Genomic DNA, 57671 nt, shown 5'->3' on the forward strand with positions numbered 1-57671 from the left:
TGACTGATCTCTTTGCAAGCCGGGATGCAACCTCCCGGCAGGTATTTGATTAGTAACCATTATGGCCTCAGGCCAGAACGAGAGGGGTTGCATCTCGTTTTACAGTTGAGGATACAGAGAGAAACCACGATGCCAGGGTTCTCTTTGCAGACCCTGTGATCAGCAGGGAGCAGAACAGCCGCCGGGAAATATCCGGCGGAAGGCGTTCTCATCATCGGTTCGTTTCCCTTTCCGGAATGAGACAGTGAGAATGAAAGAGAGTGTGTTAATGATGATGAAAATGAAACCAGTTATGCAGAAGGGGAGAAAATTCCTGCCATCATCTCCGGCATACCTTTGCGACCCGGCTCTGCGAGGTGGAGAGCAATCTCAAGGTAATCCAGTCCATCATGGGGCACAAGAACATCGAGACCACGATGGACAAAAATGCGGAATCTGCAAAAATGTCACGTGAAGCGTTGACGATCAGCGTGATGCGGGCCACAATGTAAATGGACAAAAATGCGGAATCCGCATTTTTGTATCATTATTAGACGGGGATGATGAAAATGGAAATTCGTAGGGATACTTATTTGAATAAGCTGATTTCCAAGCGTCATAATGGGTTGATCAAGGTCATTACCGGCGTTCGCAGATGCGGAAAATCGTATCTGCTTTTTGAGTTGTTCAGAGAGTATCTCAGGAAGAGCCAGGTTCCGGACGATCATATTATAGAGATGGCTTTTGATGCCTATGAGAATAAAAAGTATCGGGATCCGGAAATATTCTTTCCTTATCTGGCCGAACGGATTAACGACCAGGATCAATACTATGTACTGTTGGACGAGGTGCAGCTACTCGGAGATTTTGAGTCCATTCTGAACAGTCTGGTGCGAAGGAAAAACGTTGATGTCTATGTGACAGGCAGCAACGCAAAATTTCTTTCCAAAGATATTATTACAGAGTTTCGCGGGCGTGGTGATGAAGTGCATATGTATCCGCTGACATTTGCGGAGTTCATGTCTGTGTATGAGGGTGAGAAAGCGGATGGTTGGCGCGATTATGTGCTTTATGGAGGAATCCCGCTGGTACTCACATTTACCACGCCGGATCAGAAGGGCGATTTCCTGAAATCCTTGTTCGAGGAAACGTATATCTCCGATATTATCGGAAGAAATAAGGTCAGAAACAAGGCGGAGCTGGAAGAACTTTTGAATATTCTGTCCTCTTCCATTAGCTCTCTGACGAATCCGACTAAGCTGTCTGCAACTTTTAAGAGCGTAAAACATACGACTATCAGTAAGGTGACGATCAAACGCTATATCGATTATCTTGAAGACGCTTTCCTAATTGACAGTGCAATTCGGTACGATATAAAAGGAAAGAAATATATCGATACACCATCCAAGTATTATTTCACGGATCTGGGTCTTCGAAATGCCAGATTAAATTTCCGACAGGTCGAAGAAACGCACGCGATGGAAAATATCATTTTCAATGAACTGAAAGTCAGAGGGTATAACGTCGATGTAGGCGTCGTTGTGATGAATGAAACAGATCAGACAGGTAAAAAAATAAGAAAACAACTAGAGATTGATTTTGTTTGCAATAAAGGTTCCAAACGTTACTATATCCAGTCGGCATTTGCCATGCAGGATGAAAAGAAAATGCAGCAGGAAGAAAGACCACTGATCAACACTGGCGACGGGTTCAAGAAAATCATCATCACAAAAGATGCCATAGCACCGCTTTACAATGAAGAGGGTGTGTTAGTGATGAGTGTTTTTGACTTCCTGTTAAATCCTGACAGCATGGATTTATAATCAGGCGACACCAAGCGAGAGTAATAATCCTGGATTGGTCTGTAGAAACCTTCATGTCAGGAATTCTGACACGAAAGTATTCGGCATTTCCCGCCCGGCCTCTTATAATCAGAAATGAAGGAGAGCAAATCGTCGCAAGGCACAATACGGAACAGAAATGTGTCTTTCGCAGAACGCCGCGCCTGCAGCAGAGGACAAGGCTGATAAAGTTGACAATGTTGACAATGCTTCGGAAGAGATGTCTGAAGCGGCTTCCGATACAGATGAAAAGGCTGCGTCTGCTTTATGCGGGGGAAAATAGGCAATGAGTGAAGAATATGTTTCACTGTTTCACCGTTTCAGGTAACGGAGGAGATTACCACTCTGACAATTGAAATTGGTACGTATGTGGGCTCTATTACGGCGTTTGAGCCACTGCATCCAAGCCTGGTGCTGAGACGCAGAGCGAAAGACAGCAATCCGAAAGCAATGATGTCGGAAGAAATGTCGGTACAAATGAAGATAATCTTCTACTCCTGTTGAAATAGAATGGTAGATTGACAGCTGAAACTCTTGCCGGAACGATAGGTATTACACAGCGGCAGGTAGAACTCATGATTGCGAAGCTGAAAAAGAAAGGGATCCTGATCCGCCATGGAGTTAGTAAGAATGGTTTCTGGGACGTCATATGGAAGGAGACGTGAAAGATGGATAAAGATAGTTTCTCTTACGTTGTATATATAATCCACGCCTGTGCGGATCGCTGGAACACAACGCCATCAAAGGTATATGAAGCAATGAAGAAAAGCGGATGTCTGGATGAGTACCTCGTTCCTTATTATGATTTGCTTCATACGCAGAGTACAGATTACGTTGTGCATGATATTGCCGAGTATTTGAAGGACAGAGAGGTAACCGTATGATTGTTTATCATGGTTCTAATATGATCGTTGATCATCCGGATGTCGGTCATTCATTCCGCGACCTTGATTTTGGACGAGGATTCTATGTGACGACAGTCAGGGAACAGGCAGAACGCTGGGCCATACGCAAAGCTCTTTTTGCTAAGAATTCAAAGCCGGTTTTGAATGAATATGAACTGCTGTCTGCCATGGATGGCCTGGGTGTCAGAAACTTCGGAGATGATCTCGATTCATGGATTGACTTTGTTTGTAAGTGCAGTGATGGAGATCTGGGATATCAGCAGTATGACATTATCATAGGGAATGTGGCAAACGATAAAGTGTTCCGTGTTGTGGATTTGTATCATTCAGGTGTCTGGGATAAGGACCGTGCTCTAAAGGAAATTCGTGTTTATCCAGGATATGATCAGATCGCTTTTATTACACAAAAGGCAATTGATCAGACTCTGGTGTTTACAAAAGCCTTGGAGGTTTCATTATGAATGGGGATACGCTCGAAAAAATTTATCAGGAAGGTTTAGAAGAGCGCCTGATCTCGTATCTTGCAGAAAAAAATTGCATTTCATTGGAAAAAGCTATGGATATCTATTATCACAGCAATATAGCAAAGCAAATTTATGCCGGGGCATATGGCGTGCAATATCTGGATTATAAAGTGCTGGCACAGATGCTGATGGATACGGAACCTGAGCTTTTTAAGGATGTTTGTGCTGTCACAAAATTGAGGATGCACTGACATATCAAGATCGCCGAAACTGGAGATCGATTTGTGAAGATCCGTGGCTGCTATAAAGAAATCATTCAGTGCCAGGACGAAGGGTAGAGCAACCCGTGCTGTGAAAAAGGCGCTGATCCCGGGTGTGCGCGGTAAGCTGATTTTACAGCTGCGGGGGTGCGGACGAAACATAAAAAACTGCTTACCATACCATCTAAAAAAGTGGTTGACATTCACAGACCTGGATAGCATTTACAATTTAAGTGTTGGCAATAAAATATATTATCAGTATCATCCACCATTACCAAAGGGGAATATCCTGACCGGTTTCCGGCCAAAGAGCTTAAGAACCACACACCGGCAAAAGAGATGGCGAAGCTACTGTGAAAAAAATCTGGGAGTTGAACGCACCGATCTACCAGTGTGCCAGGCAAAAGTTATTCCGAATTAAAAACTAAGATAAAATTTTTTTTAAAACTGTGAGGAGATTGAATCAATGGAAAAAGAGGCGAACTGGCCAGGACCCGAGGGACTGATCCCGGCGCTGGAAAAGAACGCGGCGAACGCGAGCCTGCATACAAGACGGTTTTTGGATGAAATCCTTATTGAAGAGCGTATCATCGGGACCCGTGTGGCGGATCTCACGATGAAGCTGTGGGGAAGCGAGTTCACCTCGCCGATCATGATGCCGGCGTTTTCGCATCTGAACAAGGCGGGACTTGATCATCGCCCGATGGAAGAATACGCGCAGGCTGCAAAAAATCTGGGAATCGTCAACTGGGTCGGCATGGAATCCGATGCGGATTACGCAAAAATTGCCGAAGTCGGCTCAAAGACGATCCGCATCATCAAGCCGTTCGCCGATCATGAAAAGATCAAAGAGCAGATGACCTTCGCTGTAAAACGCCAGGCTCTTGCGGTCGGCATCGATATCGACCACAGCATCGGGAAAGACGGGAATGTGGATGTGGTCGACGGCGAAAAACTCGGTACCCTGACTGCGCAGGAGATCAAAGAATTTGCGGATTTTGCGCACAAATCAGGCGTTCCGTTTGTGGCAAAGGGAGTCCTCAGCACAAGAGATGCTGCCCTCTGTGAGAAAGCAGGCGCTGACGCCATCGTGGTCAGCCATCATCACGGGAGAATGCCTTTTGCAGTACCGCCGGCGATGATCCTTCCGGATATCCGGAAAGTCTCAGGAAAAATGAAGGTATTTGCCGACTGTTCGGTCGATGATGGAAGAGATGCCTACAAACTCCTGGCGCTGGGAGCCGATGCGGTGTCCACCGGGCGTGCAATACTGCCGGGACTTCTGAAAGAGGGGACACCGGCTGTCGAGAGAAAAATACAGCAGATGAATGACCAGCTGAAAGAATTGATGGGATATACAGGAGTGGCGACACTGGATTTGTTTGATGCGACGGTGCTCTGGTATCATGGACGCCCATTAAAATAATATGAGAGCACGGCCGGGAGAAGACCGGCCGCATTCAGGTATTGTAAAAGCCGCTCAAAGCAGGATTCCCAGCATGATGCAGAACTGGGCGACGGAGTTGGTGATCTGTTCTTTCCAGTTTGCTTTTGCGTCGCGCCGGTCTTTCTTTTGGGCAAACCACACCATGAGACCCATGCCGGCGGCTCCGGTTAAAAATAAAAAGAGCGCCGGCATATTTGTCATGTGGCGGATTACGGCCGCAGTGGACCAGCGGCTGCGGTCAACGAACAGCGCCAGGATGATAAGCAGAAATCCGGCGGGCATCAGATAGCGCATCTGTTTGTTCAGAAAGCGTAGATCCCTGTGCTGCAGAGCGATGACGAATTTCCATCCGGCCTTGAGCGCGCCGGCGAGGATCACCAGCAGGACGCCTGCTTGAAACAGCCGGCTGTTGAATCGTGCCGCCAGGATGGCGGAGCTGACGCTGAAGAACAGGACGGGCAGGCAGTCGACAAGCGCCATGAAAAGGGTGAAACCTTCCGGTACCGGCCCGGGGACCGTTCTGCTTTGCTTTTCTTTGTCCATTATGCCACCAGCCATTTGTGATTCTTTACGGAGTAGAGAGGGATGAACGGGATCATGATCGGAGTCGTGGATTTGTATTTCTGATATTCCGGGTCGGCGCCGTAGTTCTTGTCCTGGCGGATTTCCAGCCGGCGGGCGCCGCCGAACATGACGTAGATGATGCCGGCGTAGCCGAGGAGGGCGCAGATCCATTCCGCCGCGCCGCGGCAGATGGTGATTCCGGAGACGAAGACACCGGTCCAGAAGATCATCTCACCGAAGTAGTTCGGGCAGCGCACAAGACGGAACAGTCCGGTGTCCACGAAGCGCCCCGGATTCTTCTTCTTGGCCCAGTTTTTCTGGAGATCAGCGGCTGCTTCCAGCGTCAGGCCGGCAGCGGAGATGAGAAGCCCGATGACGCAAAGCGCGTCCGTGCCGCTTCCGTTCATGAGTCGGAATGTCACAGGGGACGTCTGGAGTGCATAGAGAATAGAAGCGGAGATCCAGATCGCCAGCTTGGCGCCGAAAGAAACCCCATCGTTTTGTTTGACTTCCCCTTTCATGCGTCTGGTGTAAGCTGTCTTGCGGTCCCGGTAGACCAGATAGCCGGAAAGCCGGCAGCCGTAGAGGATGAAGAGTACGCATTGCAGGGCGGTGCCCACGGTGAGCGCGTGACGGAAAAGGGTGAGCTGCCCGGCACCGATAAGCGCCACCGCCGCACCGTATCCGATGGAAATGAACCAGACATATTTGCGGAAGCCGCAGGAACTGGCGATCAGCGCCAGCACCAGAAGAATCAGAAATGTTTTCATATGTTATCCTCGTTTCTTTTTGACAGATTCTGCCTGTTGGGAGCATAATCAATCATAGCGACATTTGTCGCTATTTTCAAGATAATTCCGGTGAAAAATTATTTTTGCAACAGTAAACAGGAGGTGCCGTTTTTTATGAGAAGAAAAGATCTGGACGAGGACCGGATCCGCGAGTGTCTGACCGGGGCTCTCCTGCAGCTCATGAAAGAGAAAGAGTTCGGAGCGGTATCTGTTGGTGAAATCGCAGAACGGGCGGGTGTGCACCGCGCTACCTTTTACAGGCACTTCCGTTCGAAGGAAGATGTCCTGCGCGCCTTCCTGTCGCAGATCTTCAAGGGGGCGGCAGGGAACAGGGAGATGCTGCAGAAGGACTTTTCATCTTTTATCATGCCGGTTTTTCAGGCGCTGTACGACAAAAGGGAACTGATTCTGCTGCTTCACCGCGCCGGCCTTTCCGGCCTGTTTATGGATGCACTGAAGGACTATTTCGATTTGAACGGGCAGCGCGAAGCGCCGGGGCGGGAGAAAACTGGCGCGGACGGCAGGGAGAAAACCTCCGGCGCCGGGCTTCTGGAAGAATACCGGACAGCTTACCGGATCGGGGGTATCTATTCCTGCCTGCTTCTCTGGTTCTCCCACGGGATGGCGGAGACGCCGGAAGAAATGACGCGCATCGCGGCTTCGATGTAAAGCGGCAAGCGTGAATAGTTAACCGATTGAAGGCAATATCTATGGATTATAAGGCAGCAACGCAAAATTTCTTTCTAAAGATATCATTACAGAGTTTCGCGGGCGTGGTGATGAAGTGCATATGTATCCGCTGACATTTGCGGAGTTCATGGCTGTGTATGAGGGTGAGAAAGGGGATCATGGTAAACGGGTGGAAAACACCCAAAGCATTCAGTGATGCCGTTACATCAGATAATATCACGCTGGATTCTCTTGCTGCTTTGCATAAGAAAAGAGACACTCTATTCTTGCGATAATAAACATTGACAGGCAGGACGGCACGTGATAATGTATCTGCAACAGATACAAATACATCAACAGAAGAGGGGAACGACATGAATACTGAGATGATTAGAAACAGAAAGAGCGTACGGACATATAAAGAACAGCCAGTTCCGGAACAGACAATGAACCAGGTGAGGGATTATCTTGAGCATGACACCGGACTGTTTGAAGTGCCGCTTACCTTTTCCATTCTGAATGCGCGGGAAGCGGGGGTCAGCAGTCCTGTGATTCTTGGCGCGGATACTTATGTTGCCGGGAAATATAAGAAACAGAAGAATGCAGAACTTTCGTTTGGATATGCTTTTGAGAAGTTTATCCTTTATGCGACTTCACTCGGACTTGGAACAGTATGGCTGGCAGGAACGATTGACCGCAAAGCATTCGAAAAGGCTGTTCATTTAAAGGAGGATGAGGTGATGCCGGCCGTCACCCCGTTAGGATATGCAGCTGAAAAACGATCCATCCGTGAGAGTATGATGCGGAAGGGAATGAAATCGGACAGCCGCGTTCCGTTTGAAGAATTATTTTTCCACGGCAATTTTCAAAATCCATTGAAGGAGAGCGATGCAGGTATATGGCAGCTGCCACTCGAAATGGTGCGCCTCGCTCCTTCTGCTACGAACAAGCAGCCCTGGAGGGCCGTTGTGGATAAGGACCGGGTTCATTTTTATGAAAAAAAGACGAAGGGATATGCCAGAGAAGCTACCGGAGATATTCAGAAGGTGGATCTGGGCATCGCACTGTGTCATTTTGAAATCGCGGCAGATGAACGTAGGATAAAGGGACAATTCATTCAGGAAGATCCGGGCATTCAGACCCCGGAAGACACGGAGTATATCGCGACATATGTACTGGAGGCATGATGATGGATACAAAATTCTCGTCTTCCATACACACGTTGATCCTGATCTCTGAGTCTGAGACGCCCATGAATTCCGATCAGATTGCGGAAAGCGTCGGTACAAATGCAAGCTACATCCGGAAACTTACTACAAGATTAAGTAAGGCCGGAATCATCGAGGGACGCCGGGGCGTCAGCGGTTTCCGGCTTGTCAGAAAGCCGGATGATATTTCGCTCCTTGATATCTACAAGGCTGTCATGGAGACAGACACCCTCCACCTGTTTGATCTCCATCAGAATCCGAATGATGCCTGCATTGTCGGAAGCAATATCCGGCCGGTTCTCGGGGGGATGTTTCGGGATATGGAAGAAAGTGTGGAAAAAAGATTACAGGGCATGACGCTCGCAGACTGTATAGACAGCATGCAGGAATATATAAGAAACAATAAAAAGGAGAACATTCAATGAAGGCAGCAGTTTTGACACATTATGACAAAAAGGGAACAGATCTGGAAATTCAGGATCTTCCTGTACCTGTTCCGGAGGATGATGAAGTTCTTGTGCGTATTATGGCAGCAGCCGTTAATCCGCTGGATAATATGATCATCCGAGGGGAAGTGAAATTGATCGTTCCCTATAAGGTGCCGTTTGTTATGGGAAATGAATTCTCCGGAGTGGTTGAAAAGGCCGGAAGGAGAGCTGCACGCTTCAAAGCCGGGGACCGGGTCTATGGCCGGATGCCGCTTCATAAAATCGGCGCATTTGCGGAATATGCTGCAGTAAAAGAATCTGCTCTGGCCCGTATTCCGGACTATCTGTCCTTTGAGGAGGCGGCGACGGTCCCGCTGACTGCCCTTACGGCAATGCAGGCTTTCGAGATCATGCAGGTAAAACAGGGAGAATCCGTATTCATTTCCGGAGGAACAGGAAGTCTGGGCGCGATGGCGATTCCGGTAGCCAAAAGTCTCGGACTGCACGTTTATACCAATGGAAGTGGGGAAAATGAAGAACGTGTAAAGAAACTCGGTGCCGAGAAATTCATCGACTACAAAAAAGAAAACTTCGCTGAGGTATTATCTGATGTTGACCATGTTCTTGATACGCTTGGCGACCGTGCGCTCCCTGACGAATTTAAAGTGCTGAAAAAAGGCGGCAGTCTGGTATCATTAAGAGGACTGCCGAATGGCAGATTTGCAATAAGAACCAGGATGCCGTTCTTTAAGAGAGTCCTTTTTCAGTTCGCCGGGAGAAAATATGACAAAATGGCGGCGGCAAAGAACCAGACCTATGATTTCATCTTTGTACATGAGGATGGACGCCAGCTGGAGAAAATAGCCAGCCTGTTTGACGAGGATCATCCGCTGGAAACTTCTATTGATGGCGTATTCAGTCTGGATCAGGTAAATGAAGCCCTTGACAAGGTAAAGCGCGGCGGATCCAAGGGGAAAACAATCTTGAAGGTTTAAGAGCGAAGGCAAAGCAGTTCTCCAGAGCAGCCGGGTTATTTCTGGAGAAGGTAAGGGTTATCTGTAAACAGGATCGGAAATGAAAAATAATTTCTTTATGATGAAATGCCATACACCGCGCATCCTGCTTGCGGCTCCTAAGAGCGGGAGCGGAAAGACGACTGTGACGGCGGCTCTTCTTTCCGCCTTGAAAAATCGGGGACTTTCCGTGCAGGCCTTCAAGGCGGGACCGGACTTCATTGATCCCATGTACCAGGAGCAGATTACAGGCAGACCATCCGTAAACCTGGATACATATCTTGCCGGAAGTGAGATGGCGGCCTCCCTCTTCGCCTGGCACTGCGGGGAGCAGCGGACAGATCTTGCCGTCGTGGAAGGCGTCATGGGACTCTTTGACGGCGCGGGAGGTGTGGAGGAAACCGGCTCCTCGTATGATCTGGCCAGAACGCTGGGCTGTCCGATTCTCCTTGTTATCGATGCAAGGGGGATGGGAAGATCCCTTCTTGCGCTTCTGTCGGGCTTCCTTGCCATGGATCATGCGCATCTCATCCGGGGAGTTCTCCTGAACCGGGTTCCCGGTTCATTCGCGAAGATCCTGGCACAGCTTGTGGAGACGAATCTCCACCTTCCGGTTGTCGGTTGCTTCCCGGAGGAGGAGAATCTGCGCCTGGAGAGCCGGCACCTTGGTCTTGTGCTTCCCGGGGAGAGCGGTTTTAAGGATTCTCTTTTCCGCGCAGCAGCCCTTTTGGAGGCAAATGCGGATCTGGGGAAGATCCTTGCGATCGCACAGCAGGCAGGTGTGATCGAAGGGACAGATTCACCGTTTCCAGAGACAGGCGGCGCCCCGTTCCGTGTGGCAGCGGCCAGGGATGAGGCGTTCTGTTTCACCTATCAGGATAACCTGAACCTTCTGCGCGCGATGGGGGCGGAGATTGTCCCGTTCTCGCCGCTGCATGACTGGATGCTCCCGGAAGATGTACAGGGCCTGTATCTGCCGGGAGGTTATCCCGAACTGCATGCCGGAGAACTCTCGGAGAACAGAAGGATGAGAGAGGATGTCCGGGAAAAGCTCGAGGGAGGACTTCCCTGTATCGCAGAGTGCGGCGGCTTTCTGTATCTTCTGGAATTCATGGAGGACATGGAGGGGAACTGCTTTCCCATGGCAGGATATCTCCCGGGTCAGGCAAAGTACATGGGACATCTCGTCAGGTTCGGATATCTGGAGCTTCGGGAGAAGACGCCGCGGTTCCTTCGAGCGGGTGAGGGCATCCGGGGACATGAATTTCATTACTATGATGCAACAGACTGCGGAAGGGACTGCACGGCAGAAAAACCAGTATCTCATCGCCGTTTTGATTGTGTCCACGAGACCGGGAATCAGTTCCTTGGTTTCCCGCATCTCTACTGGACATCCTGCCCCTCGTTTGCGGCGCACTTTTCAGATCTCTGCAGGATCTATGGGAAGAGGAAAGAGACATGAGAGAGAATTCGAGCTGTTTTTTTGCAAACCGGAGCTGTAAGTATTACCCCTGCCACGAGGGACTGGAAGAGCTCAACTGTCTGTTCTGTTACTGCCCGCTGTACTTTCTTGACTCCTGTCCCGGAACTCCATCTGAAATTATCAGGGATGGGAGAAAGATCAAAGACTGTTCCCGATGCACCTATCCCCATGAGGCAGAGCACTATGGGCAGATCTGCAGGCGCCTCAGAGACGCGATTGAGAGCACCGCTCCTTCTTTATGAGCAGCCTGAGACAGTAAGGGCGCTGTCCGCATCAAGGGACAGTCAACAGCAAGAGACGGTCCCTTGCGCCCCAGATGGCAGGGAGAGCGATACGATCACTTCCGAGGAGCCCCTGATTCAGGAAGCCCAGGCTGTGCAGGAGATAATAGATCACCAGATCGCCGATGATCAGAGCCTGCCTGTGACGGGCGGGTGCTTCTATTCAAGCGGAAGGATGCCGATTCCGAGCAGACCGCTCCCTGTGTTGACCGCAAGCGACGCGGCAATCTGGAGCTCATAAAGGACTTCACTGCCCGGGTATTCTTCTTTCAGCGTTCTGACAGCCTCCATGGCAGCCTCATGTCCGTCCCCTTCCGCGACGATGAACCAGCACTTCTTTCCGGATGCATACTTCCGCACTTCTTCCATCAGGCGGTTTTTTGCCTGGCGTCCGCCCCTGAGCTTGGCGACGGTGATGTACGTGCCTTCCTCATTGCAGGCAATGATCGGACGGATGCGAAGAAGCTGAGCGGCCATGTACTCGACTCTGCCGATCCGGCCACCATGCTTGAGATATTCAAGCGAATCCATGTAGAACATGACGGTGGAGCGTCGGATGATTTCGTCAAGCCGGCTGTCTACTTCCTCAAAGCTGCTGCCCTGCGAAAGCTGGTCCGCAGCCCAAATGGCGACCAGCGCACATGCGACAGAGATGTTGAGCGTATCCACAGGCCGGACATTCAGACCGAGCTGGTAGGATTCGGCCACCATACGAACCGTATTGTAGGTGCCGGACAGCTTATCGGATATACAGAAGACGAAGACATTCTCGAAGCCTTCTTCTTTCAGCTCTCTCATCAGCTCCACGACATCTCCGGGGGACGGCGTGGAGGTTGTCGGAATCTCTCCAGGGAATCTTCTGTAAACCATCATCGGGTCGATATCGACAGCATCCAGGTATTCCTTTTCAGGATAGCGAACCTTGAAGGGAAGAAGCCGGATGTCATATTTTTTGCGGAATTCCGGGGACACGTCGCAGCCGGAATCTACAACCACAGCGGTTTTCTGTTTATTCATCTCTCAGTATCCTTTGTCCATGCATCCGATGGACAACTGCTTTCTGCGGTTTGCCAGCGGATCATCTTTTTTGCTTCATTATACACAAAACGGGGGGATAGGAACAGCACAACATTGATCAGGTGTAAAGGACGGAGAGCCAGGGAGGGACAGAGAGACAGGGAGGCAGGGAGCCAGGGACTGTGATCATATCCTTGAGTATCCGGCTCCGCCTGTGGTATTCTTCGATATATAGAAGTGCCGTAAACTGGCTGCCGCAGGAGGATCAGATCAAGAGGCAGAAGAAAGGAGTTGTCTATGAAACAGGTCAAAGCGTTTATTTTATCCGGGTGTCCGTACTGCAAAAAGGCACGCCTCGCCTACAATGAGCTGTGCGAAAACAATACCGCATACCGCGAGGTCCCGGTTGACTGGATCTTGGAGGATCAGCAGCCTGATATTGCCGATCAGTATGATTACTACTACACGCCGACGATGTATGTGGATGAACAGAAAGTTTACGAGTCACACCCGGGACAGACCTACGAGGAAATCCGGGATGAGGTGGAGAAGGTGCTGAAGGCCGCCCAGGCGTGATCCCAGATGCGGAGCGGTCGGTCCGGTTCCGCGAAAGAGTGGCCGGCCCATCCTAGATCCAGATCCGTGAAAAGAGCGGCCGGTCCGGTTCCGCTAAAACTTTGGGCGCGGGTGTTATTTACGTGTGTCCGGCTGCTTCCGCGAGAGCGGAGAAGAGCAGCCGGGCATTTTTATCTTCACGGTACATGAACTCAGGGTGCCACTGTACAGCCCAGAGGAAATGTCTGACCGGGGCATAGAGTGCTTCCACAAGGCCGTCATCTGACCAGGCCATCGGAACAAGACCGCTGCCGATCTGCCTGACTGCCTGATGATGATAGCTGTTGACGGAGATCTCATCGAGCCTCAGCAGATGGTGCAGAGGGGAGTCGGATGCAATCCGGACAAGATGTTCGACGTGATTTTCATCATACGGCGGGGCCATGGTGTGGCGGATGAGAGGGACAGAGCTGCCGCAGGCCTGCTTCTGAAACTGGGAGGGTATATCCTGCCAGAGCGTCCCGCCCCGGGCAACATTGAAAAGCTGGATCCCCCGGCAGATGCCAAGCACAGGGATATCCTGCTGGTCGCACCATTTGAAAATCATCATCTCCAGGCGGTCCCGTCTGTCACAGAACGCTTCGTCTTCCGGTACCGGTTTTTCTCCATAAAGAGCCGGATTGACATCATGGCCGCCGGTAAAGAGATAGCCATCGATCATCCCGCGGATATGGGAAAAGCCTTCTTCGTCCAAATTGGGCGAGAGCATGAGCGGGATGGCCCCCGCTTCCTCAAGGCCCTCAAAATAGCCAGGAACCATCCAGAAGCTGTCTTTTTCATCATCATAAAGCGGCATCACGCCGATCACAGGTCTCTTCATCAGACGCTCCTCCCTTTCCATCGCCGGGAATACCCGGTAATTCAGGTTAAAATCATTTGATTGAACGTACACTTTGGACGGGGCAGTGTCTGATATATAAATAAGGGAGCAGACACATGCCCTGTCTGCGCCCTTGCAATAATTTGATTATAGCCGTTTTTGAAGGAAAGAGGAAGGAAAACATGGAGGCTTCCGGTTCACAAGCATCCCTCCATGTATTTTTTCAATTCACCTTGTACACGTTCATCTGGGCAATCTGGAAGCGATGCGGCTACTGAGACGGGGGCTGCGATTCCATCTTTCGAGAAGAGCGTCGGATCGTATTTCCATAATTCGACATGTAGAAGATCTTCTTCGGGTTCCCATTTTTCATCCACTTCATTCAGTATCAGGAGTTTGTATTGCCTTTTATCGATCGCAATTTCGGGAATAACAGGGCTGTTCAGCATTGTCCGCATAGAAAGTGCAGTTTCCCCTGCATAGATTTTGGAAGTGAGGGTTGGAGCCTTCACAGTGACTGTTCTGGCAACAGGACTGATCAGATACGGCCTTGCCATTTCGTAATATTCATGTCCGCTGGAGACAGGCTGCATTCGCAGCTCCGTACCCTTTGCTTCTTCCGTGATCAGATGGAGCGATTTTATTTAACAGCTCCGAGGCTCGTGTGATAGACGTCCTGGTCAATTTCAATGCGGCGGCGGCATCTTTTTTCAATAATGGTTTCTGACATGTGCTGTAAAGCAGGAACAGAAACACGCATTGGGCGGAAGGCGTAAGGCGATTTGTACAGATTTTTACCTGCTGCCGAAATTGATTGTTCATCGCGACAGCGAGAAAAGGAAGAAAGATCTGATCTGGCAAGCAGAGAAATGGAATTCCGTTCGATACAAGTGCATTGCGCTGAATCTTTGTCAGTGATGGAAAGACATAAGCGGCATTTAAATTTGTGGCATCCATGTATTTGGCAAGCTGCTTTTTTAAAGCAACGACACCAAAACGATCCATTTCGGATATAGAAATGAGCAAAAAATGATTTCCCAGGAGGGATGCCTTGGAGAAAAGGCGACCGCTTACCATGTATACGGGTAAAACTGTTGGAACAGGATAAGGTTCAACGTGAAGAGTTATGCCGAAGACTTCCCGTATTTGTGTTTCCATGGCAGGCTCCTTAATAATGTTATCAATGAATGCCTGGTTTTATATACTCCTTCCTAGTAACGATGAAGTACATCGCAATAATCGCACTCCCGGTCACGATCCATGTGACCGGATAGATGAGCACCACCTGATAGAAGGATGTAAAGTGCTTCAGCATGACTGCAATAAAAGCGACCCGCAGGCCGCAGCATCCGAATAGGGTGATCAGGGCGGGGGCCATGGAGTGTCCGATTCCACGCAGGCTGGCGCCGGTGATTTCGTAGGAAGCGGTCATTGGTTCCAGGAGCGTGATGAAGGTCATCCGAACGTAGGCATAGCGGAGCACGTCCGGCTGCTGTGAGAAGAGATGAAGAAGCGGGGCCTTCAGCAGGAAAAAGGAAACGGAGACCATGGCGCAGAAACCGACGGAGCAGATCATGGCGGTGCGCGTTGTTTTTCGGCAGCGCACATAATTCCCGGCGGCATAATTCTGGCTGATAAAGGTCATGACGGCCTGTGCGAAGCCGTTGACAACAAAATAGCTGATATATTCAAAATTCAGAGCTGCAGAGTTCCCGGCGATGCAGGCGGAGCCAAAATGGTTGATGGCGGACTGTATCACCACGTTGGAGACGGAGAAGATCATTCCCTGAAGTCCCGCCGGGCCGCCAATCCATAGGATTTTCTTCAGATAGGGCGTTTTAAGCTGAAGATGCCTCAGTTCGAGATGCAGCATCCCCTTTTCACGGATGAGTGCACGCAGGATAAGGAAAGCGCTCACCGCATTGCTGATGGTTGTGGCGATGGCAACTCCATCTGCATTTCTGTGCAGTACAATCACGAAGAAGAGATTCAGAAAAACGTTCAGGATGCCAGAACAGGTCAGATACAACAGTGGTCTCCGGGTGTCCCCGATCGCGCGCAGGATGGAGCTTCCGAAGTCATAGATCATCAGAAAGGGCATCCCGAGAAAATAGATCCGCAGGTACGTGACAGCCATGCCCATGACATCCTCAGGCGTGCCGAGGAGCGTCAGAACAGGCTGTGCAATCACCTGACCGAGCATAAGCATGAGAAGTCCGCTGATCAGGGCGACCATGAAGCTGGTGTGAAGGGCTTCGTTGACTTTGTCACGGTTGCCGGAGCCGATGAAGCTGGACAGCATGACATTGGAACCGATGGACAGACCGCTGAAAAAGGTTACAACCACGTTGATCACCGGCGCGTTGGTACCGACGGCTGCCATTGCCTGGCTGGATGAAAAATTTCCGACAACTGCTGTGTCCGAGGCATTAAACAGCTGCTGCAGGATGCTGGACAGGCAGATCGGGATTGCGATCGCGCAGAGCTTGCGGAAGATACTGCCGCTCAGCATATCCATTTCCCTGTTGTTTTTCATCTCTGACCCGGAAGCCTTCAAGGTCCATTCCTCCTGCTGTTTTGCTGTAAATTGCCTGGCCACGGCTTGGATCATACCATCTAAGAGGCGCTGATTCAATCATACCCCGGGAGCTTTCATCAGATTGACAAGCCGAAAAGCGGGAGATTACAATCAAATCAGGACATGGCTTAATCATGATGATCTTAGATTGAAAGGACGGGGACAGCAGTGGAAATGGGGACCGGTTATGAAGAGCGGATGGGAACGGAGCCGGTGACGAAGCTGATCTTTCAGATGGCACTTCCGGCTGTTGTGGCCCAGTTCGTGAACCTTCTATATAATATTGTTGACCGAATCTATATCGGTCATATTGCCGGGCATGGTGCAGACGCGCTGGCCGGCGTGGGAATCTGCAGCACTCTGATCATTCTGATCTCCGCATTTGCTTCATTTGCAGGAGGCGGCGGAGCTCCGCTCGCATCGATGGCGCTGGGACGCGGGGACAGACGGCTGGCTGAGAGAATTCTGGGCAACGGTTTTACGCTGGATTTATTTTTCACGGTGGTGCTGGCGATTGTCATGGCGGTCTTCATGAAGCCGCTGCTGATCCTGACGGGAGCGTCTGACAGGACCCTGGGATATGCGGTCAGTTATTTTGCGGTCTATCTGACCGGTACATTCTTCGTGATGGTGACGGCCGGGCTGACGATGTTCATCAATGCGCAGGGACGGCCGGGCTTTGCGATGGTGTCGACGCTGATTGGCGCGGCGCTGAACATCGGACTGGATCCCCTGTTCATCTTTACCTTCCGGATGGGGGTGGCCGGCGCGGCGCTGGCATCGGTGATATCCCAGGTGGTGAGTGGTTTCATGGTGCTTGGCTTTCTCTTTTCAGGGAAAGCTTCGCTGAGGCTGAAGAGAGAAGCGATGAAGCCGGACGGGACGGTGATGAGGCAGATGCTGGCGCTGGGTGTTTCACCGTTTGTCATGGGGAGTACGGAAAGCATCATCGGGTTTGTCCTGAACGGAACGCTCTCGGAATTCGGCGATATCTATGTGAGCGCGCTTTCTGTCATGCAGAGCTGCATGCAGATTGTCAGTGTTCCGCTGAGCGGGTTCTCCCAGGGCTGTACGCCGGTGATCAGCTACAATTTCGGCAGACGAAACAATGACAGAGTCCGGAAGGCCTTCCGCGTGTCGTGGAGCGTGAATCTTTTCTACGGGCTTATTCTGGTGCTGACCATGATGGTTTTTCCTGCATTTTATGCAAGAATCTTCACAGCGGACGTGAAGCTGATTGAGACGGTCAGACGGACAATGCCGGTCTTTGTAGCCGGGATGAGCATATTCGGCATGCAGAGAGCCTGTCAGAATACATTTGTGGCGCTGAATGAGGCGAAGATCTCGCTGTTCATCGCATTTCTGCGGAAGATTTTTCTGCTGGTTCCGCTGGCGCTGATCCTGCCTCACTTCATGGGGGTTATGGGTGTCTTCACGGCGGAGGCGGTGGCAGACGCGACGGCGGCTGTGATCTGCATGCTGATCTTTCTTGTCCGTTTTCCGAAGATTCTGAAAGACAATGCCGCAGAGGACTGACAGATAAGACACTTGAGGTGGGAGAGCAATCCGCGTCTGAAAGGCAGATGCAGAGAGGAGGCCCTGATGATCGGGGAGCTTGAGCGGATGTCAGATTTCATTGCGTCCTGGTCTGCCTGGGGGCTGCGATGGCGATGATTCTGAGTGAGTATATGATGCATAAGTTCTCACCTTCTCCGGGAGATCTTTATAGAAATGGGGCTGCTGTGATCAGTGGCATTGGCTTCATCGGTGCGGGGACCATCATCACCACCCGGAGCAATCAGGTCAGGAGCATGATCAAGGGTGACGGGCCGGTCGCAACCGTGACGGTGAAGCTGTCGTCTTACAGAGACAGAGAGAAAATCATGACCATTCTGCAGACCTGCAGTGGAATCAGCTTCTATAAGATCCTGTAAGGCCTGGATAGAAGGGAGCCGATTGACTCTTCTGTACACGTCGTCTACAATCAGTGAGGCATCAGGGGGGACAGAGCAATGGGCAGGGAGTCAGTGGAATGAAGATATACATACTGAGACATGGCGAGACGGAATGGAACAAGCTCAGGCGTCTTCAGGGGCGTTCGGATATTCAGCTTGATGAGAAGGGGGAAACCCTTGCACGTATGACAGGAGAGGGGATGCGGAGAGCCGGTCTCTTTTTTGACGCCTGTGTATCAAGCCCGCTTGGCCGGGCAAGGCGGACCGCAGAGCTGGTGCTGGGCGGAGAGTCTGCCGAAGCTGCCTCTGGCCACGCACAGGTGATTCCGATCGCACTGGACGGACGGATTGCGGAGGTGAACCTCGGGCCATGGGAGGGGGATTGTATGATCGATGATCCCAGGTTCCCGAAGGCGGATCCGGAGGCGTTTGTGTTTTTCCAGTCGCCCGAGCTGGCCAGAGTACCGGAGGGCGCGGAGACGTACGCTCAGGTGATTGAGCGGACAGGCGCTTTTCTGAGGGACATTGCAGGGCAGTATAAAAAATACGAGGGAAAGCCATTCAATCTGCTGGTATCGACACACGGCTGTGCCAGCAGGGGCCTGCTGATGAATATCGAGCCGGTTCCGCTGAAGGACTTCTGGAGAGGGCAGATTCCGCAGAATTGTTCCGTGAGCATCGCGGAGCTTCAGGACGGGGCATGGAGATTGCTGGACATGGATCTGACATATGCGGCGCTGTGAAACAGGAGCGCGCGGGATGTCTGACAATTGAAGGAGCGGCACAAAGGGGTGCCGGTTGAGTATGAGGGGACAAGTGCGCAGACAGGATGAGACGCAACAATACAATGGCATCACGCAGGGCGTGATCTGGCAGCAGCTTCTGATCTTTTTCTTCCCGCTGCTGTTCGGCACATTCTTTCAGATGCTGTATAATACGACCGACGCGGTGATTGTCGGACGGTTTGTCGGGACGGTCGCCCTGTCAGCGATCGGAGGCGCGGCATCGCAGATCGTCAATGTGATTGTCGGCGCTTTTCTGGGGCTGGCTTCAGGTGCGTCCGTCGTCATTGCTCAGTACTTCGGGGCTAGGGATGATGAGAAGGTATCAGCGTCGGTTCATACCTCGATTGCGATGTCTGTGTTATTCGGCGCAGTATTTATGGTGGCAGGGATCCTGCTGGCGGACCCCATGCTGAAGGGCATGAATACGCCGGAAGATTCATTTGCAGACTCCAGAATCTACCTGCAGATCTATTTTGCCGGGATGGTGCCGAACCTGATCTACAACATGGGCGCCGGGATTCTCCGGGCGATCGGCGATTCGAAGCGGCCGCTGTACTACCTGATTGTGTCCTGCCTTGCAAACATCGGACTCGATCTTCTGTTTGTAGCGGGTTTGAAAATGGGCGTGTTCGGGGCTGCTCTGGCGACGGTTCTCTGCCAGCTGCTCTCGGCGGTCCTGGTGATGCAGTGCCTGATGAAGAGCCGGGAGAGCTATGGCGTCCGGCTTCGGGAGATCCGGATCAACAGACGCCAGATGTCCCGGATTCTGCAGATCGGGATTCCTGCGATGGTACAGTCACTGTCATACTCGATCACGAATGTCATTCTGCAGGCGGCTGTCAACGGGTTCGGAACGAATTATGTGGCAGCCTGGGCGGCCTGCGGCAAGGCGGACCAGGTTTTCTGGATGACCAGCAATTCGTTCGGTGTGGCTGTGACGACCTTCATCGGGCAGAATTATGGAGCCGGAAAGATGAAACGCGTCCGCAGGTGCATTCGTGAATCGCTGATCATCGATACGATCATTACGATCTCGCTCTCTCTGATACTCTGGTTCATGGCAGATATCCTGATCGGGCTGTTCACGACGGACCGGACCGTCATCGGGCTTGGAAGGATGATGATGCACTTCTTCGTCCCATGCTACGTGACCTTTATTGCGATTGAAATCTTTTCGGATGTGCTGAGAGGTCTGGGGGATTCATTTGCACCGATGGTCATCTGTGTGTCGGGGATCTGCGTGCTGCGGGTTCTGTGGGTTCTGATCGCGACGCGGGTCTGGCCGCAGTTCTCCACCCTGATGTGGAGCTATCCGGTGAGCTGGGTGCCGACCGGCATCCTGCTGGTGCTGTATTTCTGCCTGACGTGGGGGAGAAATGGAAAGCTGGCGGGCGCCGGAGACTCGCTCTGAACGACGGTCGAAGCGCCCGATGGACAGATCTCATATGTGTGATAGCTCATGAGAAGAAGGAGATGGCTTTATGTGGAAATTTCTTGCCTGGATGATCATACTGGACATCGCTGCCTGGGCGGTGGAGGCGCTGATCTTCTATACGCCGCGGCACGGACATCATTCCTGAGCGGACGGATATGAAGATATCGGTACTGACAATTTTCCCGGAGATGTTTGACGGGTTCCTGAGGGAGCCGGTGATCGCGAGGGCGGTCAGCCGCGGGACTGCTTCGATTGAGATTGTCGACATCCGGAGGTTTGCGGGCGGAAGCTTCAGACATATCGATGATGATACATATGGAGGCGGCGCCGGCATGGTTATGCGGGCACAGCCCATTTTGGATGCGCTGAAGGACGTACAGAAAAACACCGGCCGGGCGGAAGATATGACACAGGCCGCGCAGGGGTATGTCTGCGTCATGACACCGGCAGGCCGGCTGTACAGCCAGCAGACTGCCAGAAGGCTGTCGGAGAAGGAACACCTGATTCTGGTCTGCGGGCATTATGAGGGCATGGACGAGCGCGTCATGCGCCATGCCGACGAGGAGATTTCTATCGGGGACTATATCCTGACCGGGGGCGAACTCCCGGCGAAGGTTGTGATGGATTCCGTCATCCGTCTGCTGGACGGGGTCCTGAGGAAAGAGAGCACGCAGAGAGAGTCATTTGAGGAAGGACTGCTGGAGTATCCGCAGTATACAAAGCCTCTGATTGTGGAAGGGGAGCCGGTTCCGGAAGCGCTGCTGACAGGGGATCATCAGAAGACGGAAGAATGGCGTTTGAGACAGTCACTGATCAGAACTCTGAGGCGGAGACCGGACCTGCTCAGAAGGAGAGGACTGTCAGACGAGGAGCGGCACCTGCTTGAGACGGAAAAGCTGACAGATGATGAGAGACAGCTGCTTCAGACGATCCGGGAAGCCGGCAGAGGGTAAGAGGGAATTATCGATGAAACATATTCTTCTGATTGCGACCGGAGGCACCATTGCTTCCAAATACACGAAGGACGGGCTCAGCCCGGCGATCACGGCGCAGGAGCTTCTGACCTATATTCCGGCAGCCGGTGCGTTCTGCCAGATCGACACGGTTCAGCCGTTTTTTCTGGACTCGACCAATGTCGGGCCGGATCAGTGGCTGATCCTGGCGGATCTGATTGAGAAGAAGTACGATCATTACGATGGGTTTGTGATCTGCCATGGGACAGACACGATGGCGTACACGGCTGCCGCGCTGTCCTATCTGGTTCAGAACAGCCGGAAGCCGATTGTGATTACCGGTGCGCAGAAGCCGATTGACCTGGCAGTCACGGATGCCAGGACGAATCTTCTGGACAGTCTCCGGTTTGTCTGCGATGAGCGTGCCTGCGGGGTCAACATTGTGTTTGGCGGTCAGGTGATCGCCGGAACAAGGGCAAAGAAGGAGCGTTCGAAGAGCTATAATGCATTCTCCAGCATCAATTATCCGACCATAGCGGTGATTCAGGATGACCGGATTGCATTCTACATTGACGACAAGTTTATGATTACAAGGCCGCTGAAGGTGTATCATAATCTTGACAGGCGCGTCATGCTGCATAAACTGATCCCTGGAGAGAACGGCAGCCTGATCGACCTGATGCGAAGCCGTACGGACGCTGTGATCATTGAGTCGTTCGGCGTCGGCGGACTGCCGAACTGTACACCGGCGCAGGGTGGCACTTTGCCGGATGGGCAGGCAGAAGCCGGGGCGGCGAGTGTTCCCGAAGAGGATGTACCGGTCAGCTACGCGGATGCCATTTCCCGATACATCGCGGATGGAAAGCAGGTCATCATGGCAACCCAGGTTGTCCACGAGGGCAGTGACATGTCGGTGTATGAGGTTGGAAAGACGATGAAGAACCGGTTCGATCTTCCGGAATCCTACGATATGACGCTGGAGGCCTGCGTGACGAAGACGATGTGGGCACTTGGACAGACGAAGGATGCGGACAAGTTCCGGGAACTGTTCTATACGCCGATTGGCAGGGATCTGCTTTTTTCGCCGCTGAGACCGTGAGAGACAGGCAGGAGAGGAGGATTTATTATGTCAGTATCATTGAAGGAATCCAGGCTCGCGGTAGAGTCTGATGAGGAGAAGAATGAAAGTGAGAAAAGAGGGCGGACGATTGTCAGGACCAGTCTGATCGGGATTTTTGCCAATGTCCTGCTGGCAGGTTTCAAGGCAGTTGTGGGAGCGGCGTCCGGATCGGTTGCCATCGTGATGGACGCTGTCAATAACCTGAGCGATGCGGCTTCATCGATCATTACGATTGTCGGAACAAAGCTGGCGGGGCGTCCGGCGGACAAGAAGCATCCGTTCGGCTATGGCCGGATGGAGTACCTGAGCGCGATGGTGATTTCGCTGATCGTACTGTATGCCGGCATTACGTCGCTGCAGGAGTCCGTTAAAAAGATCATCCATCCGCAGACACCGGAGTATACAGTCGTGACGCTGGTGATCGTTGCGGTAGCAGTGCTTGTGAAGATTGTGCTCGGACGGTTTGTGAAGGCAACCGGCAAGAAGGTCAACTCCGATTCCCTGGTCAACTCCGGACAGGATGCCATCATGGATTCCGTGATCTCTGCCTCGACACTGGCGGCGGCTGCCATCTACCTGACAGCGCACGTCTCGCTGGAGGCCTGGCTCGGCGCGGTGATTTCCGCTGTGATCATCAAGTCCGGAATTGACATGCTGCGGGAAACGCTCTCGGAAATTCTGGGTGAGGAAGCGAGCGCGGATCTTGCAAGAAAGATCAAGGCAGATGTCTGTTCATTTCCGGAAGTACGCGGAGCGTACGATCTGGTCCTCAACAACTATGGACCGGATGTCTATAATGGATCGATTCATGTCGAGGTGTGCGATACACTGAATGCGGACGAAATAGACAGTCTGACAAGGGCAATCAGCGCAAAGGTCTATCAGGAAGAGGGTGTGTTGCTGACTGCGATCAGCGTGTACTCTTACAACACGAAGGATCCGGAGGTCACGCAGATGCGCGACAAGCTTGTCAGCATTCTCAAGGAGAATCCCAATGTGCTTCAGGTGCATGGCTTCTATGTCGAGAAAGAGAAGAAGGCGATGCGCTTTGATATGGTTGTCAGCTTCAATGAGAAGGACCGCGGGAAGCTCTATCAGGCCATGCTGAACAAGGTCAGAGAAGCCTTCCCGGACTATCAGGTGACAGCTGCGATGGATACAGACTTCTCGGAAGAATAACAGATCTGCCTTCAGGCCGAAGCTCTCTGGAGCTCGGCCTGTTTTTTATGGATGTCTTTCATGACATACAGGTATGCAAGACCTGTGAAGATGCCGGCGGCAACCCATGCACTGGGATCGCTGACAGCAGCGAACAGGTAGACACCCGTGTGGATGGCCAGCAGGGAGGCAGTCAGACGTGCAGCCAGCTCCATCACGCCGCCCAGCATCGGGAGCAGTCCGTAGCCGCAGCCCTGCATCGTATTCCGGTAGATGAACAGCAGGGAGAGCGGAATATAGCAGAGCACACAGGAGCCGATGTACGGTGTCGCCCAGGGAAGGAGCTTCTGCACATTGGTCTGACTGCTGAAGAACAGCCCGAGTGTGTACGGGGTGAGGAACCAGACGATGAGGCCTTCGACAACGGAGAGCGCAGCGGAGAAGGCAGCGGCAGTCCGGACACCCAGGTGGATGCGGTCAATCCGGCCGGCTCCATAGTTCTGCCCGCTGTAGGTGGCCATGGTCTGTCCCATCGAGACCATGCTCTGGGTCATGATGTTCTGGAACTTCGATGCCGATGTAAATGAAGCCACGGCGGTCGATCCGAAGGTGTTGATCGCGGTCTGCTGAATCATGGTTCCGGAGGCTGTGATGGCGAACTGTAGGGCCATCGGCAGACCGACGTGGAGCTGGAAGACTGTATCAGCCCTGCCGATGTACCATTCGTCTCTGTGCGGGATCAGGAGCTTCTCCTTCCTGCTGATGTAGAGGAAGCAGAGAACTGCAGAGATGGCCTGGGAGATATTGGTCGCGACAGCGGCGCCCCGGGTTCCCATGTGGAAGGCAAGGATCAGCAAAAGGTCCAGGAACACGTTCAGGACAGCAGAGAACAGCAGAGTGAAAAGCGGAACCTTGCTGTTCCCGACCGCGCGCAAAAGCGAGCTTCCGAGGTTGTAGAAGACACAGCAGACAAGCCCCCACGCGATTGTGTAGATGTAGCTGTAGGCATCCTCAAAGATGTCGGACGGCGTATTCATCAGATGCAGGATCTGCTTCATGAAGACAACAAAAACAGCGGTGACAGCGGCAGTTGTGATCAGGGCAAGCAGAACCGCATTCGCCACCGAGCGGCGGGTACGCCGTTTATCCCCGGCACCGAAGGCCTGGCTGGTCAGGACGGTGAAGCCGGTCGTCAGGCCGATCGCGAATCCCTGCATCAGGAACATGACGGTGCCGGTGGAGCCGACAGCTGCCAGAGCGGTCTGCCCGACAGTCCGCCCGACAATGATGGTGTCTGCCATGTTGTAGAGCTGCTGGAATATATTCCCGAGCATGAGCGGAAGCATGAACCGGATGATGATGGAAAATGGATTCCCCTTTGTCATGTCTGTCTGCATAAACCTGATCCCCCTTGCATGCTGCAGAATGTTCCCCGCAGGGAGCGTTTCTGAATGTGGCCTTTGGTCTTCTTTCTTTGGTAAAACAGTGGTATCTTATGGGACAGTGTATAGGTTGTCAATGCAGAACTTTGACCTTTTTCAAATACGAAATTCCATGAATTTGACATGGCGCGCGAGGCAAAATCATACCGATGACCCGGGCGGATACATCAGAACGCCTTCTGAATGGAGAGATTGGAGAGAACGATGAGAGAGACGTCCCTTGTATATATTGTGAAGGATGAGAAGGTGCTGATGCTGCACAGGATCCGCAAGGAGAACGACGAGAATCACGGGAAATGGATTGGCGTCGGAGGCAAGTTTGAGCAGGGGGAGTGTCCCGAGGACTGCATGCGGAGAGAGGTGCTGGAGGAAACCGGTCTTCATATCGACCGGTATCGTTATTGTGGGATTGTGACATTTCAGAACGATGATGCGGAGACAGAGTTCATGCACCTGTTTCTGGTGACGGCATTTCATAAGGCAGGAGAAAATCAGACCCGCGATGATCAGACCCGCGATGACGGGCAGAGCGCAGATGACGAAGTTGTCTCTTTTGAGGAGGGCGACCTGGCCTGGCTGCCGAAGAGCCGCCTGACCCGGATCCCGCACTGGGCAGGCGACCGGATCTTCCTGTCGCTGATTTTTGCGGAGCCTGAGGTGCCGTTTTTCTCCCTGAAGCTGGTTTACCGGAAAGGGGATCTGATCCGCGCTTCCCTGAATGAGCACAACTGTCTGGTCACGGACAGGCTGATCCTGAGACCATTTCTGGAGCGGGATGCTCGTTCACTCTATGAGCAGGCAAGCAATCCGGCGATCGGTCTTCCGGCCGGCTGGCCGCCGCACAAAAGCCCGCAGGAGAGTCTGGGGGTCATCCGTGACGTCCTGAGCAGGCCGGAGGTTTATGCGATTGTCCTGCGCGATACCGCTGATCCGGTCGGCGCGGTCGCGCTTCAGAACTTCCGCCTTGCTGATGAAAACGGGAGCCTGCTGACCTTCTACGACGAGCGCAGGACAAAAAGTCCGCTGATCTGTACCATGCCGGAGAGCGGCGAGGTGCAGCCTGGCGTTCAGTTCGAGGCGGAAATTGGCTACTGGCTTGGCGAGAAATACTGGGGAGCCGGTCTGATGACCGAAGCGGCTAAGGCGGTGATCGCCCATGGATTCCGGGATCTGAACCTTTCCAGAATCTGGTGCGGCTTCTACCGCGGAAATGAACGTTCAGCCGCGACGCAGAAACGGCTGGGATTTCATTATCATCATGTGGATGAGAAGGCAGAGGTGAAGCTTCTGGGGGAGGTCCGTGAGGAGATTGTAAATGTGATGACGAGGGAGGAGTGGCTGATGCAGGACGATGAAGCCGCGGAAAGCCTGACAGTGTGACGACACCTCGGAGAATGCATCGGGCAGGGAAGAGTAGCTTGACGATCTTCCGCTTCCTGTATAAAATAGGAGGAGATATGTTTAAACAATCCTTTCCGCGAGGGGGAGCGTGCCGATGCCAAAATCCAAGTTTGAAGCCATATACCGGGAACTGAAGTCTGACATAGAGAGCGAGAAACTGCCGTATCAATCCCTGATGCCGTCCGAAAATCAGCTGATCATCCGGTTCAGCTGCAGCAGAAATACCGTCCGCAGGGCGATTGCCATGCTGGCGGAGGAGGGATACGTCCAGCCGATGCATGGGAGAGGGGTCCGCATCATTTACACCAGATCGGAAAAACCTTCCTCTTTCCTGATCGGGGGGATTGAGACATTCCGGGAGTCTGCGCAGCGGAACAACCTGAAGACGACAACGAAACTGGTGCTGTTCACGGAAATTACAGCGGATGAACATGTCGCGAAGCGGACAGGATTCCCGGTCGGGAAGGAGCTCTATTTTGTGCAGCGCGTGCGGCTGCTGGATGGGGAGCCGTGCATCTTTGATGTCAGCGTCCTTGACAAGAGTCTTGTCCCGGGGCTGACGAAGGAGATCTGTGTCCATTCCATCTACCAGTATATTGAGAAGCAGCTGGGTATGCAGATTGTGATGAGCAAGCGTCAGATCACCGTCGAGCGGGTTACGCAGGTTGATGAGGAAAACCTGGTGCTGAACGGATATGACTGCCTCGGGGTGGTGACCGGACAGACATTTAACTCAGAGGGCGTGATGTTCGAGTATACGGAATCACGGCACCGTCCGGATTACTTCTGTTTCCAGACAACGGCTATCCGTCACAAGGAGAAGATGGAGGATACAAGCTTCATGGAGGGACACTGAGAAGGGGCAGTGAAGCCACCACTCTATCACTCGGTACGGAGCATGAAAGTGTAATGAAAAAGATGGCGGGGAGGCCGGATCAGTCCGAATCCCCGCCATCTTTTTATTTTCTCCGGTCCTGTCTGAAAAGCTGAAGCAGGATGGATGCAGGACACTCCGTTTCAGTTCAGAGGGAGGTCTTTGAAATGAAACGACTTCGCACCGGAGGCGTAGTCGCCTACGACCTGGCCGGAGCCGTACAGGCGGTATTTGTATGTGACGAGCCCGTCCAGACCGACGGGGCCGCGGGCGTGGAGTTTTCCGGTCGAGATTCCGACCTCGGCACCGAACCCGTAGCGGAACCCGTCGGCAAAGCGGGTCGAGCAGTTGCGGTAGACGCCCGCGGAGTCCACAAGGGACATGAACCGCTCACCGGCTGCATCGTCCTCCGTGATGATGCAGTCCGTGTGATGCGAGCCATAGCGGTTGATGTGGGCCGCGGCTTCCTCGACAGAGTCAACCAGCTTTACGGCGAGGACCAGATCCAGATATTCCTTATGAAAATCGGTGTCCTGAAGGATATCTTCGCTGTGGATGGTGCCATCCGGGAGACTTGGAGAAGCACTGGAATCGACTGGCGTTTTCACTGCCTTCTGCAGGATCTGCGCGGCCTCCTCCGTTCCCCTCAGCCGGACGCCAGCCTCTGCGAGAGCCTTCGCGGCAAGAGGGAGGAATGCCGGCGCGATCTTTCGGTTGACGAGCAGCGTTTCGGCAGCGTTGCAGGCCGCCGTGTACTGCGTTTTCGCGTCGATGAGGATCGGGATGGCTTTCCCGAAATCTGCATGCTCATCCACATAGATGCTGCAGATGCCGTCGGAGTGACCCATGACCGGAATCCTCGTGTGTTCCATAATATAGCGGACAAACTGGTTGGAGCCTCTCGGGATCAGCAGGTCCACGCAGTCATCACACTCCAGCAGTTCATCAATCTCGCTGTGGGCGGAGGCCTGGAGCAGACAGCTGTCCGGAAGGCCGGCGGAGACAGCCGCCTGGTGGATGAGGTCGAAGAGGATTTTGTTTGTGGAGGCCGTTTCCTTTCCGCCTTTCAGGACAGCACAGTTCCCGCTCTTGATGCAGAGGCAGCTGATCTGGACAAGGGCATCCGGACGGGCTTCAAAGATGATACCGATCACGCCGATCGGCACGGTCACGCGGCGGAGAACGAGTCCTGCGTCGAGTTCCCGGTTCAGGGTGACCCGGCCGACTGGATCCGGGAGGGAAAGCAGACTGTCAATCCCGGCACAGACGTCCGCAAGCTTGTGCGCATCGAATTTCAGCCGCTTTCTTACAGCCGGCGCGATCTGCCGGGCATCGGCACGGTGAAGATCCTCCTCATTGGCCTTGAAGATTGCTTCTTTATTATGAAGAAGGGACTCCTTCACGAATTGGAGCGCCCGATCCCGAAGACCGAGCGGCGAGGCTGCCATCTGCGGACTTGACTGTTTCATGAGCTGGACATGTTCCCGGATTCCCATATCGATCCTCCTGCATATGATCAGGCGGGCAGGTGCGCTTCTCTGCCGCCTGTCTGGGTGCCTGTGTACAACCTGACAGTTCCCTGCCGGGTGATCTGTAGCAACTGAGGCTACTATACCACACCGGGGCAGAACAGGGAGGCTTCCACCTTCTGATTTCCAGCTGGAAATCACAGAAAATCCACAGAATTTCTGCTTTGTTCCGCCTTGTATTTTGTATCAAAGAAGGTGCAGGATGTTGATTTATAGGCGTTTGTTCTGTATAATACAGTCGGTCAGGGGCAGAAAGCGATGCCCCTGAATGTTGCAAACGTAATCGTTTTAAGAAAAGAGGTTCTGCAATGGCAAATATTGATCTGTCTCAGTATGGCATTGAGAATGTCAAGGAGGTTGTTTACAACCCGTCCTACGAGCTGCTCTTTGAGGAGGAGACCAAGCCGGAGCTTACCGGTTTTGAGAAAGGCGTGGAGAGTGAGCTTGGCGCAGTTGACGTCAAGACTGGTATCTTCACCGGACGTTCTCCGAAAGACAAGTACATCGTCAAGGATGCACAGTCCGAGAACACTGTATGGTGGAACACCCCGGAGTATCCGAATGATAACCATCCGATGAGCGAGGAGACCTGGGCGGCTGTCAAGGAGATCGCGAAGAAGGAGCTGTCCGGAAAGAGACTCTTCGTCGTCGATGGTTTCTGCGGCGCTAACGAGGATACCCGCATGGCAATCCGCTTCATCGTCGAGGTTGCATGGCAGGCTCATTTCGTCAAGAACATGTTCATCAGACCGACGGAAGAAGAGCTGAAGGACTTCAAGCCGGATTTCGTCATCTACAACGCTTCCAAGGCGAAGGTTGAGAACTACAAGGAGCTGGGACTCCGCAGCGAGACCTGCGTTGCCTTCAACGTTTCCTCACGTGAGCAGGTTATCATCAACACCTGGTACGGCGGAGAGATGAAGAAGGGTATGTTCTCCATGATGAACTACTATCTGCCGCTGAAGGGCATCGCTTCCATGCACTGCTCTGCTAACACAGACCTGAACGGCGAGCACACCTGCATCTTCTTCGGCCTGTCCGGAACCGGCAAGACCACCCTTTCCACCGATCCGAAGAGACTGCTGATCGGCGATGACGAGCACGGCTGGGATGACAACGGCGTCTTCAACTTCGAGGGCGGCTGCTATGCAAAGGTTATCAACCTGGACAAGGATGCTGAGCCGGATATCTACGGCGCAATCAAGAGAGATGCTCTTCTTGAGAACGTCACGGTTGATGAGAAGACCGGAAAGCTTGATTTCGCTGACAAGAGCGTGACCGAGAACACCCGTGTCTCCTATCCGATCTATCACATCGAGAAGATTGTAAAGCCGATTTCCCATGGCCCGGCTGGCGAGAACGTCATCTTCCTGTCCGCTGATGCATTCGGTGTTCTTCCGCCGGTTTCCATCCTGAACGCTGAGCAGACGAAGTACTACTTCCTGTCCGGCTTCACTGCAAAGCTTGCAGGAACCGAGCGCGGCATCACTGAGCCGACCCCGACCTTCTCCGCTTGCTTCGGCCAGGCATTCCTGGAGCTGCATCCGACAAAGTATGCAGAGGAGCTTGTCAAGAGAATGAAGAAGTCCGGCGCAAAGGCATACCTTGTCAATACCGGCTGGAACGGAACCGGCAAGCGTATCTCCATCAAGGATACGCGTGGAATCATCACGGCGATCCAGAGCGGCGCTGCTCTGAAGGCTCCGACCAAGACGATTCCGTACTTCGATTTCGTTGTTCCGACAGAGCTTCCGGGTGTTGATCCGGCGATTCTTGATCCGCGTGACACCTATGCAAACCCGGCTGACTGGGATGCAAAGGCAAAGGATCTTGCTGAGAGGTTCATCAAGAACTTCCATAAGTATGAGAACAACGATGCCGGCAAGGCACTTGTTGCTGCAGGACCGAAGCTGTAATTTGAAAGACATATCAGTACAGGAGGGGTGTCCCTGCTGTGCATGAAGATGGGAGAAGCCCGGGTGATGACTCACCCGGGCTTCTTTTTTGGAGGCGGCTGCTTATCATCGGGTGCGGAGCACGAGATGACGGCGGGGCGAAGCCCGGACAAGTGGTTCTGCCCGACAGGGCGGGCTTACAGGTGGTCTGGGCGGATCTGCCGATTGTGTGCTATACTGTCGTGACAGACTGACCTTGCAGGATAAAAGAAAGAGATGAGATGTTATGGCGGATCAGGATCAGAATACCAGGAGTGTCACACTGCACCCGCTCGACTCGGCGTCCGGATATCCGGTATGCCCGGGGCTGTTTGACCGCAATGGAGCGATTCCGCTTGGCTATGATGGTGCGGTAAGCTTTACGGTCCATTCAGCCGGCGCTACGGCGGTGTCGCTCCTGCTGTATCATAAAGGAGAAGAGAAACCATACTCTGAGATCGTGTTTCCAAAGACATACCGGATTGGTTCAGTCTGGTCGATGGTTGTGTTCGGCCTTGACATTTCCCAGTTTGAGTATGCGTATTCGGTGGACGGGCCATGGAACCCGGAGAAGGGGCTGCTGTTTGACCGGCGGCATGAGCTGCTTGATATCTATGCGAAGGCCGTGACGGGACAGCGGATCTGGGGAAAGAAGGACGATGTGCCGAAGTACCGCGCGCGGGTCGTCCAGACATCCTACGACTGGGATAATGATCACCAGTCTGTTCCGATGGAGGATCTGGTGATCTATGAGCTCCATGTGAGAGGCTTCACGATGGGAAAGAGCGCCGGCGTGACGGCGCCAGGTACATTTCAGGGACTCCGGGAAAAAATTCCGTATCTGAAGTGGCTCGGGATCACGGCAGTTGAGATGATGCCGATCTTCGAGTTTGATGAAATGCAGAACTGCAGGCACTTTGACGGAAAGGAACTGATCGATTACTGGGGATATAACACGGTCAGCTATTTTGCCCCCAATACGAGCTATTGCTCGGAGCAGGAGTACAATCACGAGGGGGACGAGCTGCGGTCTCTGATCCGCGATCTCCATGCGGCAGGCATCCAGGTCATCCTGGACGTGGTTTTCAACCATACCGCGGAGGGGAATGAAGACGGGCCGTTCATATCCTTCAAGGGGTTCGACAACAATATCTACTATATGCTGACGCCGGATGGAAATTACTACAATTTCTCCGGCTGCGGGAACACCGTCAACTGCAATCATCCGGTTGTCCAGGAACTGATCGTGGAGTGCCTGCGGTACTGGACAATCAATTATCACATCGATGGGTTTAGATTCGATCTGGCCAGCATCCTTGGGCGTAATGAGGATGGCTCCCCGATGGAATACCCGCCCCTTCTGTACCGTCTGGCACGGGATCCGCTGCTGTCTGGCGTGAAGCTGATCGCGGAGGCCTGGGATGCGGGCGGCATGTACCAGGTGGGAAACTTTCCGGCCTGGAGCAGATGGGCAGAGTGGAACGGGAAGTACAGGGACGCGCTTCGGTCGTACCTGAAGGGCGATATCTGGATGGCGCCGGAGGCGGCGAAGCGGATGATCGGATCTCCGGATCTGTATTCGGACAAGCCGGCGGAACAGGGCAGGAGCCCGAGAGGATATTTGGGATATAACTCATCCGTCAATTTCATTACCTGTCATGATGGATTCACGCTGTACGACCTGTATGCATACAACGGCAAGCACAACGAGGCAAACGGCTGGGGCAACTCGGACGGTGCGGATGATAACCGCAGCTGGAACTGCGGCGAGGAAGGACCGTCCGCGAATCCGGAAATCGAGAAGCTCCGTACCCGGATGATGAAGAATGCGATGGGAATTCTTCTGATGAGCCGGGGGACGCCGATGTTTCTGGCAGGGGATGAGTTTGCAAATACACAGTTCGGCAACAATAATGCCTACTGCCAGGACAATGAGATCAGCTGGCTGGACTGGAATTATTGCGACAAGAACAGGGACATCCTGGAGTTTACAAAAGGAATGATCGCATTCCGGAAGCAGCATGACTGCATCCGCAGGGATTTGAAAGCTGCCAGATGCGGCTTCCCGAACATATCCGTTCATGCGGGGACACCCTGGAACGCTCTGATCACGAAGGACACGAGGGCCATGTATGTGGTCTATGCCGGTTATGACGAGAATGCCAGAGATGACGATATCGTCTGCGTCTGTCTGAATGTCTGGTGGGAAGGTGTGGAGATCCAGCTTCCGGATCTGCCGGAGGGAAAGAGCTGGCACCTGGTCGTATCAACGGCCGGGGAGGAGCGCGGGATGGCCTGGAAGCGGGTCGTCATGCAGCCGAGATCGCTGGCAGTGCTGGTGGCGGAATCGTTTATCCCGCAGCAAAGTTAACGGGATGGTTCGGGCAGCATTGGATGGCCTGGCAGGCAACAGGAGAGAGAGATGTCTGAAAAAGAGCATGCAGAGAAGAGAGCGCTGATTGCGATGAGCGGAGGGGTGGATTCCTCCGTCGCGGCAGCTCTGATGCTGAAGATGGGATATGAGTGCATCGGTGTTACAATGAAGCTCTATTCCAATGAGGATATCGGGGTGTGCCGGACGCATACCTGCTGCAGCCTGGACGACGTGGAAGATGCGCGGGCCGTTGCCGGGCGGCTGGGGATGCGGTACTATGTCTTCAACTTCGCGGATGATTTTCAGGCGAAGGTTATCGATAAATTTATCCGGACATATGAGGAAGGCGGAACACCGAACCCGTGTATCGATTGCAATCGATATATGAAGTTTGACAAGCTGTATGACCGTGCGAGGGAGCTGTCCTGCGATACCATCGTGACCGGCCATTATGCCAGGACGCACTACGACGAAAAGAGCGGGAGGTGGCAGCTCCTGAGGTCGGAGAATCCGGCCAAGGATCAGACCTATGTGCTGTACGCGATGACGCAGGATCAGCTCGCGCATACCGTTTTCCCGCTTGGAAGCTACAGAGATAAGGAACAGGTAAGGCAGACGGCGGAGGAATATGGCTTTGTGAACGCGCAGAAGCCGGACTCGCAGGATATCTGCTTTGTTCAGAATGGAGACTATGGAGATTTCATCGAGCGGCAGATCGGGCATACCTATCCGCACGGCAGATTTGTGGACGAGGATGGAAGGGTGCTGGGCGAGCACAAAGGACTGATCCGTTATACCATCGGACAGCGAAAAGGGCTCGGACTGGCGCTTCCTCATCCGATGTATGTCAAGGCCAAGGATATGGAGAAGAACGAGGTGATTCTCTCTGAGAACAGCGGGCTGTATTCCAGCCGCCTGGAGGCCGGGGATTTCAACTGGATCTGGTGGCCGGGTGCGGAGAAAACCTGTCATTTCGAAGACATCGAAAGCGGAACAGAACAGCAGGACGCCGGGGGTTGTGCCGGACAGAGGCGCCCGGCACCCGGTACAGTGCTTCGCGCAACGGCGAAGCCCCGCTACCGCGCCGTGGAGGCTGCCGGCACAGCAGTCGTTCTGGATGACGGCGGTGTTTCATTTACCTTTGACGAACCGCAGAGGGCGCTTACACTCGGGCAGGCGCTCGTTCTGTACGACGGCGAGCGCGTGATCGGCGGCGGAACCATCACCAGAGTGCCGCGCACATAAGAATGGCAGGCGGCGCAGAACCTCTATACGCGCAGGGCGGATCGACGGCGAGGCGTTGCCAGATCGAGAGCATGTGTATGCGCAAGAGAAATCGTGACAGCGCGGCAGACGTGTCCACGTATGCGTCAGAACAGAAACAGGCAGAAGGAGGATGTGCATGGATTTCAGGCTTCACGCACCCTATCAGCCGACCGGCGATCAGCCGGAGGCGATCAGGGAACTGGTGGAAGGCTTTCGGGAAGGCAACCAGATGGAGACCCTGCTCGGCGTGACAGGCTCCGGAAAGACCTACACGATGGCGAATGTCGTCCAGCAGCTCCAGAAGCCGACGCTGGTCATCGCGCACAACAAGACGCTGGCCGCGCAGCTCTACGGCGAGTTCAAGGAGTTCTTTCCGGAGAACGCCGTCGAGTATTTTGTCTCCTACTACGATTACTACCAGCCGGAGGCATATGTGCCGCAGACAGACACGTATATCGAGAAAGACTCGATGATCAACGATGAGATCGACAAGCTGCGCCTGTCGGCAACCGCCTCGCTGACGTCCAGAAACGATGTGATTGTCGTCAGTTCGGTCTCCTGTATCTACGGTCTGGGCAGTCCGATCGACTTCAAGGAGATGGCGCTCTACCTTCGGCCGGGCGAGGAGCGGGACCGGGACGAGGTCATGAAGAAGCTGATCAGTCTTCACTATGACCGCAACGAAATGGATTTCCACCGGTCTACATTTCGCGTGAAGGGGGATACCCTCGACATCTTTCCGGCCGATACGGATGAATATGCGTACCGGGTGGAGTTCTTCGGGGACGAGATCGACCGGATCTGCGAGATCGATCCCCTCACCGGACAGGTTCGGCGGGAACTGAACTTTATCGCTGTCTTTCCGGCATCCCACTACGTGATGCCGCAGGACAAGATTGTGAAAGCGACAGAGAGCATCAAGGCGGAGCTCGAGGAGCGCGTGAAATATTTCAAGTCGGAGGACAAGCTGCTGGAGGCGCAGCGCATCGCCGAGCGGACGAACTATGACATCGAGATGCTTCGGGAGACGGGTTTCTGCACCGGGATCGAGAACTACTCCCGCCATATGGAAGGCCGGGAACCGGGCTCGCCGCCGCAGACGCTGATGGATTATTTCCCGGACGAGTTTCTGATCATCATCGACGAGTCCCACATGACGCTGCCGCAGATCAACGCGATGTACAACGGCGACAGAAGCCGGAAGCAGACGCTGATCGACTATGGATTCCGCCTTCCGAGTGCACTTGACAACCGGCCGCTGAAATTCGAGGAGTTCGAGAACAAGATTGACCAGATCCTGTTCGTGTCCGCAACGCCAGGCCCGTATGAGAAGGGGCACGAGATGCTGCGTGCCGAGCAGATCATCCGGCCGACGGGGCTTCTGGACCCGAAGATCGATGTCCGCCCGGTCAAAGGACAGGTGGATGACCTGATTGCAGAGATCCGGAAGGAGACGAAGAAGGGGAACAAGGTGCTTGTGACGACCCTGACGAAGCGGATGGCTGAGGACCTGACCCAGTATCTCAGGGAGGCGGACATCCGGGTCCGGTACCTGCATTCCGACATCGATACGCTGGAACGCTCGAAGATCATCCGCGACATGCGGCTGGATGTCTTCGATGTGCTGGTCGGCATCAACCTCCTCAGAGAGGGGCTGGATATTCCGGAGATCACGCTGGTTGCGATTCTGGACGCGGACAAGGAGGGCTTTCTCCGCTCGGAGACATCGCTGATCCAGACAATCGGGCGTGCGGCCAGAAATGCGGAAGGCCATGTCGTCATGTACGCGGATACGATGACCGATTCCATGAAGGCGGCCATCGAGGAGACAAACCGCAGGCGAACAGTCCAGCAGCGGTACAATGAGGAACACCATATCACGCCAACGACGATCAAGAAAGCAGTCCGCGATCTGATTGCGGTGTCAAAGGACATTGCAAAGAAGGAGAAGGACTGGGAGAAGGATCCGGAGTCGATGTCAAAGAAAGAGCTTGGCCAGCTGATCGACAGCGTTGAGAAGCAGATGAAGAAGGCTGCCGCTGATCTGAATTTCGAGGCAGCGGCAAAGCTGCGCGACAAGATGATCGAGCTGAAGAAAGAGCTTCAGAAGATGGAGTAAATCGGACAAGCCTGCGGACAGAGCTTCGTGCAAATGGCATAGCTTTGAGTCAGGAATCCGGTCAGTGAAGGAAGAGTTGAATGTGTGCATATGATCCAGCCCCGAAAAGGGACGTCAAAAAATATATCCGCATCCGCGGCGCGTCTGAGAACAATCTCAAGCATGTGGATGTCGACATTCCGAGAAATGAACTGGTGGTTCTGACAGGATTGTCGGGATCAGGAAAGAGCTCCCTGGCCTTTGACACCATCTACGCAGAAGGACAGCGGCGGTATATGGAGTCGCTCTCCAGCTATGCACGCCAGTTCCTCGGCCAGATGGAGAAGCCGAAGGTGGACAGCATCGAGGGCCTCCCACCTGCAATCTCCATCGACCAGAAGTCCACAAACCACAATCCGCGCTCGACAGTCGGGACGGTGACGGAGATTTATGATTATTTTCGTCTGCTCTATGCCCGCTGCGGAACGGTGCACTGCCCCACATGCGGCAGGGAGATCAGAAAGCAGACCGTCGATCAGATGACGGACGCTATCATGAAGCTTCCGGAGAGAAGCCGGATCCAGCTGCTTGCACCGGTCGTGAGAGGCAGGAAGGGGGAGCATACCAAGCTTCTTGAACATGCAAGGCGCTCCGGCTATGTCCGTGTACGGATCGACGGGAACCTGTATGAACTCAGCGAGCAGGTGAAGCTGGACAAGAATGTCAAGCATAATATCGAGATCCTGGTTGACCGGCTGATTGTGAAGCCGGGAATCGAGAAGCGCCTGACAGAATCGCTGGAACAGGTTCTGGCGCTGGCAGACGGACTGGCCTATGTCGAGGTGCAGAGACCGAAGACGGAGAAGGACCTTCATCCGGACGAAATCGGCAGAGTTCAGAATCATGGAATCGGGATGGAGGATACAGCAGCCCATCCGGCATCAGAAGGGGACGTGCAGGCGCCTGTCAGGGCAGGTGCCCGCGCTGCCGGGGATATGTCCGAGGAAGCCCCGGATACGCATAAAGAGACGGAGATGCTCATTTTTTCGGAGAATTTCTCCTGCCCGTATGACGGAACCTCGATTGCAGAGATCGAGCCGAGATCCTTCTCCTTCAACAACCCCTATGGCGCATGCCCGGAGTGCACGGGACTGGGCTACAAGATGGAGTTTGACGAGAATTTGATGATCCCGGACAAGTCGCTGAGCATCGATCAGGGAGCCATTGTGGTGCCCGGATGGCAGTCATCGAAGGCGGAGGGATCCTTTACGCGGGCCCTTCTGGTCGCGCTTGCGGATGCCTATGGATTCAGACTGGATACACCATTCCGGGATTATCCGAAGAAGATCCATGATATCCTGATCTACGGGACAGGCGGGCGTGAGGTCGCCGTCCATTATAAGGGTCAGAGGGGCGAGGGCGTCTACAATGTCGCGTTCGAGGGCCTGATCAGCAATGTGCAGAGACGTTACCGGGAGACGTTCGGGGAAGCCATGAAGGCGGAATACGAGACATTCATGCGTGTGACGCCCTGTCCGGCCTGCCATGGGCAGCGTCTGAAGAAGGAGGCACTTGCCGTCACGATCGGCGGGAAAAACATCTACGAGATGACGAACATGTCCGTGGCGGACCTGCTCGAGTATCTGAGCACGGCTGATCTGGGACTGTCGACGCAGATGATGCAGGTCGGCGACCAGATTCTGAAGGAGATCCGGGCACGCGTCCGGTTTCTGAACGATGTCGGCCTCGATTATCTGTCTCTGGGAAGGGGAACCGCAACCCTTTCCGGCGGAGAAGCACAGCGGATCCGGCTTGCGACGCAGATCGGATCCGGGCTGGTCGGGGTGGCCTACATCCTGGACGAGCCGTCCATCGGCCTGCACCAGCGGGATAATGACAAGCTTCTGAAAACGCTGCTCCGCCTCCGGGATCTGGGCAACTCTGTTCTGGTTGTCGAGCATGACGAGGACACGATGCGCGCGGCAGACTTCATCGTCGATGTCGGACCGGGTGCGGGAGAGCACGGCGGACAGATTGTGGCAACCGGGACAGCGGAGGAGATCATGAAGTGCCCGCAGTCCATCACCGGCAAGTATCTCTCCGGTGAGCTGAGAATCCCGATTCCGAAGACCCGGAGGAAACCGGCCGGCTGGCTGACCGTACGGGGCGCTGAGGAACATAATTTGAAAAACATCGATGTGAAATTCCCGCTCGGGGTCTTCACCTGTGTGACAGGTGTGTCAGGCTCCGGGAAGAGCTCCCTGGTCAATGAGATCCTCTACAAGGATCTGGCGAACCGGCTCAACCGGGCTCGTCACATTCCGGGAAAGCACAGGGGAATCGAGGGCTATGAGGCCCTCGACAAGGTGATCAACATCGATCAGTCGCCGATCGGCAGGACGCCGCGCTCCAACCCGGCAACCTATACCGGTGTGTTCGATCAGATCCGGGATCTGTTCGCGGCGACGCAGGAGGCGAAGGCGAGAGGATACAAGAAGGGCAGATTTTCATTCAACGTCAAGGGCGGACGCTGCGAGGCCTGCGGCGGGGACGGCATCATCAAGATTGAGATGAACTTCCTGCCGGATGTCTATGTACCCTGCGAGGTCTGCCATGGTCAGCGGTACAACCGCGAGACGCTGGAGGTCCACTACAAGGGGAAGAACATCTATGAGGTGCTGAACATGACGGTGGAGGAGGCGCTGAAGTTCTTTGACCATGTGCCGTCCATCCGCAACAAGATTCAGACCCTGTACGATGTCGGGCTGGGATACATCCGGCTGGGGCAGCCGTCGACCGAGCTCTCCGGCGGGGAGGCGCAGCGCATCAAGCTGGCGACCGAGCTGGCGAGAAGGTCCACCGGCAGGACGATCTACATTCTGGATGAGCCCACAACAGGGCTGCACTTTGCGGATGTGAGCAAGCTGGTGGAGATCCTGCAGCGGCTCACGGATGGCGGAAACACAGTCGTTGTCATCGAGCACAATCTGGATGTCATCAAGACGGCAGATTACCTGATCGACATGGGGCCGGAAGGCGGAGACGGCGGCGGAACCGTGATCGCACAGGGGACGCCGGAGGAAGTCGCAAAGGTGAAGCATTCGTACACCGGTTTCTATGTCGCGAAGATGCTCAGACAGGCGAAAGAACCGGCGCCGGAAAAGACACAGGAAAAGGCATGACAGCAGCGGCAGACTGCCGCATCAGTAAAACCGCCGCGGCGGGGCGAGCATGGAGAACGTTATGGAGAATACAGCAAAAGCAGTCGGGCTCTGCATGAAGGATGAGGCTGCGCAGGTTGTGCGGACCATCCTGGATGATTATCAGGGCGGACGTGCCATCGATAAGATCAGCAGCGCACAGGCGCCGAACCGGGATGTGGTCATCCGGATTCTGCATGAGCTCTTTCAGGTCATCTATCCGGGGTACTACAGGGATCCAAACAACAAGGGCCGTGTCTACAACGTGGAGGCGCAGATATCGACTGTTGTCGACGACGTTATCATCAATCTTGAGGAACAGGTTGAGATCGCGCTCCGGTATACCAATGAGTTTACGGGGCGCTCCGGAAAGGAGCTGAGGGCTGAGTCTCAGAAGATTGCCATCGAGTTCGTCCGCCGGATCCCAAAGATCAGGGAATATCTGGACACGGACCTTCAGGCGATTTTGGACGGCGACCCGGCCGCGTATTCCAAGAGCGAGATTATCCTCAGCTACCCGGGCATGTATGCCATCACGGTCTACCGCTGCGCGCATGAACTCTACAAGCTCCACGTTCCGATGATCCCGCGCATTCTCTCCGAGCATGCGCACAGCAAGACAGGCGTGGACATCCATCCCGGCGCGACAATCGGAAAGTATTTCATGATTGACCATGCGACAGGTGTCGTGGTCGGCGAGACAACGATCATCGGAGAGCACGCGAAGATCTATCAGGGCGTGACAATCGGGGCACTTTCAACCAGACTGGGTCAGAAGCTTCAGGGCAGGAAACGCCATCCGACGATCGAGGACAATGTCACAATCTATTCCGGGGCATCCATCCTTGGCGGGGAGACAATTATCGGGCACGATGCGGTCATCGGCGGCAACTGCTTCATCACCGCCTCGGTGCCGCCGTACACCAAGGTGAATGTCAAGAACCAGGAAATGGTGCTCAATCAGGGAAAGGGCGTTCCGGAGAAGGTGGAAGCCGAAGACTCAGGCTGGTTCTACGTCATCTGAACAGCCGGGCGATAAGCCTGACATGACAGGAGGGAGGCGCGTAAGCTCATGAGAATATCCTGCATCTGCTTTACGGAAAAGGGAGCACAAACCGCTCTGATGATTCGTCATGCACTGAATGATGCATCTACAGATATCGATGTGTGGACGGAGAGAAAGTCGAAGACCGCGGACGAGGAGGTTCATGTTGTCAGCAAGAACATCCATGCGTGGATGGCGGATCATTTTCTGACAGACGATGCGATCATCTTTGTCGGGGCTGTCGGGATTGCGGTGAGGCTGATCGCCCCGCAGATTCAGTCGAAGACAACAGACCCGGCGATTGTTGTGGTCGATGAGGGGGGCAGGTGGGCGATCTCCCTGCTGTCCGGACACCTGGGCAGGGCAAATGACCTTGCGCGGCGGACTGCCGCAGGGATCGGGGCGGAGGCGATTGTAACGACCGCAGCCGATTTGCACGCGGCATTCGCGGTGGATGAATTTGCGAGGGAGAACAACTGTGTGATCGGCAGCATGGAGCTGGCCAAGGAGGTCTCCTCCGCGGTGTTGGGCGGACGGCCTGTCGGTTTTTATGCAGATCCGCTCCTTCCGGTTGACGGTACATGCCCGGAGGAACTGACCTGCTATCCGCCGGGGACGGAGCCCTACACAGAGGAAGGGTGTGAGGACAGGCCGGTGCTTGGGATTACGATGTCCCTGAACAGTCAGGTGCCGTATTTTCAGAGCAATCTTTCGCTGGTGCCGAAGGCTGTGGTACTTGGTGTGGACTGCAGAAGAGGTGTGGCTGCGGAGGAGCTGGAGCGGTTTCTGTTCAATTTCCTGGATGTGTCGGGGGTCAGCATTGAAGCCATCTGTAAGGTGGCAAGCGTCGATCTGAAGGCGCAGGGACCAGCCATCCGGTATTTCTGCGAAAAGCAGGCGCTTCCTCTTGAAACCTACACGGCATCCCAGCTGATCCGGGTGCCGGGGAAATTCAGCGCATCGTCATTTGTCGAAAAGACAATCGGCGTGGACAATGTCTGTGAGCGGGCAGCGGTGCTCGGAGCAATGGACAGAGAGCTCCCTGGCAAGCTGATTGTGGAAAAGAAAGCGTACAACGGTATGACGGCGGCTCTGGCACTGGTGCCAAGGCTGTATCACTGGAAATCATCCGTTTTCCAGACCAGGTGATGGAGAGCGCCATGGAGTTCAAGGCCGCTGAAGTGATTCTGCCGCAGCGCTTCATACAGGACGATGGCGGCGGAGTTGCACAGGTTGAGGGAGCGCTCGCCTGCCATCATGGGGATACGGATGCAGTCTTCCTCGTGTGCGGTCAGAATTTCCTCCGGGATGCCGCGGCTTTCCGGCCCGAACATGATAAAATCATCCGGTCCGAAGGAAACATCCGTATAGATCTGGTGGGCCTTCGTGGTTGCCAGCCAGACACGGTGGCCGACGGAAGCGCGGCAGAATGCCGTATAGTCTTCATGGACAGTCGGATGGAGCCGCGGCCAGTAGTCGAGCCCTGCCCGCCGGATATACTTGTCGGTCAGCTGAAAACCGAGTGGTTTGATCAGATGAAGTCCTGCACCGGAAGCGACGCACGTCCTTCCGATATTGCCGGTGTTGTATGGAATTTCGGGTTCATAAAGCACAATGTTCAGCATATCTGATATCCTTCAGAAACTCATTTTTTCCCTCGTTTACGGTCATTCATTTTATCACGAATCGGGAAAGATGGAGAACAGCCGGCCTGTCTCCGTTTCCGGCCGTGTGGAACGCAAAACCTGATATTCGGTTGAAAAAGGACATCAGCTTCGGTAGAATAGGAACATCAGCCGCCGGATGAAGGACCGATTCCGGCAGCCAATCCAGGTGCAGCCATCTTGACGGCTAAGAGTGTGAAACGTGTACAGCAGGCATTCTGAGCAGGAAAGAGTCCGGGACCGAAGGATGAACAGGACTCCTCTGCGCAGGATGCAGAGGAGTCTTTTATTATGATCAAACTGGCAATCTACGGCAAAGGCGGAATCGGAAAGTCGACGGTAACCTCGAATCTTTCTGCGGCCTTCGCCATGCGCGGGAAGAAGGTCATCCAGATCGGCTGTGATCCGAAGGCGGATTCTACAGGAAACCTGCTGGCCGGAAAATCGCTGATGCCGGTGATGAATTATCTCCGCGAGCATGATGAGGATCCGACATCGCTCGAGGAGATCACTGCAAGAGGATTCGGGAACGTTCTGTGCATCGAGACAGGCGGGCCGACGCCGGGGCTCGGGTGCGCAGGCCGGGGAATCATCTCCACATTCAATCTGCTGGATGATCTGAGGCTTCTTGAGAGGGAGAAGCCGGATGTGGTGCTCTTTGATGTCCTCGGGGATGTGGTGTGCGGCGGTTTTGCCGCTCCGATCCGGGAGGGCTATGCCGAGAAGGTTCTGATTGTCACGAGCGGGGAGAAGATGGCGCTGTACGCTGCCGGAAACATCAACAACGCGGTGCTGAATTTTGAGGATCGGGGCTATGCTTCTGTCGAGGGAATCATCCTGAACCGGAGAAATGTCGAGTCGGAGCGCGAGAAGGTGGAGACCTTCGCTCGTGAAAGGGGATTGCGTATTGTGGCGGACATCCCGCGGGACAGGGCGTTCCAGACAGCAGAGGACCAGGGCAGGACGATTGTCGAGCTGGATCCGGATGGCGCAATCGCATTGAAGTTTTTCGATCTGGCAGACCGGCTGCTGGCGGAAGAAGCCGGCGGAATGACGAGCGGGACGGATACACCTCACGGATTTGGAAAACTGGAGGACTGCGGATGCCCGATGTGAGACAGAAGACAGGCGGCTGCAAGACAGAAGACCTGTTTCAGAAAGGTACTGGCGCCGGCTGCGGCGCGGTGCATAAGCCGGGCGGCTGTACGGTTGAGGAGCTCAACAGACTGGGGCCGGAGGGGATACCTGAGGAGTATGTGACATCCTCCCACCTGGTGTACAACTCACCGGCGACGCTGGCCTATAACTCTCCCGGAGCGGAGGGCTTCGGTGTCAAGCGGGCCGGGCTTGCGGTACCGGGCTCGATCATGCTGATTGTATCGCCGGGCTGCTGCGGACGGAACACGGCGGAGATCACAAAAATCAAGGGATATGAGGAACGCTTCTTCTATCTGGAGATCGGTGAGACCGACCTTGTGACCGGGCGCCACCTGAAGGTGATTCCGCAGGCAGTGGCGGAGATTGTAGAAAGCTGCCGTGTTCAGCCTTCTCTGGTGATGATCTGCATCACCTGCGTGGATGCGCTTCTCGGGACCGATATGGAGCGGGTCGCCCGGAAGGCGGAGACCCTGGTTCAGATCCCGGTGCGTCCCTGCTACATGTATGCGCTGACAAGGGAGGGGAGGCGGCCGCCGATGGTGGCGGTCCGTCAGTCGCTCTATTCGCTTCTGCCCAGTCAGAAGCGAATCCGGTCAAGTGTGAATCTGCTCGGCTTTTTTGCCCCTGTCGATCCAGACTGTGAGCTGTTTGGGATGCTTCGGGGGATTGGCGTGAAAACGATCCGGCAGATCTCTACCTGTGAGAACATCGGGGAATTCTACCGGATGGGTGAGGCCAACTTCAATCTGGTGCTGAACCCGGAGGCGCAGGATGCCGCGGATGATCTGAGCAGGAGGCTTGGCATCCCATCGGTTGCCCTGACCCGGTTCTATGGAGCAGACCGTATCGCGCGGCAGTACCGGGCGCTCTCAGCCGCACTTGGGGTAAAATGGAGCTGCGGGGAGGGCCGCCAGGAGGCAGAGGAGGCGCTTGCCAGTCTGAAGAGGCGCTATCCGAAGCTGGTTTTCTCGATCGGGGAAGTTGTGAATGCAAATCCATTTGAACTGGCCCTGGCCCTTTCGGAGACAGGCTTCTGTGTCCGGGAGATTTTCGCCAACCCGGCTCCGGAATATGCCTGGTACATCGGCAGGCTGGCAGAGCGTTCGCCTCAGACGATGGTATATTCCAACATGGAACCGACCATGATCTACTACGACATCGCGGAGGGCGGAGAGCTGCCCTATGCCGTGGCGGTCGGAAAGGATGCGGGGTACTACCACCCGGATGCAGCATTTGTTCCCTGGAATACAGATGAGCAGCCCTTCGGGTACGCAGGCCTCCGCAGGCTTGCCGAGGCGATCCTCTCGTCCTGCGAGGAACGATATGGCTGAGGCGCAGACACCAGGCTGAAGGCGGCTTACGCAGCGGCCAGCCGGTGCAGTGGGAAAATGACTTTACAAAGCACAGTGAAGAAGGGAGGACAAGTACATGAGGGGACTGCGGAAAGTCCTGACGCCCTTTGCACCCGACCAGTCAGGGGCGGAGTCTGTCCTCTATGAGCTTGGCGGGATCATTGTCATCCTGGATGCCGGCGGCTGTGCCGGGAATATCTGCGGGTTCGACGAACCCAGGTGGTCCAGCAGAAAATCAGCGGTCTTCTCAGCAGGGCTGAGGGATATGGACGCCGTGATGGGACGGGACAGGCTTCTTGTGAAGAAGATCTGCCGGTGTGCAGAGAAGATCGACGCCCGTTTTATCGCGGTGATCGGCACGCCGGTTCCGGCTGTGATCGGAACAGATCTGAGCGCGGTCAAGCGAATGATCGAGGCACAGATCAGCCTGCCGGTCCTTACGATGGCAACGGATGGCATGCATCTGTACGACCGGGGCGTGCAGCTGGCGTACATGGCCCTTCTCAGAGAGCTGGACCGCCGGGGGATGCTTGAAGAACCAGGAAACTCGGACCAGAAACCTGACAGGGCGGCGGGACATGCGAACCAGAATCCGGACGGGGCAGCGAGAGACATGGAGCGGCAGCCTGACGGGGCGGCGGGACGCATGGAGTCGGCGGCGTTCCCGGATGGAAGAAGAACCAGGCGGGCAGGTGTCTTTGGCGTCACACCGCTTGATCTGCCGGATGGACAATGCGCGGAGCTGATCCGGCTGGCGCTTCAGGCAGAGGGCTATGACGAGGTGATTTTGTATGGAGACGGCGTGGCTCTGGAGGATTACAGGCGGGCCGGGGAAAATGACGTCAACATCGCCGCCTCACCGGACGGTTTGGAAGCCGTTCATTTTCTGAATCAGCGGTTTGGGACGCCGGTTGAGGTGCGTTTTCCGGGTGCGGTGCGCATGCTGGAAAGAGCAGAGCGTGAAAGGTCAGACCGTGAAAAAGCAGACTATAACAGACCAGACTGTGAAAGGCCAGAGAGACAAGGAAAGTCCTGCACGCTGATTGTCCAGAGCCAGATTCTGGGATGCTCCATCCGTGAGGCACTCATAAAGCAGGAGCCTGGACAGAGAATTGTGGTGGCAAGCTGGTTTGAAATGGACCAGGGGCTGATGCAGCCGGGGGATGTCCGCCTGCGGGAGGAAGATGACTTCACGCACCTGGTTCAGATGCTTAAGCCAGACAGGATGATCGCAGACCGTGTGATGGAGAGACTGATCCCGGCGTTTGAAGGGACATTTGTTCATCTGCCGCAGTTTGCCGTCTCCGGAAAGAGCGAGGCAGCCGTCTGAAGTTGATCCGCCGGCGCCGTCAGCCCGACCGCAGGGGGCGGACAAGAGGCCGGTGGCCGGGCTGAAACAGGCAGGGCTGAACAAAACAAACAGAGGCGAGAGAACCAAACTGCAGCAGGAAGGCTGGATGGACAGGCACAGGGATGGAGAAGACCGAGAGAAGACAGATCAGAGTATACGGAATCGTTCAGGGGGTTGGGTTTCGGCCTGCCGTTGACCGCCATGCTCATGCGCTTGGAATCCGGGGGACGGTGGCCAACCGGGGAAGCTTTGTGGAAATCAACGCGGAGGGTGTGCCCTCTGTTCTCGATGAATTTGAGAAGCGTGTGAAAGAACAGCCGCCGGAGCGGGCGGTCATCCTGAAAATGGATGTGAAGCTGCTGGAACAAAGCCCTGCCGCCGGATTCGGGGACATAGCGGGACAGAGCCAGGGGTCGGATGGCTTCCGGATCGTCGAGAGTGAGAAAACCTCTGGGGAGATTTTCATATCGCCGGACATTGCCATCTGTGATACCTGCAAGGCGGAACTCTTTGACAAAAACAGCAGGCGGTATCTTCACCCTTTCATCAACTGTACATGCTGCGGGCCGCGTTTCTCGCTTCTGGAGGTGCTTCCCTATGACCGGGAACGCACATCGATGAAAAAGTTTCCGATGTGCCCGCAGTGCCGCCGGGAATACTTTGACCCAAAGTCACGTTTCTATGATGCACAGCCGGTCTGCTGCAACGACTGTGGACCGCAGGTGTATCTGATCGAGCGAGCAGGAGAGACTGACAGGAGGATTTCTGTCCGAGGCGCCGCGGCCATCAGCCGGGCACGGCAGATTCTGGTGCAGGGCGGAATCATTGCTGTGAAGGGAATTGGCGGCTTTCATCTCGCATGCAATGCAGCAGACGAGGATGCGGTGACGCGCCTCAGAAGGCTGAAGAGACGGCCGATGAAACCGTTTGCCGTCATGGCGAGAGATGAGGCGGTTTGCAGGCGGGAGTGTGAAGTTTCCCCTGAGCAGCACCAGATTCTGACAGGTCATCAGAAACCGATCCTTCTACTTCCAAAGAAGGCAGGAGGCCGGATCTGCAGCGCTGTGGCACCGGACATCCCGACCATCGGCATGATGCTTCCGTATGCGCCGATTCAGCTTCTGCTTTTCACCTATGAGGACGCCTGGCAGGAACGAATGCCGGATGTGCTCGTCATGACGAGCGGCAATGCATCCGGCGCGCCGATTGCCTCAAACGATGCGGAGGCACTGGATGAGATCGCAGGCTTCTGCGACGCCATTCTGTCCAACAACCGGGACATCCGGATCCGGACGGACGATTCGGTCATGGATTTTTACGACCATGCGCCGTATATGATTCGCCGTTCAAGAGGATACGCGCCGCTCCCATTTCTGGTGAGCCGGCCGTATCAGGGACAGGTGCTCGGGATTGGCGGAGAGCTGAAGAACACGTTCTGTCTTGGAAAGGATCAGATTTTCTACCCGTCTGCCTATGTCGGAGATCTGGCGGACCTGCGGACGGTGAAGGCGCTTGAGGACGCGGTCAAAAAGACAGAGACGCTTCTGGAAATGAAGCCGCAGGTCATCGCGGCGGATCTTCACCCGAAGTATAACTCGACCCTGGTGGCGGAGAAGCTGGCGGAGGAGCGCGGGATTCCGCTTCTGCGCGTGCAGCATCACTATGCACATGTGCTCTCCTGCATGGCCGAAAATGACTATCTGGAGCCTGTCATCGGTGTTTCATTTGACGGAACCGGATTCGGGACGGATGGTACCATCTGGGGCGGCGAGTTCCTGCTGTCGGATATCGGACACTTTGAGCGGGGCGGTCACATCGCGCCGTTCTGGCAGATCGGCGGCGACACGGCGGCAAGGGAAGGCTGGCGGATTGCGGTATCCATGCTGCAACAGATCTTCGGCGCCGGGGCAGATGACCTCATCCGCCGCCTCGGGCTGTGTGACGAAATGGCAGCAGGCGCCTTGAAGGTACTCTTTACCCGGAAAATCAACGCGGTACAGTCTACCAGTGCGGGCAGGCTGTTTGATGCCGTCAGCGCAATCCTGGGAATCCGGCGGGCATCCACATATGAGGGGGAGGCAGCCACGGCGCTGATGTACAGCGCCATGCGGGGGAGAGCGCATGCAGCCGGCAGCCTGGCTTCTCTACCGGGGCTCTGCAGGGACAGAGACAGTCTGGCGCATAGCCGGCAGGCAGTAGAAGCGGGTGGACAGCCGCAGCCGGATGTCCTGCCGACTGATTCACTCGTGCGGGCGCTTGTCCTGGCAAAGCTGGACGGAGCCGGAAGCGAAGAACTGGCATATGAATTCCACAGGGGGCTGGCACAGATGATTGTGCGGGAAACAGTTTCGCTCAGCGAAAGAACGGGCGTGAAGACGGCGGCTCTGACAGGGGGCGTTTTCCAGAACCGGCTCCTTCTGGAGCTTGTGGAGAAAGGGCTTCAGGCAGAAAAGATTCAGGTGCTGCGCCACCATCTGGTTCCCCCGAATGACGGCGGCATCGCGCTGGGACAGGCACTCTATGCGATGGCGGCGCTGGGACAGGAAAACGGCGTGTAGCCGCCTGCTTAGCAGCGATCATAACATAGCTGGAGACAACAGGAAGGAAGAGAAAGAGATGTGTGTAGGGTTATCGGCAAAGGTTGTCAGTGTGAAGGATGATGTGGCGATTGTGGATGCCAGTGGTGCCAGACGAAAAGTCTCAGCGGCATTGCTTTCGGATCTGGAACCGGGCGACTTTGTGATGGTGCATGCGGGGACGGCGATCGCGAAGATTACGGACGATGACGAGGAAGAATCGGGGGCACTGCTCGACTTACTGTGAGCGTACCACGTCGTATGACAGGGAGGAAGCTGTGAACCAGACGATTGAGCGGGCAAAGGAAATTCTGACACGGTACGACGGGCCGCACTGCCGGATCATGGAGGTCTGCGGAACCCATACCCATGAGATTTTCCGGCAGGGAATCCGCCGGATTCTGCCCGAACAGATTGAATTGATATCCGGACCGGGATGCCCTGTCTGTGTGACACCAGTAGGCTTCATCGATGAAGCCATCTGGCTGGCGCTTGAGAAGGGTGTGACGGTCTGTACATTTGGCGACCTCGTCCGGGTGCCGGGTACAGAAGCTTCGCTTCAAACCGCGAGGGGGAAAGGCGCAGCCGTCAAGGTGGTCTACACACCACTCGATGCAGAGCGGTACGCTGCAGAGCACCCTGATAAGCAGGTTGTGTTTCTGTCGGTTGGTTTTGAGACGACAACGCCGTCTGCCTGTCTGGCGGTCCGGAAGGCACAGCAGGACGGGATCCGGAATTTTTCACTTCTGACGGCCAATAAGACAATGCCCGGTGCCTATGAGGCGATGAAGGACTCCACCGATCTGTTTCTGTATCCGGGACATGTCCATGCCATTACCGGAACCGGAATCTGTGAAAAGCTGGCAGAGGAAGGCGTGAGCGGCGTCTGTGCCGGGTTCACGGCGAGCGAACTGCTGGCCGCGCTGGCGGTGGCGGTTACCCGTTATCAGGAAGGAAAACCGTTCTTTGTGAACTGCTATCCGAGGGTCGTCCGGCCGGAGGGAAGTCCGAAGGCACAGTCGCTTGTGGCGGCGATGATGGAGCCGTGCGATGAGGAATGGCGGGGAATCGGCGTCATTCCAGGCTCCGGCATGAGACTGAAGGAGTCCTGTCAGATGTATGACGCAAGAGTCAGGTTCCGGGTTCCGGAGATGGCAGGCCGTGCGAACCCGGCCTGCCGGTGCGGGCAGGTGCTGAAGGGTGAACTTCTTCCGCCCCAGTGCAAGGTGTTCGGGAAAGCCTGCACACCGGAGCACCCGGTCGGCGCCTGCATGGTATCGTCGGAAGGCGCCTGCTCCGCCTGGTATCTGTATGGGCAGAATCTGTGAAAAACCGAATCTTCGGATGAAGGGAGCAAGTATGACAGATACGATCACGATGGCGCACGGCGCCGGTGGGAAACAGACATCGGAGCTGATTCACGGCATCTTTGAAAAGCACCTTGGCAATGAATATTTCACGGCAGACGATGCGGCTGTGCTGCCGCCAGTCTGCGGCCGCCTTGCAATGACAACGGACGGTTTCATCGTGTCGCCGCAGTTTTTCCCCGGCGGGAACATCGGAAAGCTCAGCATCTGCGGCACGGTCAACGATCTCTCCTGCATGGGGGCCCGTCCGCTGTACATGACCTGTGCCTTTGTGATTGAAGAAGGGTTCCGGATTGACGAGCTGGATCAGATTGCGGCAGCAATGGCAAAGACAGCCGGTGAGGCAGGCGTCCGGCTGGTGGCGGGAGATACGAAGGTCGCCGGAAAGGGACAGTGCGGCGGTGTCTTCATCACGACAACCGGCGTCGGGGAAATTGTGGAAGGTGTACGGATGTCCGGCGCCTGCGCCAGACCAGGGGATGCCGTGATTGTGACAGGGGATATCGGCCGCCATGGGACAGCGATCCTGCTGGCGCGGGATGATTACGGCATAGAGGCAGAGGTGACAAGCGACTGTGCTCCGCTCTGGAAACCGGTCGAGGCTGTTTTGTCATCTGGTCTCAGACCGCATGTCATTCGTGATGCGACCAGAGGCGGTGTCGGGACTGTGCTCTACGAGATCGCGGCAGAGTCGGGTGTCGGTATCCGGCTGGAGACCGAGAAGATCCCGGTTCAGCCGGCTGTCCGGGGTGTGACAGGCATGCTGGGGCTGGAGCCGCTCTACCTTGCCTGTGAGGGGCGGCTTGTGATTATCTGCCCACAGGAAGAGACCGGAAGATTGATGGAAATTCTTCACGGCCAGACCTGCACCGAGGGAGCTGCTGTGATCGGCTGTATCACGGCGGAGAACAAAGGACGGGTCGTCATGACGACCCAGATCGGGGCACAGACCCTGCTGCCGGAGCCGGGAAATGAGCTTCTCCCCCGGATCTGCTGAATGGCGGGGTATTGAAGGCGGGATGATGGAGAGTTTCTCCGGTATCCTTGACTTCGAACCTGACAGAAATGGCGGGGTATTGAAGGCATGATAATGGGGAGAGCAGAGCCCCGGGACAGACGAACCGTAAAGCAGAAGGAAGCAGGAAGGAGGGACAGGATGCTGACCAGAATCGGACCGCAGGAAGAGCAGGTATGCTGCCAAAAGTCAGGCTGCGGAAATCCGGAGCGTCCGGCTCACTGCACATCTGAGGCACTGGTGCGGATCGGCGATGCCTGCTTCCCGAGACCGTTCCCATGGAGGCTGGAATACAACTGCCCGGTTCATGAGAACTGGAACATTGTCCACACCGGCATGCTGATCCCACAGACGCGCCAGATCTATGTCTGCTCGCAGAACTGCCTGCGGGGCGTCATCATGACAGCCGGGGAGATGGACTGTGCGGGCCGCATTTCCTCGGTGATGCCGACAGAGCGGGAAGTCGTCGGCGGAAGGCTTGAGAAAGTCACGATTGAGGGGACAAGCGATCTGATAGACCGCCTGCAGGAGCGGCCAAGAGCAGTGGAACTGTTTCTGGTCTGTATGCATCATCTGTGCGGAGCCGATGAACGGTACATTCTGAAGGAGCTTCGAAGAAGGTTTCCGGATATTGACTTCATGGGCTGCTGGATGGACCCGATCATGCAGAAGGTGTCACTGACGCCGGAGCAGAAACAGAGAAAAAGCATGATGGCGGTGATTCCGAAGAGGCCGGTGAACCGCCGGTCTGTCAGTGTTTTCGGGGACAACCTTCGCCTTCCGCAGACATCCGACCTCACCAGGGTGCTGGGAAGGCTAGGCATCCATGTGCGGCAGGTCATGGACTGCAGAGACTATGATGCCTACCTGGATATGGGGGACAGCTTTCTCTATCTCACCCGCTCGCCGTTGTCTGTCTACGGCCTTCGGGCGCTTGCCGAAAAAAACGAACGTCCGTATCTCTACATCCCTCCTGTGGCACTGGATGGCCAGATAAAGGAAGCCCTCCAGAGTCTGTTGACGGCAGCCGGACAGTCAGGCGAGGCGATGGATGAGAAGCTTTTTGCATTTCTGGAACAGGAGAAGGCGTCCGCCAGACAGGCCTTCGCCCAGGCCAGGGCTGTGATCGGAAATACGGAGGTGTGGCTGGACTATCTTGCATGTCCGCGTCCGCTGAGCATGGCGAGGCGGCTGCTGGAGGAGGGGTTCCGGGTGACAAGAGTCTGCCTCGACAGCATCAGCCCGGAGGAACAGGCGGATTTTGAATGGCTGAAAGTGCAGGCACCGGACCTTCTGCTGCAGTCAACCAGCCATGTCGAGGCCAGGCAGAGAGCACGCATTGCGCCAGATATGCAGCAGGGAAAGCCGGAAGAATGCCGCATTCTGGCGCTCGGACCCAAGGCTGCTTTCTTCGCTGGTACGCCTTTCTTTGTGAACTGGATCGAATATGACGGGAACTGGGGCTATGATGGCCTGAGAAAACTTGCATCGGCAGTGATCGATGCATATCAAAGGCCGAAGGACCTGCGCGATACGGTTCAGCGGAAGGGGCTCGGCCTGCCGTCGCTCCCGGGAAGGGAGGAGGACAGAGACCATGTCTGTGCGCCTTCTTCCTCGGACATAACTGCTTCCGCCAAAGGGAGGGGAGGAGTCCGATGAAGGAAGCGTACAGAATTCTGCCGGTCTGCGCCGGGGATGTTTCAGGAATCGCCTCTGCCCTCTATGAGCTGGGCGGGATGGTTGTGATTCATGACCCCTCCGGCTGCAACTCAACCTACAATACACATGATGAGATCCGCTGGTACGACCAGGAAAGCTACATCTTCATATCCGGTCTCAATATGCGGGATGCCATCCTTGGAAATGACCGGAAGTTCATCGACGATATCGTGGAGGCGGCTGGAGAGCTGGATCCGGAGCCCTGTTTTATTGCGATCTGCAACTCTCCGGTTCCTTATCTGAACGGGACCGATTTTCAGGGAATCTGCCGGATTGTAGAGGAACGGAGCGGAATCAAAACGTTCTATGTGCCCGGGAACGGGATGCACGATTATGTCAGAGGAGCGGGGCGTGCCTTCCTGGAATACGCGCGTCGGATGCTGCCAGCACCCGGTCAGGGAACTGGCAGCAGCGCAGAGCTGGCTGTCAGCCTGAAGGCCACTTGTTGCACTGATTCGGTTTCGGGCCAGAAAGCCGACCGTGGCGCACAATTGCCAGTCAGTGAAAGGGTGTCCTGTGGAGCAGAGTCTTCAGTCAGATTGCAGGCCGTGCGTGATATGGATTCTCAGGGTTTTGTACCGGGGACCGGACAGTCCCGCAGGCCAAGAGTGTGTGTGCTGGGAGCAACACCGCTGACATATGGAAACCGAAAGACGATTCCGCACCTGAGGTGTATCCTTCAAAAGGCTGGATTCGATGTGACGGCGGTCTGGGCGATGGGCAGTACGCCGCAGGAAATTTACAGATCGACAGATGCAGATGTAAATCTGGTTATCTCTGACACGGGCATCCTGGCTGCAAGGTATTTGAAGGAAACGTATGGGATCCCGTTCGTTGCGGGGGCGCCTGTCACGCGGAAACTGTGGGCAGAACTTGCTAGAAAGCTGAGAGAAGCGGCAGAGCAGCCCCTCCAGCTTCAGCAGGATGAAACCGCCCTCCTGATGCGGGGAGATGCGGAGGGGACGCGTAACGGCGGAAAATCTGTTTCCATCTTAATCGGAGAGGCCGTTCTGTCTGCTTCGTTGGCAGCGTCTGCGAGGGGGACAGCGATGATCCTGTGCCCATTTCCGGACAGCAGGCCGCTGCTTGGACCTGAAGACAGGTTCTTTGATGGCGAAGAAGAGCTGACCGAATGCATCAACGATGTCCGGCGGAATCATCCGGATGCAGTGATCGATATCTGGGCGGATCCTATGTACAAATGCGTCCTTCCGGCAGATCTGGTATTCCATCCTCTTCCTGCACTGGCATGTTCAGGGCGCCTGTACAGGACACAGTTTCCGGATTATTTTGGCTGGGTCGAAGGGGAAGGCATGCAGGATAACCTGTGGAGAAGACATGGGGCATGCACCATCTGAAAAGACCGGTGCATACGAAATAAGGGGGATAAGGCCATGGGCATGATGAGCGAGGTACCATCTTCAGAGCGGGTGCAGATTGGCTTCTTCGGCATCCGGAACGCGGGAAAGTCCAGTGTGGTGAATGCGGTGACCGGACAGAATCTGTCTGTGATTTCCGACACGCCGGGGACGACCACGGATCCGGTCCGCAAGGCAATGGAAATCTCGCCCATCGGACCGGTGGTGGTCATCGATACGCCAGGCTTTGATGATGAGGGGGAGCTTGGGACATTGCGTGTCGCGAAGACGAAGGAAACGCTGAGACGGGTGGACGTTGCGGTCCTGGTGGTGGACAGCACACTCGGGATGAGGCCGAAGGACAGGGAGCTTCTGGATATTTTTGAGAAGCTGCGCATTCCATACATTGTCGCCCTGAACAAGACTGACCTGATGCTGCAGGTGCCGGAAGCGCAGGCGGGGATGGCCGGCGCGGTCTGTCAGAGCCGGGCATCATCGGGAACAGCAGAAGACCTGAAGCAGTCAGGCAGCGAGGCGGGACAGCGGACTGTACCTCACGCGGAGCTTGCGGTCAGCGCGAAAACGGGCTGGCATATCCGGGAGCTGAAGGATCTGATCGGAAGGCTGGGGAAGGCTAAGATCAGCTCGCTCGGACTCCTTGACGGCCTGATTGAGCCGGGCGATCTGTTTGTGCTGGTCATCCCGCAGGATGCCTCCGCACCGAAGGGACGGCTGATTCTGCCGGAGCAGATGGTGATTCATGAGATTCTGGATCATGCCAGCATGGCGCTCTGCTGTCAGCCGCCGCAGCTTCGGCAGACACTCGCCTTTCTTGCGCAGTCCGGGAAGAAGATCCGGATGGTGATCACTGATTCGCAGGCTTTCTCTGAGGTGTCAAAGGCTGTGCCGGAGGAGATCCCGCTTGCGTCCTTCTCCATTCTGATGGCACGCTACAAGGGTGTCCTGGAGGAAGCAGCCAGAGGCGTGAAGGCGGTAGACATGCTTCAGGATGGCGACAAGGTTCTGATGTCAGAAGGCTGCACACATCACAGGCAGTGTCAGGACATCGGTACCGTGAAGATTCCGGCCTGGCTGCGGGCGTACACGAAGAAGAGCATTTCCATTGAGACCTCCAGCGGCTTCGGTTTCCCGGAGGATCTGAGCCCGTACCGCATGGTGATCCACTGCGGCGGCTGTATGCTGAATGAGAGGGAAGTACAGAGCCGGATGCGGCAGGCGAGGGAGCAGGGTGTTCCATTTACAAACTATGGCATCACGATTGCGTACATGAACGGCATCCTTCAGCGAAGCGCGAAGGCGATCGGCCTTGCACTCTGAGGATGCATGAAAGCCAGGTGCGAGGACAGTTGCCCTGCACTCGGGTGCATGAATACCAGGTGCGAAGGCGTCCAGGCTTGCACGCGGAATGACAGATTGGATATATGGATGACAAACGGAGATCGAATTGAACGGTTATATCGGACGGGTGACCTTCCGGACGAAGAGCTGAGGGCACTTCTCGTCAGTCTGGATCAGAAGGAGTTTGAGCCCCTGTGTGAAAGAGCCTGTGAGGTGCGCGAGAAGGTTTATGGAAAGGAAGTCTACCTCAGAGGGCTGATCGAATTTTCTAACTACTGCAGAAATGACTGCTACTACTGCGGGATCAGGAAGAGCAACCGGCTGGCTGACCGGTACCGTTTGGCTGAGGATGAGATCGTCGCCTGCAGTGATGCAGGATATGAACTCGGTTTTCGAACATTTGTCCTGCAGAGCGGGGAGGATCTTTCCTATACGACAGCGGACATCTGCCGCATCGTCAGCAGGATCCGGAGCCGGCATCCGGACTGCGCGGTCACGCTTTCCATCGGGGAGAAGAGCCGTAGCGAGTATCAGGCCTATTACGATGCCGGAGCAGAGCGGTATCTGCTCCGGCAGGAAACATCCAATCCGGTGCATTACAGAAAACTTCATCCGCCGGGGCTTTCCATCGAGAATCGCAAGCGCTGCCTGTATGACCTTCGGGAGATCGGCTATCAGGTTGGGTGCGGGATCATGGTCGGGACACCGGGGCAGACGCCGGAATATATCATCGAGGATCTTCGATTCATGCAGAAGCTGGATCCTCAGATGATCGGAATCGGTCCCTTTATCCACCACAAGGACACACCGTTTCGGAATCAGCCGGATGGAACGCTTCAGGATACCCTTCACCTGCTGGCAATCCTGCGGCTGATGTTTCCGCATATTCTGCTGCCGGCGACGACGGCGCTTGGGACCATCCATCCACTTGGCCGGGAGATGGGAATCAGGGCGGGAGCCAATGTCGTGATGCCGAATCTCTCGCCGCGCGGCGTCCGGAACAAGTACCTGCTCTATGACGGGAAGATTTGTACCGGTGACGAAGCGGCAGAGTGCAGAGCCTGCATGGAGCGACGGATTGCCGCCACCGGATACAAGGTGGTCGTCAGCCGCGGAGACTACAGAGCCTGACAGAGTAACCGGTCTGCAGGCCGGGCCACTCAACAAATCTCAATAATAGGAGCATGCAATTTCTGTGAGCAATGATGAGACGATAGAGAGAAGACAGGCTGCCGCGCGACGGTCTGATGTGGTTGTGCTGACGGCGTGTCCGGACTACAGTGAGGAACATGCAAGGGCTGCCGTGTGCAGCGCGCTGGAAAAATGGCCGGGCTTTTCAGGGATCAAGCCGGGCGTACGGGTTGCGGTGAAGGTCAACCTGGTAACGGGCGCATCACCGAAGAAAGCTGTGACGACGCACCCGCAGCTGGTGACGGAGTTGTGCCGGCAGCTGACCATGCGCGGCGCTGAGGTGACGGTAGGAGACAGTCCGGGCGGCCTGTTCACAAGGGAAGCCCTCAGGCGGGCGTACCGCGAATCGGGCATGGAACAGATTGAGCAGACTGGCGCAAAACTGAATGATGATATAGAGACGGAGAATGTGACATATCCGGGGGCAGCGGCCGCGCATGTCTTCAGCTGTACATCCTGGCTGAGAAAGGCGGATGTGATCATCAACTTTGCAAAGCTGAAATCACACGGGATGATGCGTCTGACAGCGTCGGTCAAGAACCTGTTCGGAGCTGTCCCGGGGACGACGAAGCCGGAGTACCATATGCGATTTCCAAACGAGACAGCCTTCGCCAACATGCTGATTGATT

50 protein-coding genes and 2 pseudogenes (1 of these 52 running past the window's edge) are annotated in these 57671 nt (G+C 55.0%); 42 read left to right on the top strand and 10 right to left on the bottom strand.

The features are described 5' to 3' along the window. Positions 1-311: 311 nt before the first annotated feature. The 6 genes and pseudogenes from ACTQ1N_RS08480 to ACTQ1N_RS08505 form a co-directional block, all read left to right on the top strand. A pseudogene (locus ACTQ1N_RS08480) lies at positions 312-491 on the top strand (tyrosine-type recombinase/integrase); the annotation flags it as partial. A gap of 57 nt (positions 492-548) precedes the next feature. Continuing rightward, positions 549-1802, top strand: a complete 1254-nt coding sequence (locus ACTQ1N_RS08485; protein ID WP_441956339.1) for an ATP-binding protein — start codon at positions 549-551, stop codon at positions 1800-1802. 686 nt (positions 1803-2488) lie between these two features. Then, complete coding sequence (locus tag ACTQ1N_RS08490) at positions 2489-2704, top strand: DUF3791 domain-containing protein (protein WP_277067313.1); 216 nt, start codon at positions 2489-2491, stop codon at positions 2702-2704. Continuing rightward, a complete protein-coding gene (locus ACTQ1N_RS08495) occupies positions 2701-3186 on the top strand; it encodes a DUF3990 domain-containing protein (RefSeq protein WP_441956340.1) in 486 nt (161 codons plus the stop codon). Before ACTQ1N_RS08490 ends, ACTQ1N_RS08495 begins: the two co-directional genes overlap by 4 nt. Beyond that, positions 3183-3440 carry a hypothetical protein gene (locus tag ACTQ1N_RS08500; RefSeq protein ID WP_279198642.1) on the top strand — a complete coding sequence of 86 codons (258 nt, stop codon included), beginning with the start codon at positions 3183-3185 and terminating at the stop codon, positions 3438-3440. The genes ACTQ1N_RS08495 and ACTQ1N_RS08500 overlap by 4 nt, the downstream gene beginning before the upstream one ends. A 475-nt stretch (positions 3441-3915) precedes the next feature. Then, positions 3916-4875: an alpha-hydroxy-acid oxidizing protein gene (locus tag ACTQ1N_RS08505; protein WP_441956341.1), complete on the top strand. Its 960-nt coding sequence runs from the start codon at positions 3916-3918 to the stop codon at positions 4873-4875. A gap of 54 nt (positions 4876-4929) precedes the next feature. Here ACTQ1N_RS08505 and ACTQ1N_RS08510 read toward each other — a convergent pair whose 3' ends face one another. Beyond that, the gene (locus tag ACTQ1N_RS08510; RefSeq protein ID WP_441956342.1) at positions 4930-5439 is read right to left on the bottom strand and encodes a hypothetical protein; all 510 of its coding nucleotides are present in this window, start codon (positions 5437-5439) and stop codon (positions 4930-4932) included. Next, positions 5439-6230, bottom strand: a complete 792-nt coding sequence (locus tag ACTQ1N_RS08515; protein WP_441956343.1) for a DUF1295 domain-containing protein — start codon at positions 6228-6230, stop codon at positions 5439-5441. Before ACTQ1N_RS08515 ends, ACTQ1N_RS08510 begins: the two co-directional genes overlap by 1 nt. A gap of 135 nt (positions 6231-6365) precedes the next feature. On the opposite strand from ACTQ1N_RS08515, the gene ACTQ1N_RS08520 reads away from it, so the two are divergent. From ACTQ1N_RS08520 to ACTQ1N_RS08550, 7 genes and pseudogenes are all read left to right on the top strand, one after another. Continuing rightward, positions 6366-6920 carry a TetR/AcrR family transcriptional regulator gene (locus ACTQ1N_RS08520; protein WP_441956344.1) on the top strand — a complete coding sequence of 185 codons (555 nt, stop codon included), beginning with the start codon at positions 6366-6368 and terminating at the stop codon, positions 6918-6920. A 52-nt stretch (positions 6921-6972) separates the two neighbouring features. Then, positions 6973-7098: pseudogene (locus ACTQ1N_RS08525) on the top strand (AAA family ATPase); the annotation flags it as partial. A 196-nt stretch (positions 7099-7294) separates the two neighbouring features. Then, complete coding sequence (locus tag ACTQ1N_RS08530) at positions 7295-8107, top strand: nitroreductase family protein (RefSeq protein ID WP_441956345.1); 813 nt, start codon at positions 7295-7297, stop codon at positions 8105-8107. A gap of 2 nt (positions 8108-8109) precedes the next feature. Then, on the top strand, positions 8110-8553 hold the full coding sequence (locus ACTQ1N_RS08535; protein ID WP_441956346.1) for an Rrf2 family transcriptional regulator: 444 nt from the start codon (positions 8110-8112) through the stop codon (positions 8551-8553). After that, the gene (locus ACTQ1N_RS08540; RefSeq protein WP_441956347.1) at positions 8550-9551 is read left to right on the top strand and encodes an NADP-dependent oxidoreductase; all 1002 of its coding nucleotides are present in this window, start codon (positions 8550-8552) and stop codon (positions 9549-9551) included. Before ACTQ1N_RS08535 ends, ACTQ1N_RS08540 begins: the two co-directional genes overlap by 4 nt. Before the next feature lie 79 nt (positions 9552-9630). Continuing rightward, positions 9631-11031: a cobyrinate a,c-diamide synthase gene (locus tag ACTQ1N_RS08545; RefSeq protein ID WP_441956348.1), complete on the top strand. Its 1401-nt coding sequence runs from the start codon at positions 9631-9633 to the stop codon at positions 11029-11031. After that, entirely contained in the window at positions 11028-11294 is a 267-nt protein-coding gene (locus tag ACTQ1N_RS08550) for a cysteine-rich small domain-containing protein (RefSeq protein ID WP_441956349.1), read from the top strand. The genes ACTQ1N_RS08545 and ACTQ1N_RS08550 overlap by 4 nt, the downstream gene beginning before the upstream one ends. Positions 11295-11492: 198 nt before the next feature. On the opposite strand, the gene ACTQ1N_RS08555 is transcribed toward ACTQ1N_RS08550, so the two are convergent. After that, a complete protein-coding gene (locus tag ACTQ1N_RS08555) occupies positions 11493-12350 on the bottom strand; it encodes a DegV family protein (protein WP_441956350.1) in 858 nt (285 codons plus the stop codon). A 297-nt stretch (positions 12351-12647) separates the two neighbouring features. Between ACTQ1N_RS08555 and ACTQ1N_RS08560 the strand changes: the two genes are divergently transcribed. Beyond that, on the top strand, positions 12648-12926 hold the full coding sequence (locus tag ACTQ1N_RS08560) for a glutathione S-transferase N-terminal domain-containing protein (RefSeq protein ID WP_441956351.1): 279 nt from the start codon (positions 12648-12650) through the stop codon (positions 12924-12926). Positions 12927-13044: 118 nt separating this feature from the next. On the opposite strand, the gene ACTQ1N_RS08565 is transcribed toward ACTQ1N_RS08560, so the two are convergent. The 4 genes from ACTQ1N_RS08565 to ACTQ1N_RS08580 all read right to left on the bottom strand — a co-directional run bounded on the left by ACTQ1N_RS08565 (position 13045) and on the right by ACTQ1N_RS08580 (position 16342). Continuing rightward, a complete protein-coding gene (locus tag ACTQ1N_RS08565; RefSeq protein WP_441956352.1) occupies positions 13045-13785 on the bottom strand; it encodes a gamma-glutamyl-gamma-aminobutyrate hydrolase family protein in 741 nt (246 codons plus the stop codon). A 197-nt stretch (positions 13786-13982) separates the two neighbouring features. Then, on the bottom strand, positions 13983-14342 hold the full coding sequence (locus tag ACTQ1N_RS08570; RefSeq protein ID WP_441956353.1) for a hypothetical protein: 360 nt from the start codon (positions 14340-14342) through the stop codon (positions 13983-13985). Between the two features lie 10 nt (positions 14343-14352). Then, positions 14353-14943 carry a hypothetical protein gene (locus ACTQ1N_RS08575; protein WP_441956354.1) on the bottom strand — a complete coding sequence of 197 codons (591 nt, stop codon included), beginning with the start codon at positions 14941-14943 and terminating at the stop codon, positions 14353-14355. Positions 14944-14965: 22 nt separating this feature from the next. After that, positions 14966-16342: an MATE family efflux transporter gene (locus ACTQ1N_RS08580; RefSeq protein ID WP_441956355.1), complete on the bottom strand. Its 1377-nt coding sequence runs from the start codon at positions 16340-16342 to the stop codon at positions 14966-14968. 195 nt (positions 16343-16537) lie between these two features. Here ACTQ1N_RS08580 and ACTQ1N_RS08585 point away from each other — a divergent pair, with 195 nt between their 5' ends. The 7 genes from ACTQ1N_RS08585 (at position 16538) to ACTQ1N_RS08615 (ending at position 23790) form a co-directional block, all read left to right on the top strand. Continuing rightward, positions 16538-17899, top strand: a complete 1362-nt coding sequence (locus ACTQ1N_RS08585) for an MATE family efflux transporter (protein ID WP_441956356.1) — start codon at positions 16538-16540, stop codon at positions 17897-17899. 116 nt (positions 17900-18015) lie between these two features. Continuing rightward, positions 18016-18297, top strand: a complete 282-nt coding sequence (locus ACTQ1N_RS08590) for an MgtC/SapB family protein (protein WP_441956402.1) — start codon at positions 18016-18018, stop codon at positions 18295-18297. Between the two features lie 98 nt (positions 18298-18395). Continuing rightward, positions 18396-19061: a histidine phosphatase family protein gene (locus ACTQ1N_RS08595; protein WP_441956357.1), complete on the top strand. Its 666-nt coding sequence runs from the start codon at positions 18396-18398 to the stop codon at positions 19059-19061. 61 nt (positions 19062-19122) lie between these two features. Then, entirely contained in the window at positions 19123-20514 is a 1392-nt protein-coding gene (locus ACTQ1N_RS08600) for an MATE family efflux transporter (protein WP_441956358.1), read from the top strand. Positions 20515-20693: 179 nt separating this feature from the next. After that, the gene (trmD, locus tag ACTQ1N_RS08605) at positions 20694-21491 is read left to right on the top strand and encodes a tRNA (guanosine(37)-N1)-methyltransferase TrmD (protein WP_441956359.1); all 798 of its coding nucleotides are present in this window, start codon (positions 20694-20696) and stop codon (positions 21489-21491) included. Positions 21492-21504: 13 nt separating this feature from the next. Then, positions 21505-22590: an asparaginase gene (locus tag ACTQ1N_RS08610; RefSeq protein WP_441956360.1), complete on the top strand. Its 1086-nt coding sequence runs from the start codon at positions 21505-21507 to the stop codon at positions 22588-22590. A 27-nt stretch (positions 22591-22617) separates the two neighbouring features. Then, positions 22618-23790 carry a cation diffusion facilitator family transporter gene (locus ACTQ1N_RS08615; RefSeq protein WP_441956361.1) on the top strand — a complete coding sequence of 391 codons (1173 nt, stop codon included), beginning with the start codon at positions 22618-22620 and terminating at the stop codon, positions 23788-23790. 11 nt (positions 23791-23801) lie between these two features. Here the strand turns inward: ACTQ1N_RS08615 and ACTQ1N_RS08620 are convergent, their stop codons facing one another. After that, positions 23802-25166: an MATE family efflux transporter gene (locus ACTQ1N_RS08620; RefSeq protein ID WP_441956362.1), complete on the bottom strand. Its 1365-nt coding sequence runs from the start codon at positions 25164-25166 to the stop codon at positions 23802-23804. Between the two features lie 249 nt (positions 25167-25415). Between ACTQ1N_RS08620 and ACTQ1N_RS08625 the strand changes: the two genes are divergently transcribed. Together ACTQ1N_RS08625 and ACTQ1N_RS08630 are read left to right on the top strand one after the other, a co-directional pair. After that, positions 25416-26591: a GNAT family N-acetyltransferase gene (locus tag ACTQ1N_RS08625; RefSeq protein WP_441956363.1), complete on the top strand. Its 1176-nt coding sequence runs from the start codon at positions 25416-25418 to the stop codon at positions 26589-26591. Positions 26592-26706: 115 nt separating this feature from the next. Further along, positions 26707-27468 carry a UTRA domain-containing protein gene (locus ACTQ1N_RS08630; protein WP_441956364.1) on the top strand — a complete coding sequence of 254 codons (762 nt, stop codon included), beginning with the start codon at positions 26707-26709 and terminating at the stop codon, positions 27466-27468. A gap of 161 nt (positions 27469-27629) precedes the next feature. Here ACTQ1N_RS08630 and ACTQ1N_RS08635 read toward each other — a convergent pair whose 3' ends face one another. Further along, positions 27630-28982: a glutamate-5-semialdehyde dehydrogenase gene (locus tag ACTQ1N_RS08635; RefSeq protein ID WP_441956365.1), complete on the bottom strand. Its 1353-nt coding sequence runs from the start codon at positions 28980-28982 to the stop codon at positions 27630-27632. 341 nt (positions 28983-29323) lie between these two features. Here ACTQ1N_RS08635 and pckA point away from each other — a divergent pair, with 341 nt between their 5' ends. From pckA to ACTQ1N_RS08670, 7 genes are all read left to right on the top strand, one after another. Next, the gene (pckA, locus tag ACTQ1N_RS08640; RefSeq protein ID WP_441956366.1) at positions 29324-30931 is read left to right on the top strand and encodes a phosphoenolpyruvate carboxykinase (ATP); all 1608 of its coding nucleotides are present in this window, start codon (positions 29324-29326) and stop codon (positions 30929-30931) included. Between the two features lie 265 nt (positions 30932-31196). Further along, positions 31197-33320 (top strand): glycogen debranching protein, encoded by a 2124-nt coding sequence (locus tag ACTQ1N_RS08645; protein WP_441956367.1) that lies wholly within the window; start codon positions 31197-31199, stop codon positions 33318-33320. Positions 33321-33371: 51 nt separating this feature from the next. Beyond that, complete coding sequence (gene mnmA, locus ACTQ1N_RS08650; RefSeq protein WP_441956368.1) at positions 33372-34568, top strand: tRNA 2-thiouridine(34) synthase MnmA; 1197 nt, start codon at positions 33372-33374, stop codon at positions 34566-34568. A gap of 157 nt (positions 34569-34725) precedes the next feature. Continuing rightward, entirely contained in the window at positions 34726-36708 is a 1983-nt protein-coding gene (gene uvrB / locus ACTQ1N_RS08655) for an excinuclease ABC subunit UvrB (protein ID WP_321048344.1), read from the top strand. An 80-nt stretch (positions 36709-36788) separates the two neighbouring features. Then, positions 36789-39869 (top strand): excinuclease ABC subunit UvrA, encoded by a 3081-nt coding sequence (uvrA, locus tag ACTQ1N_RS08660; protein ID WP_441956369.1) that lies wholly within the window; start codon positions 36789-36791, stop codon positions 39867-39869. 61 nt (positions 39870-39930) lie between these two features. Next, entirely contained in the window at positions 39931-40911 is a 981-nt protein-coding gene (locus ACTQ1N_RS08665; protein WP_235906471.1) for a serine O-acetyltransferase, read from the top strand. Positions 40912-40959: 48 nt separating this feature from the next. Next, positions 40960-42081 (top strand): cobalt-precorrin 5A hydrolase, encoded by a 1122-nt coding sequence (locus ACTQ1N_RS08670; protein WP_441956370.1) that lies wholly within the window; start codon positions 40960-40962, stop codon positions 42079-42081. On the opposite strand, the gene ACTQ1N_RS08675 is transcribed toward ACTQ1N_RS08670, so the two are convergent. After that, the gene (locus ACTQ1N_RS08675) at positions 42048-42557 is read right to left on the bottom strand and encodes a tRNA (cytidine(34)-2'-O)-methyltransferase (protein ID WP_441956371.1); all 510 of its coding nucleotides are present in this window, start codon (positions 42555-42557) and stop codon (positions 42048-42050) included. The genes ACTQ1N_RS08670 and ACTQ1N_RS08675 overlap by 34 nt on opposite strands. A gap of 330 nt (positions 42558-42887) precedes the next feature. Between ACTQ1N_RS08675 and ACTQ1N_RS08680 the strand changes: the two genes are divergently transcribed. The 12 genes from ACTQ1N_RS08680 to ACTQ1N_RS08735 all read left to right on the top strand — a co-directional run. After that, complete coding sequence (locus ACTQ1N_RS08680; RefSeq protein WP_441956372.1) at positions 42888-43712, top strand: nucleotide-binding protein; 825 nt, start codon at positions 42888-42890, stop codon at positions 43710-43712. Continuing rightward, positions 43709-45085: a nitrogenase component 1 gene (locus ACTQ1N_RS08685; protein ID WP_441956373.1), complete on the top strand. Its 1377-nt coding sequence runs from the start codon at positions 43709-43711 to the stop codon at positions 45083-45085. The genes ACTQ1N_RS08680 and ACTQ1N_RS08685 overlap by 4 nt, the downstream gene beginning before the upstream one ends. A gap of 97 nt (positions 45086-45182) precedes the next feature. Further along, a complete protein-coding gene (locus ACTQ1N_RS08690) occupies positions 45183-46436 on the top strand; it encodes a nitrogenase component 1 (RefSeq protein WP_441956374.1) in 1254 nt (417 codons plus the stop codon). A gap of 143 nt (positions 46437-46579) precedes the next feature. Further along, a complete protein-coding gene (gene hypF, locus ACTQ1N_RS08695) occupies positions 46580-49015 on the top strand; it encodes a carbamoyltransferase HypF (protein WP_441956375.1) in 2436 nt (811 codons plus the stop codon). Positions 49016-49073: 58 nt separating this feature from the next. Beyond that, positions 49074-49280, top strand: a complete 207-nt coding sequence (locus tag ACTQ1N_RS08700; RefSeq protein ID WP_320808340.1) for a HypC/HybG/HupF family hydrogenase formation chaperone — start codon at positions 49074-49076, stop codon at positions 49278-49280. Beyond that, a complete protein-coding gene (gene hypD, locus ACTQ1N_RS08705) occupies positions 49240-50361 on the top strand; it encodes a hydrogenase formation protein HypD (protein ID WP_320808341.1) in 1122 nt (373 codons plus the stop codon). The genes ACTQ1N_RS08700 and hypD overlap by 41 nt, the downstream gene beginning before the upstream one ends. Before the next feature lie 16 nt (positions 50362-50377). Next, complete coding sequence (hypE, locus tag ACTQ1N_RS08710; protein WP_441956376.1) at positions 50378-51397, top strand: hydrogenase expression/formation protein HypE; 1020 nt, start codon at positions 50378-50380, stop codon at positions 51395-51397. Between the two features lie 159 nt (positions 51398-51556). After that, positions 51557-53074 carry a nitrogenase component 1 gene (locus tag ACTQ1N_RS08715; RefSeq protein ID WP_441956377.1) on the top strand — a complete coding sequence of 506 codons (1518 nt, stop codon included), beginning with the start codon at positions 51557-51559 and terminating at the stop codon, positions 53072-53074. Further along, a complete protein-coding gene (locus tag ACTQ1N_RS08720) occupies positions 53071-54492 on the top strand; it encodes a nitrogenase component 1 (protein WP_441956378.1) in 1422 nt (473 codons plus the stop codon). The genes ACTQ1N_RS08715 and ACTQ1N_RS08720 overlap by 4 nt, the downstream gene beginning before the upstream one ends. A gap of 36 nt (positions 54493-54528) precedes the next feature. Beyond that, positions 54529-55830, top strand: coding sequence for a [FeFe] hydrogenase H-cluster maturation GTPase HydF (hydF, locus tag ACTQ1N_RS08725; protein WP_441956379.1), 1302 nt, complete (start codon positions 54529-54531; stop codon positions 55828-55830). A gap of 108 nt (positions 55831-55938) precedes the next feature. Continuing rightward, entirely contained in the window at positions 55939-56982 is a 1044-nt protein-coding gene (gene hydE / locus ACTQ1N_RS08730) for a [FeFe] hydrogenase H-cluster radical SAM maturase HydE (RefSeq protein WP_441956380.1), read from the top strand. A 64-nt stretch (positions 56983-57046) separates the two neighbouring features. Further along, positions 57047-57671, top strand: the 5' portion of a protein-coding gene (locus ACTQ1N_RS08735) for a DUF362 domain-containing protein (RefSeq protein WP_441956381.1). It continues 563 nt past the right edge of the window; 625 of the gene's 1188 nt are visible here — the first part of the coding sequence; the start codon lies at positions 57047-57049; its stop codon lies beyond the right edge, outside the window.

This window comes from Porcincola sp. LCP21S3_C12 (assembly GCF_052118625.1).
In the GTDB taxonomy this organism is placed as follows: domain Bacteria; phylum Bacillota; class Clostridia; order Lachnospirales; family Lachnospiraceae; genus Porcincola.

Coding starts and splice junctions, on each gene's coding strand:
- ACTQ1N_RS08585 (WP_441956356.1), top strand. CDS start 16,538: ATGGGGACCGGTTATGAAGAGCGGATGGGAACGGAGCCGGTGACGAAG.
- uvrA (WP_441956369.1), top strand. CDS start 36,789: ATGTGTGCATATGATCCAGCCCCGAAAAGGGACGTCAAAAAATATATC.
- ACTQ1N_RS08665 (WP_235906471.1), top strand. CDS start 39,931: ATGGAGAATACAGCAAAAGCAGTCGGGCTCTGCATGAAGGATGAGGCT.
- ACTQ1N_RS08575 (WP_441956354.1), bottom strand. CDS start 14,943: ATGGAAACACAAATACGGGAAGTCTTCGGCATAACTCTTCACGTTGAA.
- hypD (WP_320808341.1), top strand. CDS start 49,240: ATGACGAGGAAGAATCGGGGGCACTGCTCGACTTACTGTGAGCGTACC.
- ACTQ1N_RS08505 (WP_441956341.1), top strand. CDS start 3,916: ATGGAAAAAGAGGCGAACTGGCCAGGACCCGAGGGACTGATCCCGGCG.
- ACTQ1N_RS08535 (WP_441956346.1), top strand. CDS start 8,110: ATGGATACAAAATTCTCGTCTTCCATACACACGTTGATCCTGATCTCT.
- ACTQ1N_RS08645 (WP_441956367.1), top strand. CDS start 31,197: ATGGCGGATCAGGATCAGAATACCAGGAGTGTCACACTGCACCCGCTC.
- ACTQ1N_RS08495 (WP_441956340.1), top strand. CDS start 2,701: ATGATTGTTTATCATGGTTCTAATATGATCGTTGATCATCCGGATGTC.
- pckA (WP_441956366.1), top strand. CDS start 29,324: ATGGCAAATATTGATCTGTCTCAGTATGGCATTGAGAATGTCAAGGAG.
- ACTQ1N_RS08630 (WP_441956364.1), top strand. CDS start 26,707: ATGCCAAAATCCAAGTTTGAAGCCATATACCGGGAACTGAAGTCTGAC.
- ACTQ1N_RS08625 (WP_441956363.1), top strand. CDS start 25,416: ATGAGAGAGACGTCCCTTGTATATATTGTGAAGGATGAGAAGGTGCTG.
- ACTQ1N_RS08700 (WP_320808340.1), top strand. CDS start 49,074: ATGTGTGTAGGGTTATCGGCAAAGGTTGTCAGTGTGAAGGATGATGTG.
- ACTQ1N_RS08670 (WP_441956370.1), top strand. CDS start 40,960: ATGAGAATATCCTGCATCTGCTTTACGGAAAAGGGAGCACAAACCGCT.
- mnmA (WP_441956368.1), top strand. CDS start 33,372: ATGTCTGAAAAAGAGCATGCAGAGAAGAGAGCGCTGATTGCGATGAGC.
- ACTQ1N_RS08555 (WP_441956350.1), bottom strand. CDS start 12,350: ATGAATAAACAGAAAACCGCTGTGGTTGTAGATTCCGGCTGCGACGTG.
- uvrB (WP_321048344.1), top strand. CDS start 34,726: ATGGATTTCAGGCTTCACGCACCCTATCAGCCGACCGGCGATCAGCCG.
- ACTQ1N_RS08560 (WP_441956351.1), top strand. CDS start 12,648: ATGAAACAGGTCAAAGCGTTTATTTTATCCGGGTGTCCGTACTGCAAA.
- ACTQ1N_RS08675 (WP_441956371.1), bottom strand. CDS start 42,557: ATGCTGAACATTGTGCTTTATGAACCCGAAATTCCATACAACACCGGC.
- ACTQ1N_RS08600 (WP_441956358.1), top strand. CDS start 19,123: ATGAGGGGACAAGTGCGCAGACAGGATGAGACGCAACAATACAATGGC.
- hypF (WP_441956375.1), top strand. CDS start 46,580: ATGGAGAAGACCGAGAGAAGACAGATCAGAGTATACGGAATCGTTCAG.
- ACTQ1N_RS08500 (WP_279198642.1), top strand. CDS start 3,183: ATGAATGGGGATACGCTCGAAAAAATTTATCAGGAAGGTTTAGAAGAG.
- ACTQ1N_RS08490 (WP_277067313.1), top strand. CDS start 2,489: ATGGATAAAGATAGTTTCTCTTACGTTGTATATATAATCCACGCCTGT.
- ACTQ1N_RS08720 (WP_441956378.1), top strand. CDS start 53,071: ATGAAGGAAGCGTACAGAATTCTGCCGGTCTGCGCCGGGGATGTTTCA.
- ACTQ1N_RS08545 (WP_441956348.1), top strand. CDS start 9,631: ATGAAAAATAATTTCTTTATGATGAAATGCCATACACCGCGCATCCTG.
- ACTQ1N_RS08610 (WP_441956360.1), top strand. CDS start 21,505: ATGAAACATATTCTTCTGATTGCGACCGGAGGCACCATTGCTTCCAAA.
- hydF (WP_441956379.1), top strand. CDS start 54,529: ATGGGCATGATGAGCGAGGTACCATCTTCAGAGCGGGTGCAGATTGGC.
- ACTQ1N_RS08510 (WP_441956342.1), bottom strand. CDS start 5,439: ATGGACAAAGAAAAGCAAAGCAGAACGGTCCCCGGGCCGGTACCGGAA.
- ACTQ1N_RS08540 (WP_441956347.1), top strand. CDS start 8,550: ATGAAGGCAGCAGTTTTGACACATTATGACAAAAAGGGAACAGATCTG.
- ACTQ1N_RS08715 (WP_441956377.1), top strand. CDS start 51,557: ATGCTGACCAGAATCGGACCGCAGGAAGAGCAGGTATGCTGCCAAAAG.
- trmD (WP_441956359.1), top strand. CDS start 20,694: ATGAAGATATCGGTACTGACAATTTTCCCGGAGATGTTTGACGGGTTC.
- ACTQ1N_RS08565 (WP_441956352.1), bottom strand. CDS start 13,785: ATGAAGAGACCTGTGATCGGCGTGATGCCGCTTTATGATGATGAAAAA.
- ACTQ1N_RS08515 (WP_441956343.1), bottom strand. CDS start 6,230: ATGAAAACATTTCTGATTCTTCTGGTGCTGGCGCTGATCGCCAGTTCC.
- ACTQ1N_RS08635 (WP_441956365.1), bottom strand. CDS start 28,982: ATGGGAATCCGGGAACATGTCCAGCTCATGAAACAGTCAAGTCCGCAG.
- ACTQ1N_RS08485 (WP_441956339.1), top strand. CDS start 549: ATGGAAATTCGTAGGGATACTTATTTGAATAAGCTGATTTCCAAGCGT.
- ACTQ1N_RS08550 (WP_441956349.1), top strand. CDS start 11,028: ATGAGAGAGAATTCGAGCTGTTTTTTTGCAAACCGGAGCTGTAAGTAT.
- hypE (WP_441956376.1), top strand. CDS start 50,378: ATGAAGGGAGCAAGTATGACAGATACGATCACGATGGCGCACGGCGCC.
- ACTQ1N_RS08615 (WP_441956361.1), top strand. CDS start 22,618: ATGTCAGTATCATTGAAGGAATCCAGGCTCGCGGTAGAGTCTGATGAG.
- ACTQ1N_RS08620 (WP_441956362.1), bottom strand. CDS start 25,166: ATGCAGACAGACATGACAAAGGGGAATCCATTTTCCATCATCATCCGG.
- ACTQ1N_RS08520 (WP_441956344.1), top strand. CDS start 6,366: ATGAGAAGAAAAGATCTGGACGAGGACCGGATCCGCGAGTGTCTGACC.
- hydE (WP_441956380.1), top strand. CDS start 55,939: ATGACAAACGGAGATCGAATTGAACGGTTATATCGGACGGGTGACCTT.
- ACTQ1N_RS08680 (WP_441956372.1), top strand. CDS start 42,888: ATGATCAAACTGGCAATCTACGGCAAAGGCGGAATCGGAAAGTCGACG.
- ACTQ1N_RS08570 (WP_441956353.1), bottom strand. CDS start 14,342: ATGGCAAGGCCGTATCTGATCAGTCCTGTTGCCAGAACAGTCACTGTG.
- ACTQ1N_RS08530 (WP_441956345.1), top strand. CDS start 7,295: ATGAATACTGAGATGATTAGAAACAGAAAGAGCGTACGGACATATAAA.
- ACTQ1N_RS08690 (WP_441956374.1), top strand. CDS start 45,183: ATGAGGGGACTGCGGAAAGTCCTGACGCCCTTTGCACCCGACCAGTCA.
- ACTQ1N_RS08595 (WP_441956357.1), top strand. CDS start 18,396: ATGAAGATATACATACTGAGACATGGCGAGACGGAATGGAACAAGCTC.